Here is a 56,935-nt window from a genome sequence, read left to right as displayed (position 1 = left end):
AGTGGTATGTCCATTCCCATTGCCTAAAATAAAGTGTTGCAAGGGGAGGGGCAGCAGGGCCGTACCCCATGCGGCGCTCCCGGACGTTGAATCGTAACGGGGAACCGCGATGGCGAGTTATGGAGTGCTTGCACAAATCACCGATCAGGTCGTCTGCGCGATGATCTGCGGGCTGACTTGATCTGTGAGGGCGCCCGCGGGACGCATGCTCCCCCGCTGCGCGAGGCGCCGCTACCGGTGTTTTCCTGTCGAGGAGGTCAAATGAACACCAAGGACAAAGGCAACGTGCGTGCGTTCGTGCAGACGGCCGAGCAGATCGGCGGATGGGTGTGGGTTATCTCGCTCGTCGACTTCGACGCACGCGAAGTGCGGCGCTCGCTCGTAGCCGAAGAACCCTTCGCCACGGAGCGCGCGGCGAAAGACGCAGGCCACGCTCGTCTCGAAGCACTCGCACACGATCAGTAATCAGGCTGGGTGCATCCACATGCCCGGTCCACAAGGGCGTCGGCGTTCGATGGATCGGTCGACGCCCGCGGTTTTCGCGTTTCGCGTCCTGATCATCTGCGCCAGGTTATCGAACGACTGGGCGAGCACGAGATCCACAGCGTTGACCGCAAGTTCACCGATCCGCCTGGTTGCTGGCAGCGCAAACGCAATATGTCCACGACCATGGTCCATTGAACTCGGCAAACCGGCTGGCAAGCCATTCGTGTCCGGTTGTAAAATGCGGGCCCACACGCGTCTTGCTTGCACATTATGGCTAACACTGATCCGGTATTTTCAGAAAATCTCTTTTCATACGGCACGCTTCAGCTCGAGCAGGTACAACTGGCAACGTTTGGCCGGAAACTTGACGGCCACGCTGATGACATGCCCGGCTATTCACTGACCATGCTGAAGATCGACGACCCCGAAGTCGTCAGGACAAGCGGGAAGACGCATCATCCTGTCGTGACCTATACGGCCAACACGACCGACAAGGTGAGCGGTATGGTCTTCGCGATCACACCCGAAGAACTTCAACATGCGGACGACTACGAAGTCGATGCATATCGGCGTGATCGCGTCGTTCTTGCTTCAGGCGCATCGGCATGGGTGTACGTAGACGCCGAGTCGCCGCGGCAAACTTGAGCAGGCATACGCAAGGCCGCACTCACTCCACTAGCGGCGACCCCGAAGCATTAGCACGTCTTACTATCTACGACTTCAGTCGCCAATCACCTCGCAGTCGATGAGTTCATTCAATCGGCCGCGCCATCGCGCAACGCAGCAATGATCAGCCGTACCGCGAGCGCGGACTGGCGCCGCGTCGCATAGTAGGCGTGGTGGCCGGTAAAGGTGGGGAACCAGTCTTCCAGCACCCATTGCAATCGGCCTTCGCGCACATGGTTTTCGGCCAGCGCACGCGGAATGTAGGCGAGTCCAAAACCGCGCAAGGCTGCGTCGAGCATCTGATACGAATTATTGAAAACGAGCTGGCCGCGAACCCTGACCTCGATGCGCCTGTTGCCCTTGTGAAACTCCCACGGCAGGTCGGTATCGGTGCGGGGCAGCCTGAGATTGATGCAGTTGTGCGCCGTCAACTGCCGTGGATGCGCGAGCGCCGGCGCTGTGGCGAGATAGTCGGGCGCGCCCACGATCGCCAGCGTTTCGTCCGGCGCAATGCGCACGGCGATCATGTCTTTTTCCACCTGATCGCCGAGCCGCACACCAATGTCGAACCGCTCGGCGACGATGTCGGTAAATCCGTAGTCGTTGATGAGTTCGACGCGCAGATCGGGGTTCTCGCGCAGCACCCCCTGAAGCTTCGGCCAGATGTACTGGTTGGCCGCGTAGTCCGTTGCCGTGATGCGCACCGTTCCCACGGCGCGCTCACGCAATTCGGCGATCGCGCGCAGTTCGGCGTCGATCTCTTCGAGCTTGGGCGTGACGCCGTTCAGGAGCTGCTGACCGGCCTCGGTGGTCGACACGCTGCGTGTGGTGCGCACCAGCAGAAGCGAGCCTAGCCGCCGCTCGAGCGCCGCCACGCTCCTGCTAAGCGCCGATTGCGATACGCCAAGCCTTCTCGCGGCGCGCGTGAAGCTGCGCTCCTGTGCCACTGTGAGCAGCGCGATCAGTTCGTTCAGGTCGGGGATTTCCATTTATGCACCATAGCATAAATCTATGCCGATTCTGCCATCTAGTCGGCGCGCGACCGAAGAACTAGATTGTCGGTTGGGTGTTTTCACCATCGGACCACACTGCAAAGGACGCAAATCATGACCACGCCGGCACAAACCATCATCCGCAACGGAACAAAGCCTTCGATCAAGGGGCCGGAGAGCTTCTTCACGGGCTCGGTGCGGATCGACAGCCCGTTCCAGGCGGAGGAACCTGGCCGAGCCGGCGGCGCCATCGTGACATTCGAGCCCGGTGCGCGCACGCATTGGCATACCCATCCGTTGGGGCAAACGCTGGTCGTTCTGTCGGGCGTGGGCTGGACCCAGTGCGAGGGTGGTGCACGCACGGAGATCCGGGCCGGCGATATCGTCGCCTGCTCATGCGGCAAGCGTCACTGGCACGGCGCAGCGCCGACCACTGCGATGTCGCACGTCGCGATCACCGAGATGCTCGACGGAAAGAACGTCGAATGGATGGAGCCCGTCACGGACGAGCAATACACGTCGGGCCCGCTGGTCACCGACTGATTCCGGCGTCAGTATCCGCACGGAAATCGTCGAGGGAGAACGTCGCGAGCGTTTCCTATTTTTTCAGGATGACGAATGAATATTATGAATGTCTACGCCTGCTCTCCGGCACTGGCTCGCTATGAGCAGGAAGCGCTCTTTGGCAAGGTGTGGTCGCGCGCCGGCCTTTCGCGACGGGATCGGAGCATTGTCACGCTGGCGGCTGTCATCACCCAGGGGCGAATCGATGCGCTGCCGTTCTACGCGAACTTCGCCCTCGATCACGGAGTCGCGCCAAAAGAGATGTCGGAGATCGTGACGCATCTCGCGTTCTATGCGGGCTGGTGCACCGGCACGACGGCGGCGGCCGCTATCGGGCGTGTGTTCGCCGACCGGGCCATTGGTGAAGATCAGCTTCCCGCTGAATCGCCGGCCTTGATGCCGCTGGACATGCAGGCGGAGGCGAGGCGTGCGCAGGCCGTGGAGCAAATGGTCGGCACGGCTTCACCGGGACTCGTGGCCGACACGGGTGAGGTTCTGTTTCGCGACCTCTGGCTTCGGCCCGATCTATCGCCACGCGACCGGAGTCTCGTGACGGTTGCGTCGCTGATCACCGCCGGACACGTCGCGCAGGTGACGTTCCACCTGAACAAGGCAATGGACAACGGGCTGAAACCTGAAGAGGTTTCCGAAGCGGTCTCTCACCTTGCCTGGTACGCGGGATGGCCGAACGCCTTTTCAGCCGTTCCGGTGGTAAGAAGCGTTCTGGAGAGTCGCGCGGGTGGCAATGCCTGACGCCGATATCAGGTTCTCCTGGTCCGCGCCGTGACCTTCGGTGCGGACTTCTCCGAACGCCAGGCTACCGACTGCCTCATCATCGTGCTTAATTCGCCGTGCCTGCAATCGCGTGCGTACCTCGTCTTTCGAGCGCTGCTTTGCAGTAATTATATGGATTCCGAAAGAGTGGCGGGTGCCGAATAGCCAAGTTGCGTCGCCGCCTTTTCCGCAAGGGCGAGCAGCGCGTTATCCGTTGTTGGGGTAGGCGGGACGACGTAGAGATCGGCGATATCGGTCACCGGGTCGCTGAACGGCGTTGGCGCACTGCGCTGGGCATGCAGGAAATCGCGGATCGGCGAAGCGTCCGTGAGGCCCAGAAAGCGGCTGATGCTTGCGATCGTCGTGTCCGCATCTTCGATCAGATTGCGATAGCCGACCGTCAACGTCTGCTCCGCCGGAATCTCCGCAAAGAAGTCGATGATTTCGGTCACATACTGCCCCCACACGCGAACGCCGTCGTTGACGGACCCGATCCAGTGCTTGCGCACCAGCGAATTGGCGACCCAGCCGGGGTCGCGATGAAGATGAATGAAGCGCGCGTTGGGCAACAGTTCGTGGATGAGCCGCAGGCACGACCCGGAGCGCGGCAAGCGCTCGATTGCGCCGATGCGGCCGGAAAGAATCGTAGGATCGGCGTAAGGGGGATGTTTGTCGCCCCAGATCGGCGCCGACATTTCGAGGTCTTCACGATAGAAGCGCTCGACCCAGGCGCCAAGCGTGCGGCGACCAAAGGCGTTGAAGCGGTCGCGGCACGCGGCGCTCATCAGATCGGGGCGCTGGCTGCCCACATCCAGCATTTCCTTGACCAGTGCGAAAACCCGGCATTCGTTGGTTAGCTGGATGTGCGGGTGCGCATTGAGAACAGAGCAGAGAAACGTTGTTCCCGAACGCGGCGCACCGACAATGAATAGCGGAAAAGAACGCATTCAGCCATCTCCCTGTTTCGTCTTGCGCCGGTTTTGCGTGATGCCTTCCTTTGCACCGATGTTACCTGCCGATGCTGGCGCGAAACTGACGACGCGATGGCCGAAGCGACAATGCGGCGGCTGGGCCACAGGGCCGCACGAAGGAAAGCGGAAAAGCTAGCGCAAGTTCGCCTGGAAAAACGCGAGCACGCTGGCGTCGAATGCCTGATGAAAGGCGACCCGGTCGAAGCCGTGCTCATCCACGCAAATCTCGCGCATCTGCTCTTTCATAGCCTCGGCGCAGGGCGCGAGAAAGGCGAAATGCGCCGAGTTCGGCACGAAGTGATAGTCGGGCTTGCGGGGCAGTGTCTTCGCGAGCGCGGGCGCGTTGTGGGGCATGACGCCGTCGCCGCCATACTGCGAAGCCCACATCTGGATGGGCGCGGTGACGTTCTTCAGATCGCTCGCGGCAGGGAATTCATTGAGCGGGTCGGCGAGCACGAACGCCTTGATTCGCGCGTCGGCCGGCAGCGGCTGCGTGGGCACGTCTCCACGCGCAACTTCGTCGCAGACCGGCGGCCGCGGGTCCGGGCAAGGCACATCGGCGTGCCGGAAGTCCGGCACGCCGCCCGCTAACACGAGACCCGTATAGCCGCCGCGCGAAAAGCCAAAGAAGCCAATGCGTTGCGGGTCGATTTTCGCGGCGTCTGGCGCGGCGCTCAGCATGTAGTCGATCACGCGCTTGATATCGGCCGGCCGCTCGATGAACACGGAGATATCGCCCGAGCGGCCCGGATCGGCGAACGAGTCGCCTGGATGATTGATTGCGGCCACAACGAAGCCCGCGTCGGCCAGCGTCTCGGCAAGGTCATGATGACCCAGAAACGAGCCGGTGTGGCCGTGCGAAATGACGACGAGCGGGAGCTTCTCGCCAGTCGTCGGACAGTCGCGCCGCCCGCGCAGGACGTACGGACCGAACGGTACGTCCTGCGCGGGCTCGGCACATGGCGTCCATACCATGGCTTTCAATGCCGGCCCGTTGGCGTCGGCGGGAATGTCGAGGCGCTTGAAGCCTGCCGCGTGTGCGGTTGCCGCAAGCAGGCAGAAGAGCACGGTCAATATCGAAGCAGCGGCATACCGAAGTTTGTTGTGGGTTGTCGTCATGGCGTTTCCAAAGAGATTGCGGAATGCTTCCACCTTCTCGCTACAAGATCCGCTACGCGTGGCCATGCGCGCCCACGCGCCGTGAGACATGTTGGACCTGTCCCCACTGGAGGCCCGGGAATTCTCGCGCCTGCGCGAAAGTCCGCTCGGGCACGGCCGTTGCGCATAGAGGAGGGATACTTCCAAAGGAGCCGGCAATGCTTTACTACGCGATCGTATTTTTCGTCATAGCCATCATCGCGGCTGTCTTCGGGTTTGGCGGGATTGCCGCGGGTGCTGCGGGCATCGCCAAGATTCTGTTCCTGATATTCGTGATTCTCTTCCTGGCCAGCCTGCTTTTCGGCATCTCGCGGCGTTGACAGGTCGCCTGCGCGCCGCCACGCGGCGGCGCCTGATTGGTTACGCGCCCGATATTCAGGAGTCCACCCATCATGAACATTTCCTTTCCCGAAGGTCCGGTCGAGTACGACACGCAGGAGTACGCGCTCACGTTTGTTGCCGTGGCGGATTCGGTCCCGGTGGACTGCGCGATAACCGCCGAAGCGCTGGAGGATCGCTTCGGCGCGAGATCGTTGCGCGAGCCGGACCTGCGCCTCGCGTTCCACCGCAATCGCGCCGCCATCGAAGCGGCCGCCGCCCGGCTCATCGAGGAGACGGACGGCAAGCCGGTGACGCTTCACAGCGGCTATTTGCGCATGTACGGCACGAGCAGGCACTGACGGCTTACTCGCGGGCTCCCGCCTTGCAGCGCGCAATCTGCTTCTTCGCTTCTTCCACCACGTGCTCCGGCGTGAAGCCGAATTTGGTCCTCAGCGCCTTGATAGGCGCGGAGGCGCCGAACGTGCGCATGACGATCTGCGCGCCGAAGCGGCCGACGTAGCGGTCCCAGCCGAGCGAAGCGGCTTGCTCCACGGCCACGCGCGCATGGATGCCCGGCGGCAGCACCGCATCGCGGTATGCCTCGTCTTGTAGTTCGAACAGGCCCCATGAAGGCATCGAGACCACGCGCGCGGCGATCCCCTCGTTTTGCAGCGTTTCGTATGCGGAAATGCATAGCGAAACTTCGCTGCCCGTGGCGAGGAGCAGCACTTCGGGCTGCTTGCCATCGGGTGCGTCGGCGAGCACATAGGCGCCGCGCCGCACACCTTGTGCGCTCGCGTATTTCGTGCGGTCGAGCGTGGGCAGGGCCTGGCGTGTCAACACGAGGCAGGCCGGTTCATGCGCGCGCGTGAGCGCCACGCGCCAGGCCTCTGCGGTTTCGTTGGCGTCGGCGGGGCGCAGCGTGAGGAGGTCGGGTACGCTGCGCAGCGCGGCGAGTTGCTCGATCGGCTGGTGCGTGGGCCCGTCCTCGCCAAGACCAATCGAATCGTGCGTGAACACGTAGACCACGGGCAGCTCCATGATCGCGGCGAGCCGGATGGGGGGCTTCATGTAGTCGCTGAAAATGAGGAACGTCGATGCGAACGGTCGCAAGCCCGAAAGCGCGAGGCCATTACAGACCGCGCCCATGCCGTGCTCGCGAATGCCGAAGTGCAGGTTGCGGCCGTCGTAGTGATCGCGCTCGAAGCTTCCTGCGCCCTCGAACTTGAGATTGGTCTTGGTGGAGGGCGAGAGGTCGGCGGCGCCGCCGATCATCCACGGCACGCGTTGCGCAATGGCGTTGAGCACCTTGCCCGATGAATCGCGCGTGGCAACGCCCTTTTCATCGGCTTCGAAGGTCGGAATGTCGGCGTCCCAGCCCTCGGGCAGCTTGCCCTCGAGCATCAGGCTCAGTTCTTTCGCCGGCTCGGGGTAGCGCTTCGCATAGTCGTCGTAGCGTTGCTTCCACGCTTCATGCGCCGCCTTGCCGCGCGCGCCCATGCCTTGCGCGAAGCGCTCGTACACGCCATCGGGCACGAGGAATTGAGCGTCCTCCGGCCAGCCGTACGCACGCTTGGCGAGGCGCACTTCCTCTTCGCCCAGAGCCTCGCCGTGCGCCGCCGCCGTGTCCTGCCGGTTCGGCGCGCCCCAGCCGATGATGCTTTTCACCACGATGAGCGTCGGCTTGTCGGTCACGGCCTGCGCTGCTTCGATGGCGGCTTCGATCGCGTTCGTGTCGTTGGCGTCGTCCACGTGCAGCGTGTGCCAGTGGTAGCCGCGAAAACGCGATTCGACGTCGTCGCGATAGGCGAGGTCGGTGCGTCCTTCGATCGTGATGTGGTTGCTGTCGTAAAACCAGATCAGATTCGACAGACCGAGGTGGCCCGCGAGCGAAGCCGCCTCGTGCGAGACGCCTTCCATCATGTCGCCGTCGCCGCACAGCGCATAGACGCGGTAGTCGAAGATCGTGGCGTCGGGGCGATTGAAGCGCTGCGCGAGCCAGCGCTCGGCCATGGCCATGCCCACGCTGTTGCCGAGCCCCTGGCCGAGCGGCCCGGTGGTCGTCTCTACGCCCGTTGTCATGCGATATTCCGGGTGCCCCGGCGTCACGCTGTCGAGCTGGCGAAAGTGTTTGATATCGTCGAGCGAGACCGCGGGCTTGCCCGTGGGCTTGCCTTTTTCATCTACGGCTTGCACGCCTGTAAGGTGCAACAGCGAGTAGAGCAGCATGGAAGCGTGGCCGTTCGAGAGCACGAAGCGGTCGCGGTTTGGCCATAGCGGCGCGGCAGGGTCATAACGCAGATGATGCTGCCAGATCTGGTACGCGAGCGGCGCGAGCGCCATGGGGGTGCCGGGGTGGCCGGAATTGGCTTTTTGCACGGCGTCCATCGACAAGGTGCGGATCGTGTCGATGACGCGGCGGTCGAGATCGGATGGGTCGGCCTTGGTGGGCGTGGCATTCGAGGTTGCATTCGATGACATGAGCTCGGACTCCTCGGCAGGGGCGCGCTGTATGCGGGCGGTAGCGCGCGAAGGCATGGATGCGCAAAAGCGGTGCCAGCTAGTCAACCGCGCTTGGGACCCTGGGGGCGCACGTTTTGCGGATTGGCACCATCGCGTCCCTCCATTTGGCTTACCGAGCCGATGCATAGAAAGCGCATCACAAGGTTGCTGTCGAGAGCGGCGCGAGCGTGGGCGCGCCGCGCTTCACGGAGCGGGACGTTCAAACGTTGATGGGCGGTGTGGCGAAGGCAGTGCCCGTTCGCGCAGGCAGGGGTGCTCACGCTTGTGATCGTATTCCCATTTGGACAGGCTCGCTCCAGGCGCGCGCACCGCGCATGGAAGTTATGCGCGGTGTGCGCGAAATGGCGGTACGCCGCGCGCTTCACCAGCGCACGCGCCGTATGCCTTAACAGCGCCTTTATGACTCGAACGGATAAACGTATCGGATTTGCTTCGTTGTCAGCCGGCGTGCGGATCACGTAGATTGAAGCTATTGCTTACCTGAAAGGCTTGCTGCGTGACTACCCCCGCCACATTCACGGCTTCTGCCGCTGCTTTTGCCCCTTCGAGCGCGGCCGCCGCGTCCCAGCACTTCGAGATTCTTCCCTTGAATGCGCCACTTGGCGCGGAAGTCGTCGGCCTCGATCTCGCGAAGCCGGTTTCAAGCGAGGATTTCGCACGCATTCATCGCGCGCACCTCGATCATCACGTGCTGGTGTTTCGCGACCAGCGCATCACGCCGGAACAACAGGTCGAGTTCAGCCGCCGCTTCGGGCCGCTGCAGATCCACGTGCTGCACCAGTTCGCGCTGCCGGGCCACCCGGAAGTGCTGATCGTTTCGAACATCGTGGAGAACGGCAAGCCCATTGGCCTTGGCGATGCGGGCCACTTCTGGCATTCCGATCTTTCATACAAGGAGAAGCCGAGCCTCGGTTCGCTGCTGCACGCGCAGGCGTTGCCCGCGGAGGGCGGGGACACGCTGTTTGCCAACATGCATCTCGCGTGGGATACGCTGCCTGCGCACTTGCGCAGCGCCGTGCAAGGGCGGCGCGCCGAGCACACCTATCTCGCGCGCTATGCGGAACTTCAGGCGCGCAGCCCGTGGCGGCCGAATCTCACCGCGGAGCAGATCGCGCAGGTCAAGCCCGTTGTGCATCCGGTCGTGCGCACACACCCCGAAACGGGCCGCAAGGCGCTGTTCGTGAGCGAGCACTTCACGACGCGCATCGTCGATCTGCCCGAGGACGAAAGCCGCGCGCTGCTCGACGAGTTGTTCGCCCACAGCGTGCGGGCGGAGCATTGCTACCGCCACGAATGGCGCGAGCATGACCTCGTGTTCTGGGACAACCGTTCGCTCATGCATCTCGCGGCGGGCACGCCCGATCATCTGCGCCGCAAGCTTTATCGCACCACCATCGAAGGCGACACGCCGTTTTGATACGCGCTGCGGCGCGCTTCTCGCGCGCCGCGCATTGCACAGAATAAAAAGGAATCCATAGCATGTCGCTTTCTATAGGTAATGTGTTCGCCAGCCGCGCGAACGCGTGGCGCCGCGCGGGCGCCGCTTCACTCGCCGTTGTGCTCGCATCGTTTGGTCTGAGCGCGCCTGCGCCGGCGCGCGCGGAAGGGCAGATCCGCATTGCGGAGCAGTTCGGCGTTGTGTACCTGATGCTCAATGTCGCGCGCGACCAGCATTTCATCGAGCAGGAGGGCCGCAAGGCCGGTATCGACATCAAGGTCGACTGGCTGCGTCTTTCCGGCGGCGCGGCCGTGAACGATGCACTGCTTTCCGGCGCAGTGGACGTGGCCGGTGCGGGCGTGGGCCCGCTGCTCACGGTGTGGGACCGTACGCACGGCAAGCAGAATGTGAAAGGCGTGGCGTCGCTCGGCAATCTGCCGTATTACCTCGTCACCACGAATCCGAACGTCAAGACCATTGCCGACTTCACGAGCAAGGACCGCATTGCCGTGCCGGCAGTGGGCGTTTCCGTGCAGTCGCGCGTGCTGCAATACGCGGCGGCGAAGCAGTGGGGCGAGAAGCAGTTCGACCGGCTCGACGCATCCAGCCAGGCGATTCCGCACCCCGATGCGACGGCGGCGATCATCGCGAATAGCAGCGTGATCACGGCGCACTTCGGCAATCCGCCGTTCCAGCAGCAGGAACTGGCGGGCAACCCGAAGGCGCATATCGTGCTCAACTCGTACGACGTGCTGGGCGGCCCGAGTTCGGCCACGGTGCTTTACGCCACGCAGAAGTTCCGCGACGAGAACCCGAAGACGTATCGCGCATTCGTGGCGGCGCTCGCCGACGCGGCCAGCTTCATCGCCGCGCACCCCGAGCAGGCGGCGGACATCTATATCCGCGTGAACGACTCGAAGATCGACCGCAATCTGCTCCTGAAGATCCTGCGCGATCCGCAGGTGCAGTTCAAGACCGCGCCGCAGAATACGCTCGCGCTGGCGCAATTCATGTATCGCGTGGGCGCGATCCGCAACGAGCCGAAGTCGTGGCGCGATTACTTCTTCGACGATCCGGCGGTTGCCAACGGCAGTTGAGCCAGCGCGGTTCGAGCACCGGATAACGGGCCCCCTTGTGGGCCCGTTTGCATTGATGGCACGCATCCAGCGCTTATATGCAGGCCTGGTTTGAATATGTCGATTCATTGGTTGGGCGGCGCGCCGGGTGCCCGTATGTTGACGTTTTATCTGCTGGATTTGCGAAAAGTGAACGTCACCACCACCAGATTCTGGGAGCGCGCACCGGCCGTGCGCCGTGAAGCGGGCGCGGCGCAACGCGTCGCTGCGAGCGAGCGGCCAGTGCATACCGAACGCGCAGAGCAGGCAGGGGCGCACAGCGAACGCCTGCTTGCCATCGAAAACGTCAGCCTCGAATACCGCAGCCGCGAGCGCATCGTGCGCGCCACGCAGGACGTGAGCTTCGACGTCTACGGCGCCGACCGCTTCGTGCTGCTGGGCCCTTCGGGTTGCGGCAAGTCCACCTTGCTCAAGGCGATTGCTGGCTTTATCGAGCCGGTGTCGGGATCGATCTCGCTGGCGGGCGAACCCGTGCGCGGACCGGGCGCCGACCGCGTGGTGGTGTTCCAGGAGTTCGACCAGTTGCCGCCCTGGAAGACGGTGGCCGAGAACGTGGCGTTTCCGTTGCGCGTGGCGCGCAAGCTGCCGCGCGCCGAAGCACGCGAGCGCGCGCTCCATTACCTCGACAAGGTAGGACTCGCCGCGTTCGCCGATGCTTACCCGCACACGCTCTCGGGCGGCATGAAGCAGCGCGTGGCGATTGCGCGTGCGCTCGCCATGCAGCCGCGCGTGCTGCTGATGGACGAACCCTTCGCCGCGCTTGACGCCCTCACGCGCCGCAAGATGCAGGAGGAACTGCTGCGCCTGTGGGACGACGCGCGCTTCACGCTGCTGTTCGTCACCCATTCGATCGAGGAAGCGCTCGTGGTCGGCAACCGCATTCTGCTGCTCTCGCCGCACCCGGGGCGCGTGCGCGCCGAGGTGAACAGTCACGCGTATTCGCACGCGAGCATGGGTGGCGTGGACTTTCGCGAGAGCGTGGCGCGCATCCATCGCCTGCTATTCGATACCGATACTGAAGCCGGCAGTCAAGCCGACAACGAAGCCGATAACGAAGCTGAAAAGGAGGCCAGCCGATGAGCACGCCACACCCTACGCTGCCGCCTTTGCCGCCTGTGCGCGCGGAATACGAGCGGCCCTTGCTGCCGGTGCAGGCAGGCGCCGACTCCGCGCCGCTGCCGCTTGCGCGGCGTGTGCTCGATGCAGGCTGGTTTCGGCGCACGCTCATCGCGCTCGTGCTGATTGCGGGCTGGGAGGTCACGGCGCGCGTGGTAGCGAACGATTTGCTCGTGCCGACATTCGGCGCGACGCTTGCTGCGTTTGTGCAGGGCATTGTGAGCGGCGAATTGCTCGTGAAAACGGGCATATCGATGTCGGTTCTGCTGCGCGGCTATGCGATTGGCGTGGTGCTGGCGTTCGTGCTCACGTCGCTTGCGGTTTCCACGCGTGTGGGTCGCGATTTGCTTTCCATGCTTACCGCGATGTTCAATCCGCTGCCTTCTATCGCACTGCTGCCGATTGCGCTGCTCTGGTTTGGGCTCGGCACCGGCAGCTTGTTGTTCGTGCTCGTGCATGCCGTGCTGTGGCCGCTCGCGCTGAACATGTACACGGGTTTTCTGGGCGTGCCCGCGACGCTGCGCATGGCGGGGCGCAACTATGGGTTGAGCGGGCTGCGCCAGGTCGTGCTGATTCTCGTGCCTGCGGCGTTGCCCTCGATCATCGCGGGACTGCGCGTGGGCTGGGCATTTGCCTGGCGCACGTTGATCGCCGCGGAACTTGTGTTTGGCGCGAGCGCCGGGCAGGGTGGGCTTGGGTGGTATATCTTTCAGAACCGCAACGAGCTTTATACCGATCGTGTGTTTGCCGGGCTTGCTGCCGTTATTGTGATTGGGCTGCTCGTTGAGCATCTGGTGTTTGATACGCTGGAGCGGCTCACTGTGCGGCGCTGGGGTGTGCAGCATTAAGGTTGTGGGCTTGCGCTTGGCCTTTTTTTTGTGGTGCCTGCCTCTTTGGCCTTTCCTTGTATTCGCGTCGGTATGCCAGCGTTGCCCCTGTGCGGGGCGGCACCTACTTTTCTTTGCAGCGGCAAAGAAAAGTAGGCAAAAGAAAGCCGCTCAAACCGCCAATGCCTGCCACAGTTCACATCGCACCACCCCAGTTGAATGGCTCCGGAGCGTCTGCCACCTCGCACCATTCTCGTTAGTGACAAGGGGCTCGTCCGTTCCCGCTGCTCGCTACGCGCGCAGCGGCCGGGTCTGCAAAGGAAACCAAGGGTACGAGTCAGCTTTGCGGGAACTCACGCGCCCCAATGGTTTTGGGTTATGCCCTTCGGGGCGCGCAGCGCCACCGGAAGGATGAACGCCTTGTCACTCAGTTCGGTGGTGCGAGGTGACAGACGCTCCGGAGCCATTCACCTGTCGTGGCGCGATGTGAACTGTGGCAGGCGCTAGCGGTTTGAGCGGCTTTCTTTTGCCTACTTTTCTTTGCCGCTGCAAAGAAAAGTAGGTGCCGCCCCGCACAGGGGCAACGCTGGCATACCGACGCGAATACAAGGAAAGGCCAAAGAGGCAGGCACCACAAAAAAAAAACCTGCGCGCAGCAGCCCTCAACCAATCTCAACAACAATCTTACTAGCCGCACTACCGTCGGCGACGGCCCCATAAGCGCTCTCAGCATCCGCGAACGCAAAGCGCCTCGCATCCACCCGGGGCGCAAGCTTGCCCGCCTCGGCAAGCCGCGTCGCCTCGGCGAGCATTTCACCATGATGCGCGCGATGCTTCCCACTCAACAGCGGATAAAGCGTAAACACACCCGAATACGACGCCTCACGAAACGACAGCGGTGCGAGCGCATGCGTCCCCCACCCAAGCGCGCTCACCACATGCCCGAAATGCTTGACCGCGGCAAACGAAGCGTCGAGCGTCTTGCCGCCTACGGTATCCACCACGAGATCGAAGCCCGCGCCCGCCGTGTGCGCCTGAACGTACTGCTCGACACTGAGTGAGCCATAATCAACAGGCGTCGCGCCCAACTGCGAAATAACATCCATGTTGCGTGCGCTTCCCGTCGCGAAGACTTCCGCGCCAAGCGCCCGCGCAATCTGCACGGCCACGTGTCCGACACCCCCCGCACCGCCCTGAACCAGCACGCTCTGACCCGCCGCCAGATGCGCACGATCGACAATGCCCGACCAAGCCGTTATGAATGCAAGCGGCAGCGCGGCGGCTTCGCGCATGGACAGATTCGCGGGCTTGCGCGCGAGGAGGTCCGCATCCACAGCGGCGTACTCGGCCAACGCGCCTTGAATGCCGCCCACGCCGCCTGTCATACCGTACACCTCGTCGCCCGGCGCGAAACGCGTGACGCCCGCGCCAACCGCTTCCACCACGCCCGCCATATCGATACCTAGCACGAGCGGCAACGGATGCTTCGCATGGTCGGCCTTGCCCGCGCGAATCTTCACGTCGAGCGGATTGAGCCCCGCCGCATGAATGCGCACGAGCACCTGCCCCGTTTGCGGCTGCGGACGATCGAGCGTGACAAGTTCGAGCTGACCATCGTATTGGTTGAGAACGAGCGCTTTCATTTTCGGTGTGTGTGCCCTTGTGAGTTAATGAGGTAGCCTAAGCAAAGCTTGCTTAGTCCTTGTCGTTCAGTTGCGAGGCGGCGTCACGCAACGCGGTGCGCAACCCTTCTTCCACTACGGGGTGATAGAACGGCATCGCCAGCATGTCGTCCACACTCAGCCCCATCTGCACGCTCCACGCGAGCAGGTGGCCGATATGCTCCGCCGCCGGTCCAAACCATTCCGCACCCACGAAGCGCCGTGTCGCGCGATCCACGTAGACGTGGCCTACGCCGTGGTTCTTGAGCATCACGCGGCTGCGACCCTGGTCCTCGAAGCTCACGGCGCCCGTCACGAAACTGCCCGCCGCCAGTTGCCGGTGCGACTTGCCGGCGATCGCGATCTGCGGGTCGGAGAAGACGATGGCAAGCGGCGCGCGGCGCGCAACGGCCTCGATCTCCGGAAAGCGCGCCGCATTGCGGCCCGCTGCGCGGCCCTCGTCGGCGGCTTCGTGGAGCAGCGGCAGCACGTCGTTCGCGTCGCCCGCCACGAACACCGGCGCGCCACTGGCTTGCAGCGTAGCCGGGTCGAAGCGCGGCACACCGTGCGCGTCGAGTTCGAGCGAGGTGTTCGCGAGGCCAAGGGTCGCCACGTTGGGATGCCGACCCGCTGCCGCCAATACGTAATCAAACGTCTCTTCGGACTCCGTGTCATCCGCGCGGGCGTAGCGAAGCGTCACGCCCGCATCGTTGCGCGTCGCCGATACGACACGTCCCTTCGTTTCGAAGTGCATTTCCGCGCCAAACACGCGGTGCGCTTCGGCGATCACACGCGGGTCTGTGAGCGGTCCCACGCTGCCGTGCGAGCCGCCGTACAACGTGACCCGCACACCCAGCCGCGCGAGCGCCTGGCCAAGTTCCAGGCCGATCACACCCGAACCGACCACCGCCACGCTGCGCGGCAGGTCCTCCCACGCGAACACGTCGTCGTTGACGATGAGCCGGTCGCCAAGTCCCGCGAGCGACCCGGGTATCGTGGGCGTCGATCCCGTTGCGATCACGACGCTCTTTGCGCGCACCCGCGTGTGCTCGCCAACCTGGATCAGGCCGTCGTCGATGAAGCGTGCATGCCCAACCAGGCGGTCCGCTTCGGGCAGTGCGAGCGTGCTTTCCACGACGAAACCGACGAACCGGTCGCGCTCGCTGCGCACGCGCGCCATCACGGCGCGCCCGTCGATTTCCATGCCGCGCGGATTCACGCCGAAGCGCGGCGCCAGACTCACCGCGTGCGCCGCCTCGGCCGCCGCGATCAACAGCTTCGAGGGCATACAGCCCACACGCGCACACGTCGTGCCGTAGGCGCCGCCTTCAATGATGATTGCGCTCGCACCTTCCGCCTTCGCGGCGCGGTAAGCGGAGAGTCCGGCCGTGCCGGCGCCGATGATGGCGACATCCGTTCGCAGAGTTTGCATCGTGTTTCCTTGAGGGGCTCATGCATTCGTTCACATGTGCCAGTCTAGGAGGTCGACGTACGTGGGTGAATGTCGGCGCTGCTCAAGTTCATGCCCGATCGTCTCACGCGAGGCGAGGCAAGGTGAGGCGGGCCGCCGCTCACTCGGGCATGTGCTGCGCGAGCCAGTCGATCAACACGCGCACTTTCGGCGGCAAAAAGCGATTGGGCGGATACAGCATCCACACCGGGCCGCTGTACGCACGCGGCTCCAATGACCACTCGGGCAGCACGCGCACGAGCAGGCCGTCGCGCAGCGCATCCGCCGCCGCGAATTCGGGCAGGCTCGCAATGCCCCAGTCCGCAAGCGCCGCGTCGCGCCGCGCGCCCACGTCGTTGGCGATATAGCGGCCCTTCACCTCGACGGTTTGCGTTTGCGCGCCGCGCCGGAACGTCCAGCGGTTGTCGTCGGGCGTTTCGCCGAGATAGAGGCAGTCGTGGCGCGCGAGGTCCTTCGGGTGCTTCGGCGTGCCGCGCTCGCGCAGGTAAGCGGGGGACGCGCACGGCATCCATTGCAGCGTGCCGAGCCGGCGCGCCGCGAGCCCCGGCGGCGGCGTGGGCGTGGGGCGAATCACGATATCGACGCTGTCGCGCACGGGGTCGACGTCCCGGTCGGTGAAGATGAGCTGCACCGCGACTTCCTCATATGCGCGCAAAAAGCCGGAAATCAGGGGATGAACGACGCTCTGCGCGAACGAAATGGGGGCACTGATGCTCACGCGGCCATGCGGGCGGCCAGTGAGGCGGCTGGCGGCCTGGGCCGCGCTCGCGGCGGCTTCGACCATGTCCGTGCAGTGCCGGTAGACCTCCGCGCCCGATTCCGTGAGCCGCAGGCTGCGCGTGGAGCGCTCCAGCAGGCGCGTGCCGAGCGCGCGTTCGAGCCGCTGCATCTGGCGGCTCACGGTGGAAGGCGTGCTGCCGAGCTGGCGCGCCGCAACCGAGAAATTACCGGCATCGACCACACGGGCGAAGGTGGCCAGATCGGGCAGCAGGGGCAGGAGGTCGGAGGGCGTCATGGCTGGCTGGGCGAAATCATCTGTGCATCGGGAGCATAAATGATGTTCCGGTGAAGTGGATTATCGCTGCGAAAGCATTATCGGACAATGTGTCCGTTCCCGACCAATCCGCAAGCCCGTTGCCATGAATGCCCTGACCCGTTCGTCCCGCACCGTCGATCTGCTGCTCGTTGTTGTCGCGCTCATCTGGGGCACGAGCTATGGCGTGGTGAAGGGCGCGCTGCTCGTCTACCCGGTGCTGGGGCTGCTTGCCCTGCGCTTTGGCATCACGTTTGTTTTGCTTTCGCCCGCGCTGCGCGGGTTGCGTCACGTGATGTGGCGCGAGCGCATCGGCGTGCTCGGCGCGGGCCTGCTGCTGCTCGGCATCTTTCTGGCCGAGACGTTTGGCGTTTCGCTCACGAACGCCTCGAACGCGGCGTTTCTCATCAGCCTGTGCGTGGTGCTCACGCCGCTCGTAGAGTGGGCGTGGCTCAAGCGCGCGCCACGCCCGGTGGAATGGGCGGCCGCCGGCGTGTCGCTGTTCGGCGCGCTGCTCCTGACGGGCGGACATGTTGCGGCGAGCCCCGGCGACCTGCTGGTCGTGCTCGCCGCGCTGCTGCGCGCGTTGACCACGTGCGCGGTCAAGCGCGTGATGAAGTCGGGTGCCGTGCCGGCGCTCACGGTCACGGCGGTGCAGTCCGCTGTCGTTTCGATCGGCTGCGCCGCGCTCGCGCTCACTGTCGCGCCCGAACAGTGGCAGCCGTTGCCGCACTGGCAGGGGCACGGCGTGTTCTGGGGCAGCGTGATTTATCTCGTGGCGGGTTGCACGCTGTTCGCCTTCTTCGTGCAGAACTACGCCGTGAGCCGCAGCAGCCCCACGCGCGTGGCGTTGCTTATGGGCAGCGAGCCTGTGTTCGGCGCCCTCTTTGCATGCGTGTGGCTCGGCGAGCGGCTTTCTGTGCCTGCGTGGATCGGCGGCATGCTGATTGTTGCGGCCTCGCTTTTCGCGCTCAAGCGGGAGCCCCAGGCCGAAATGCAGGAAGCCGTGAAAGCGTAGGGCGCGCGCACATCCGCAAAGCTGATATGCAATTGCGAATTAACTGGTAGGGGATCGAGACGCGGGCTGTTCCAATGGACGATTGGACCCGTTCGACGCCGCAGGAGAAGCCCTACAATGGCAAAAGCCAACAAACCCATATTGCTCAACGCGTTCAACATGAATTGCGTGGGGCACATCAATCACGGGCTGTGGACGCATCCGCGCGACCGCTCGACCGACTACCGCACACTCGCATACTGGACAAATCTCGCGCGCACGCTGGAGCGCGGGCTTTTCGACGGGCTGTTTCTCGCCGATATCGTGGGCGTATACGACGTCTATCAGCGCAACGTGGACGTGACGTTGCGCGAGTCGATCCAGTTGCCGGTCAATGACCCCACGCTCGTGGTGCCGGCCATGGCCGCCGTAACCGAGCATCTCGGCTTTGGCGTGACGGTCAACCTCACGTACGAGCAGCCGTATTTGCTGGCGCGGCGCTTTTCCACGCTCGATCACCTGACGCAAGGCCGCATTGGCTGGAACATCGTGACCGGCTATCTGGACAGCGCGGCGCGCGCCATGGGGCTCGAGCAGCAACTTCCGCACGACGAACGTTACGATCGCGCGGACGAATACCTGGAAGTCCTCTACAAACTCTGGGAGGGTAGCTGGGAGCCGGATGCCGTGCGGCGCGACAAGGCCGCGCGTATTTTCGCGGACCCTGCGAAGCTGCATCGCGTGGAGCATGCCGGGCGGTACTATCGCGTGGACGGCTATCACCTGGCGGAGCCTTCCCCGCAGCGCACGCCGGTGCTGTTCCAGGCGGGCAGTTCGGGGCGAGGGCAACGCTTTGCGGCACGCCATGCCGAATGCGTGTTCATTTCGCCGCCCAACCGCGCCGCAGCGCGCGAGACCGTGCGCGCGCTGCGCGAACAGCTGGTGCAAGCGGGGCGCCGCCCCGACGATGTGAAGGTATTCGTTGGCGCGGCGGTGGTGCCGGGCGCGACCGAGCGCGAGGCGCGCGAGAAGTATGCCGATTACCGCCAGTATGCGAGCCGCGAAGCGGGCTTGGCGCATTTCGCGTCGAGCACGGGCATCGATTACGCGCAATACGATCTCGACGCCCCGGTAGACTACGCGCCTGGCAACGCGATCGAATCCGCCACGCGCACGGCGAAGCAACATGGCTGGACGAGGCGCAAGCTTCTCGAGATGTTCGAGCTGGGCGGCCGCTATCCGGCGATCGTCGGCAGCGCTTCGCAGGTGGCGGACGAACTGCAGGCATGGATCGACGAGGCCGACGTGGATGGCTTCAACCTGAGCCGGACCGTGGTGCCCGAGAGCTATGAGGATTTCGTGGATCTCGTCGTGCCGGAGTTGCAGGCGCGTGGGCGCTACAAGACGGCGTATGCGCCTGGCACGTTGCGGGAGAAGTTGTTTGGCGATGCGCCGACGTTGCCGGAGCGGCATGCGGGGGCGGGGTTCAGGCGCGTGACGGAATCGGCCTGAATGACGATGTAATGAAAGATCGCCGGTGATTCGGATAACGAATCACCGGCGATGGATTGTGAATCAGGTGACGTTACTGCTGAGGCGCGTCCTTCCACGCGGGCAGCGTCGCGCCGTGATACACGGCAACGATCTCTGAAGCCACATTAGGCTGCTGATAGCTCTCCACGAGCGCATGCACCCAAGGCGCGTTGGCGTCTTTTTCGTTCACGGCAATGAAGTTGCGATACGGATTGCCGGTCACCTTCTCCTGAGCAATCCGCTCCTGCGGAATCTTGATGCCCGACTTCACCGCCCAGTCCGTGTTGACCACGGCTGCGTCCAGATCGCCAATCGCGCGCCCGACGATGCCCGAGTCGAGTTCCTTGATATGGATATTCTTCGGATTCTTCGCGATATCGCGTGCGGTCGGCAAGAGGCCAACATCGTCGCGCAACGTAATGAGCCCTTGTGCCTGCAGCAGCAGGAGCGAGCGGCCTTCATTGCTCGGGTCGTTCGGCACCCCAATGGTCGCGCCCTGCGGCAGGTCCGCCACCGACTTCACCTTGCGCGAATAAAGCCCGATAGGCTGCACGTAGGTAAAGCCCACCGGCACGATCTTGTAGCCGCGCGCCTTGATCTGCGCATCCAGATAAGGTTTGTGCTGGAACGAGTTCGCGTCGAGGTCGTGGCTGGAGAGCGCTTCGTTGGGCTGCGTGTATTCGGAGAACGTGGTCACCTTGATCGTGAGGCCACGCTTCGCCGCATTGGCGGCGACCACGCGCCACACGTCCTCGTCTTCGCCCGACATGATGCCCACGCGAAGCGTCTGGTCCGCCGCGTGCGCTAGCGTCACACCCCCGAAACTCACGCCCAGTGCAAGCGTTGCCAGCATCGTGGCCAACAAGGTTCTTTTCTTCATAGGATCCATTATTCGAAGAGTTGTGGATAGCGCGATGCTAAGGAGCGCGCCGCAAGCGGACAACCAATTTTGGGAGCATTGCTTAGCTAGATTCGTCGTTTTGCGACGCGCAACGGTATGGCTAGGATGCAGCGATTGCATTTTTCAAGCGCGTTCCCTTCCATGTCTACTCTCGCCGTTCCCGCTTCTGAAGCTATCGAAGCCACCGGGCAAGCGCCTGGCCCGCAACATGCCGTGATCCGCTCGGCGCAGGACGTTGCGCGTATCGTCAACGCCGGCGCCGCGCAAGGCAGCAACGCACGCATCGTGATCGCCATCGCGCTGGGCGGCGTGTTTCTCGACGCCTACGATCTCACCTCGCTCGCCTATGGGATCAAGGACATCGCGCGCGAATTCTCGCTGTCGCCGGTGCAGGTCGGCTTCGTGTCGGCGGCCATTACGTTCGGGGCAATTCTCGGTGCACTGTTCGGCGGCTATCTCACCGACCGCATCGGGCGCTACCGCGTATTCATGGCCGACATGCTGTTCTTCGTCGTGGCCGCGATCGCGGCGGGGCTCGCGCCCAACGCCTGGGTGCTCGGCGGCGCGCGCTTTCTCATGGGCTTTGGCGTCGGGCTCGATCTGCCGGTTGCCATGGCGTTTCTCGCGGAGTTTTCGCGCGTGGCGGGCAAGGGCAACAAGGCGGCCAGCGTGGCGGCGTGGTGCCCCGCGTGGTACGCGGCCACGAGCACCTGCTATCTGCTCATTCTCGGCCTCTATGCCGTCCTGCCCGAGCACCAGCATGGCTGGCTCTGGCGCATCACGCTCGCGTTCGGCGCGGTGCCGGCGCTCGTCATCATCGCCGTGCGCAGCCGCTATATCAGCGAGTCGCCGGTGTGGGCCGCGAATCAGGGCGATCTGGAGGGCGCGGCGCGCATACTCAAGCGCACGTATGGCGTGGACGCCGTGGTCGAACGCGGCCAGACGCCTGCGCGAGCGCCGCGCGTCGCATCATGGCGCAATTACGGCGTGCTTTTCAACGCCACGTATCGCCGCCGTACGATTCTTGCCGCAACGATCGGCGCGGCGTCTTCGTTCGGCTACAACGCGATCATCTTCGGCCTGCCCGTGATCATTGCGAGCTTTTTCCAGCAGGGACCGCTCACCACGATCGTTGCATCGCTCACGTTGAACCTGTTGTTCGCATTCGTTGGCGGCTTGATTGGCGTGCGTACCGCGCCCACCGTTGGCGCCTGGAAAATGACCGCGCTCGGCCACACGCTGCAGTTCGTCTCGCTCATCGGCCTCGCGTTGATCGGCCATCCGGGCAGCGGCTTCCTTGTCGCACTAGCCATTTTGCTGCTCGGCGGCTATCTGTTCGGGCAGGGCTTCGGCCCCGGTTCGCACAGCATGACGTACGCGTCGCTCAGCTATCCGACCTCGCTGCGCGGCATTGGCGTGGGCTTCAATCAGACGCTCGTGCGCTCCGCTTCCACGGTGTCGCTGTTCCTGTTTCCCGTGCTCGCCGCGGCGCTCGGCACGAAGGTCTTCTGGGTGATCGCCATCGCGCCGCTCACTTCGCTGCTCGTGTTGCTGGCTATCCGCTGGGAGCCGTCGGGCTACGACATCGACAGCGAAGATTACGCAGAAGCGCGCGACGCAGCCACGGCATAAGCATTGAACAATAAGTCATTTTGGTTTCGAAGATCAGCATTCCATACTGATTGGCGAGGCGCGCGCTTCGGGACGCGTTGCGCCTGCTTATCGGTGACATAAGCGTGACATAAGCGTGACATAAGCGTGAGATAACGGCGACATAGCGATCGCCGCAAACGGGGTTTGAACAGGGGAAACCAACTATGAGCAATTCGACTCTTGCAGCAGAGGGTGGCAAGCACGCGGGCGGCCAGGCCGTGTCGGTTCAACGCAAGCCATTCGGTACGGAAGACTGGTGGGCGGTTGCGATCGGGCTTTTCGTCATTGCGATCGCCTATGCGCTTTTCGCTTCTGGCGGCAGCATCAAGAGCCTTGCGGTGGCGCCGGCGCGCTGGAACGACTTCGGCGGACTCGCGCGCGATCTCGCCGCGCACGCGGGTGGATACGCGGCGCTGTTCGTCGGATTCGCGGCCGTATTCTCCGTGGCGATTGCGGCTCTCGGCTTGCCGGTTGCGCAATTCGTCAGAGGATTCTTTGTCCTCTTCGTGGTGCCAGCGTGTAATGCGACGCGACCCACGTGACCAACGCCGAAGCAATGAGAGCCGGTTATGTCTGCGGCACGACCGCCTGACCCAGCCGGAAGACCGCTGTGCCGCATTTGTTGCGCGCACAACGTGAGGTGTTCATCGAAGCTCGGTATAGCCCTGCTGCGCGGCTGCGTTGGCCATGTCTTCGATTTCAGCGTAAGCCTCGCCGCTGAGTCTCGCGAATCCGCGCAGGCGCAGCGTGCGTGCGCGTTCGGGGTCGATCGCGAGAGCAGTGTCCAGCGCGTCGCGCAGCGCGTGAGCCTGATTCTCGTCGAGCGCCCGCGAGGCGATCAGCGGAAGGCCGGGCGCGGAGGCTGTCATGCCGATGGTCCGCACGCCGTCGAACGATTCGGGGTGCGAATCGCGCAGCAACGCGAGCGTGACGCAGTCGATGGCGCCTACGTCGGCCTTGCCGCTCGCCAGCGCTTGTAACGTGCCTGCGTGCGAGCCTGTCCGGAGTACCGAGGCGAAGAAGCTGCCACCGCGTGCGAGCGGTGCGACCGCGTGGCGAAACGCGTTCATGCCGCTATGCGAATCCACACCGTTGCAGGCGGCGCGCAGGCCGCGACATGCTTCGAGCATGTTGGCGCCTCGTTCCCACGCCTGCGCTGAAACGACGAGCACGCTTCGATAGCGCGGGCCCTCGCAACCGGGGGCGTCGAATATCGGCGTCGAGATCAGTTGGACTTCGTCGGCAAGGCCGAGTATCCGGTACGGAAACCCGCAGGTCTGCGAGAGCAGTAGATCCTTGCGGCGCCAGTGGGGCATGAGTTCGCCCTCGGGCGAGTTCACGATCGTGACCTCGCCCGGGTCGAACGAGCGCGCAAAGACCGCCACGCTCTCGCTCAAGAGCGAGCGCCACAACGCCGCGTGGTGCGGCGTCACGTTGTACATCGGCAGGGAGGCGATCCATCGGGTCATCGGCGCATTCTACGCCGCACAACGCTGGCGCGTCGCGCAGCGCGGTGAAATAAGCAAATGGCAATTCGTTGGTTGGTGAAGCATCTCTCGTTCGGTATGGTAAGGACCTGAATTGCTTTGCTCTCCGTATGGAGTGGCACTATCCTTCATCGCGGGAGCTGGCGCACATGGCCGAATACTTCGACGCAGACCACGCGCGGGAAGTCGCCGCGCTCGGCACAGGCTTCACCGCGCGCACGGAGTGGCCCACCTGGCTATTGATCGCCGTGATCTACGGCGGCTGGTTTGCGGTGCTGGCGCTCTTGCGTTCAAGTGCGCTTACGCTTGCGGCCGCCACGCCATGCCTCATCGTGCTGTGCGCATGGCATATGTCGCTGCAGCATGAATTGCTGCACGGGCATCCCACCCGGTTCGCGTGGCTGAATATGGCACTGGGCTGGCCACCGCTTGCGGTGTGGTTCCCCTATGCGGTGTACCGCGAAAGCCATATGGCGCATCACCGCGACGAAGCGTTGACCGTGCCCGGCATCGACCCCGAGACGAACTACGTGCAGCACGAGCAATGGGCTCGCCTGCCGCGCTGGCATCGCGTGTTATGGCACGCACGCAAGAGCTTCGTGGGGCGTGTGGTGATCGGGCCGCCCATGAGCGTGGCCGCGATGCTCGCCGGTGCGGCGCAAACGCTGCGCAGCGGCGACTGGCGACACGTGCCGATGTGGCTCGCGCACCTCGCCGCCGTCTTGCTGCTGCTCGCGTGTGTGCAGCGTTACGCGGGCGTGCCGTGGTGGTGGTATCTCGCAGTTGTTACCTGGCCCGCGCTCGGACTCGCGATGGTTCGCTCGCTGTACGAGCATCGCGCGGCGTCGCATCCCAAGGCGCGCATCGCCATCAATGAGGCCGGGCTCGTCATGCGCTTTCTGTATCTGAACAACAACTACCATCTCGTGCACCACGATCTGCCGCGCCTGCCGTGGTTTCAACTGCCGCGCGCCTACCGCATGCGGCGCGACGCCTATCGCCACAAGTGCGGCGGTTTCGTGATCGAAGGCTACGCCGCGCTCTTCAGGCGCTATGCTTGGCGCGCGACGGATGCGCCCGCGCATCCGTTCGGCGATAACGCGGCACAGTGACAGTCACTGGCGCAAGCGTTTGAAAAAGCGCCGAATGTCGGCGGCGAGAAGGTCGGGTTCCTCCATGGCGGCGAAATGGCCGCCGCGCGGCATGTCGGTCCATTGCACGACGTCGAACACTCGCTCGACCCACGACCGAGGCGGGTGATTGATCTCCTTGGGAAAGCGCGCGAACGCGACGGGCGGCGCCACGCGTTGCCCGGCCGCGAAGCGAAACGGCTGGAGACGGTTTTCCCAATACATCTGCATGGACGTGCCAATGCTGCCGGTGAACCAGTACAGCGACAGGTCCGTCAGCAAGGTGTCTTTCGAAAACCGGCGCTCGATCACGCCGTCGCAGTCGCTCCATGCGCGAAACTTTTCGCCGATCCATGCCGCAAGTCCCGCGGGTGAGTCGTTGAGCGCCGCCGCCGCGGTTTGCGGCTTCGTGGCGTGCATATGCGCATATCCGCCCTCAAGCGCCGCCCAGTCGGCCTTTTCACGCAGATAATCCTGCTCCGCCTGAGTGAGCGGGGCTTGCGCCGCATCGACGGTGGGTTCGTACGAAGAGGGCAGGAAGTTCAGGTGAATGCCCTCCACGGCCTGGCTGTGCCGCGCGGCCAGCGCGATAGACACACCCGCGCCGAGGTCGCCGCCTTGCGCGCCGAAGCGCTCGTAGCCGAGCCCGCGCATGAGCGCGGCCCACAGGTCCGCCGCCTGGAACGCGGAGGCACCGGGCGCAGCCGGAGCGGGCGAAAAGGCGAAGCCCGGCAGCGAGGGGGCGACGACATCGAACGCATCGGCCGGGTCCGCGCCGAATGCGGCCGGGTCGCATAGCCGGTCGAGCAGCGCGTGGAATTCAAAGAACGAGCCCGGCCAGCCGTGCGTGATCACGAGCGGGTAGGGCTTTGGGCCTTTGCCGCGCCTATGCACGTAGTGCACGCGTTGGCGAACCGCGCCGCCCTCGTCACCCACTTCGGCCATGAACTGCGGCAGGCGGTTCAGCGTGCGTTCGGCGGCGCGCCAGTCGTATTCGTCTGCCCAATACGCGACGAGTTCGCGCAGCCATGCATGGTCGGCCCCTTGTTGCCACGCCTGGGCGGGCGTAGCGTTGGCCCAGCGCGTGGTGCGCAAACGCTGGCGCAGGTCGTCGATTGCCTCCTCCGGAACGCGAATTTCGAACGGCTCGATATGCATGGTGGTTCATCCCCACGACTTCAGGCCAATGAGCGGACCATTATGAGCGAATTCGCCACCGCGCACCGGCCGCCCCTTGGGGCCCGTCGAATTCGCTCCATCGCTTACCAGATGTTTATCGAGGCATTCGTTTTATTTATCGGCGCTTCGAAAACACCGTCGGGTATTTCAGGGGCCATGGGGCGCGGCGCAAACCCCAAGGCGTCCATGGTTTCCGGCATTCCCAGCCGCCCGCTGCCGCACGCGTTTATTGGCGTGAGTGCGGTTTTTCGCGCAATCTAGGTAATTGCCCTGGCTACTAGCGCGGTGGGGCCAATTCGTACCGTAGCGCAACGATTCGAATCAGCAGCAGAGGTCTCAATGATCATCGACATTCATGGCCACTACACCACGGCGCCCAAAGCGCTGGAGGCGTGGCGCAAACGCCAGATAGCGGGCATCGCCAATCCGTCCGAAATGCCGAAGGCATCGGAGCTGAAGATCGGCGACGACGAGTTGCGCGAATCGATCGAACTCAATCAGCTGAAGCTGATGCGCGAGCGCGGTCTCGATCTCACGATTTTCAGTCCGCGCGCGAGTTTCATGGCCCACCATATTGGCGACTTCCAGGTGTCGAGTACGTGGGCGGCGATCTGCAACGAGCTGTGCTACCGCGTGAGCGAGCTGTTTCCCGAGCATTTCGTGCCGGCCGCCATGCTGCCGCAAAGTCCGGGCGTCGATCCAGCAACATGCGTTGAGGAACTCGTCAAATGCGTGGAGCAGTACGGCAACGTGGCGGTCAACCTGAATCCCGATCCCTCGGGCGGCCACTGGACAAGCCCGCCGCTTTCGGACCGTCACTGGTACCCGATCTACGAGAAGCTCGTCGAATACGACGTTCCCGCGATGATTCACGTGAGCACGAGCTGCAACGCGTGCTTCCACACCACGGGCGCGCACTACCTGAACGCGGATACGACCGCCTTCATGCAGTGCCTGACCTCAGACCTGTTCCGCGATTTCCCCACGCTGCGCTTTGTGATTCCTCACGGCGGCGGCGCGGTGCCGTACCACTGGGGACGCTTTCGGGGTCTCGCTCAGGAGCTGAAGAAGCCGCCGCTCCAGGAGCATTTGCTGAACAACGTGTTCTTCGACACCTGCGTGTATCACCAGCCCGGCATCGACCTGCTCACGCGTGTGATTCCCGTGGACAATATTCTGTTCGCGAGCGAGATGATCGGCGCGGTGCGCGGCATCGACCCTGAGACCGGCCACTATTTCGACGACACGAAGCGCTATATCGAAGCCGCGCATGTGGATGCCACGGACCGCTACAAGATCTACGAAGGCAACGCGCGGCGTGTGTATCCGCGTCTGGACGCGCGGCTCAAGGCAAAGGGCTTGTGAGCGCGTACGCGGCGGCCTGCATTCCATGCACTATCGGCGAGGCGCACTCTCAGGCGGCCTCGCTCTCCTTCGACTGAAACGGAAGTCAATGACAAAGGAAGACGTACACAGCAACGCCGCGCTGGCGGGTGTCGGGTCGATGGCGACGCGCCTGCTGCTTGCGAATCTCGCCGAGCAATACGTGCGCGAAACGGGGCAGCAGTTGACGGTTGCCGCGATAGGCGGCGTGGACGCCGCATGGCGCGTGCAGGCGGGCGAGGCGTTCGATTTCGCCGTGCTGGCCTCGGCGGCGATCGATCGCCTGGCGGCTGGCGGTCATCTCATTGGCGCGCGCACGGACGTCGTGCGCTCCGGTATGGCAGCGGCCGTCGCCACAGGCGTGGCGCACCCCGACATCGGCACGCAAGCCGCACTGCGCGAGACGATGCTGCGCGCGGCGCGCATCGGCTATTCAACGGGGCCTAGCGGCAAACATTTGCTGGGTCTGCTCGAACGCTGGGGCGTGGCCGAAGTGCTCGCGCCGCGCCTCGTGCTGGCGCAGCCGGGTGTGCCGGTGGCGAGCCTGATCGCGAGCGGCGAGGTCGAGATCGGGTTTCAGCAATTGAGCGAGCTAAAGGACGTGCAGGGCGTGGACGTGGTCGGACCGCTTCCCGCCGGGGCTCAGCTCGTCACGGTCTTTTCCGCGGCGATCTGCGCGGTGTCCCGGAAGCAGCGGGCGGCGGCGGAGTTCCTTGCGTTCCTGGGTTCGGAACGTGCCGAAGCGGCCAAGCGGGCGTTCGGCATGGAGCCGGCGGGCCGCACTGAATACGGACAGTAAGCAGAGCGGCAGGGCGCGAGCAGGACGGCAATAAGAGAAACCGAAAGCGCAATAAGGCGATTAGATCGGGCATTTCATGTCGAACGGTCTACGCGTTTACGTTAATTAGACATCCTGATCATAAAAATCAGAACTGGAGGCGTGAAGTGAATCGGAAGAACACCTATACGTACAACACCAGGAGGCAAGCATGAGAATCCCGCATACCCGGCGGCTTTTCACGAGCGCGCGCGCTCGTGCAGCCTCGCTACTTTCGCTGTTCGCCGTCTTCGCGGCGGCCACGCTCGTCGCCGCGTGCGGCAGCGGGGGCAGTGGCAGCAACAGCAGCGACGCCTCGAAAGCGCCGCTCGCAGTCGTGGCGCCCGTAGTGGATTGCTCGAAGCTGGCTACGGTCGATATCAGCGATATTGGCGGTACGGGCAGCTCGATTACATCGGCTGCCGTGACCACGGCGACCATCAATGGGGCTTCGGTCAGCTTCTGTACCGTGAAGGGCACGCTCGCGCCTTCGAATACGTTCGAAGTGGCGCTGCCGGTGAGCACGTGGACGCAGCGCTTCGCGGCGCTGGGTTGCGGGGGCTTGTGCGGCAACGTGAGCGACCCGACCCAGCAGTCGTCGTTCAGCTTCAGCTACACGTGTCCGCTCGTGCAGGAAGGCGGCTTCGTGACGGCGGCGACGGACATGGGCCACGCGGGCAACGACGCCTCGTGGACCACCGACCCGCAAAAACAGGCCGATTTCGCGTATCGCGGGCAGCACATCACGACGCTCACGGCGGAAAAGCTCATCAAGGCCTACTACGGGCAGGCGCAAAAGTACGCGTACTTCATCGGCTGTTCGGACGGCGGCCGCGAAGCGCTCATGGCGGCGCAACGCTACCCGAACGACTATAACGGCATCGTTGCGGGCGCTCCGGCGGCGCACTTCCAGATCCAGAACTCGCTGTATCACGGCTGGAGCGTGGAGTCGCAAAGCACGACCGGCGACAGCACCGGCAACGCCACGCTCTACGCCGACAAGGCGCTCGTGCTGCACAAGGCGGTCGTGGCGGCATGCGGCGGCCAGGCGGGCGTGCCCGACGGCCTGATCGCCGATCCGCGCACCTGCAATTTCGATCCCGCATCGATCCAGTGCGCGCAGGGCGCGACGAACACGAGCAACTGCCTGAGCGCGGCCGAAGTCGCCACCGCGAGCAAGATCTATGGCGGACCGGTGGACGCGACGACCGGCGAGCGCATGCTGGCGGGCTCGCCGCAAATGGGCTCGGAAGAGAACTGGGTAGGCGTGGAAGTGCCGACGACGAACTCGACGGCCGCGCCGGTTTCGGTGAAGAACCTGTTCAGCTACATGATCGTGACGGGTGCCTATAATCTGATCTTCACGGGCTCGCCCGCCATGCCGACCATCGACACGTTCGGCTACACGGATGCAAGCTTCTACCCGACCTACCTGCAGGCCAACCATCCGCTGATGGACGCGACGAACCCCGACCTCACGGCGTTCAACAAGGCAGGCGGCAAGCTGATCCTGTGGCACGGCTGGGCGGATCAACATATTTCGCCGCTCTTCACGATCCAGTACTACGAGGCCATGCAGAACACGATGGGCGCTTCGAGCGTGAGCAATTTCGCGCGCCTGTACCTCGTGCCTGGCGTGGCGCACTGCGGCGGCGGCGAAGGCTTCCCGAACATCGACCTCGTCTCGCAGATCACGGCGTGGGCCGAGCAGGGCACGGCGCCCAACGCGGTCATGACGTACCAGACCGATTCGTCGAACAACGTGACGGCGAGCCGCCCGGTTTATCCGTATCCGGCCGTCGCTCAGTTCACGGGCACCGGCGACTGGCACCTCGGCGCCAACTGGACGCAGGGCGCACCGTTGTACAACCAGCCCACGCATACCTGGGCGGGCTCGAGCTTCTATACGTCGTACACGCCGACCACGCAGGGGGTGGCAGCGCCTTGACAGGAAAAGCCGCATGATTCGCAGTTGAACCGGCCAGCCCTTCGGGGCTGGTTTCGTTTGAGCTGCGATAACTGAATCGCATGGCAAATGCGAGGCAGTGAAAGTAAGCCGTATCGCGCTGTCCCGCGATGTAGCGGCGACTGAATTCCGCACGATCGTCCGTCACGTTTGCGAATCCTTTCGGAGAGCATCGATTTTGTTTATTGCGCTGGATTCGAATCCAGCCTCGGGCCGCGACAGGCAAAGCGCGGGCTGATTGGGTCCAACCTTTATGCGGCGCGGCTTTCAGGCCGATAACGCAGGAGCGGGCGTGCCGGAATGGCCCATGCGAACGGGCATACATGTACCCAATATGTGGTTAACCCGCACTTTCAGGCGAGGGGTTGGCCACCTATCGTGCCCCCGACGGATAGCAGTTCGTAGAAATTCGACTCGGGCACGAGCGAGCGGCAGACCACAGAACGGACAGGAGACGACAGATGTCTGGCAGCAAAACAATTGATATCAAGGCGTTCATCGACGAACGCCACATTTCGGCGTACCAGTGGCTACTGGTGGCGCTGTGCTTTCTCGCGGTGACCGCCGACGGCATGGACGTGGCCATCATGGGGTTCGTGGCGCCCTCCATCATTCACGAGTGGGGCATTTCACGCCCCGAGTTCGGGCTTGTCATGAGCGCGGCGCCCATCGGCCTCGTGATCGGCGCGCTGGCCGCCGGTCCCGCCTCCGACCGCGTGGGCCGCAAGTGGGTGCTCATTACCTCCGTGTTCCTCTTCGGCGTGTTCACGATCCTCACGGCGTTCACGCAGTCGCCGGTTTCCATGGCCGTGCTGCGCGTGCTGACCGGCATCGGTCTTGGCGCGGCCATGCCGAACTCCACGACGCTGCTCTCGGAGTACTCGCCGCAACGCCGCCGCGCGCTGCTCATCACGATCATGTTCACGGGCTTCAACCTCGGCTCGGCATTGATCGGCTTTGCGGCGGGCTGGCTCGTGCCGACGCACGGCTGGCGCGCGGTGCTGATCTTCGGCGGCGCCATTCCGCTCGTACTCGTGCCGCTGCAGGCCTGGCTGCTGCCGGAATCGGCGCGTCTGCTCGCCGTGCGTGGCGCCACGAGCAAGCGCATTGCCGCGACGCTTAACCGCGTGACCGGCGCCAACTTCGCGGGCGACGAGAATTTCGTCTCGACGGAACCGCCGCTGCCCACGCGCAAGCCGATCGGCGTGCTGTTCTCGCAAGGCTATGGCGTGATGACCCTCGCGCTGTGGGTGACGTATTTCATGGGCCTGCTCGTGATCTATCTGCTCACAGGCTGGCTGCCCACGCTGATCAAGGACGCGGGCCTCTCCATCACGGTGGCGGCGAACGTCACGGCCATGTTCCAGATCGGCGGCACGATCGGCGCGGTGCTGGTGGGCTGGGTCATGGACAAGGTGCGTCCGGCGCGCGTGATCAGCGCGGCGTATGTCGGCGGCGGCATCTGCGTGCTGGCGCTGGCCGGCGTGGGCGCGCTTTCGTCGTCGCTCGCGCTGCTGGTGTTCGCCGCGGGCTTTTGCATGAGCGGCGCGCAAACGGGCCTCAACGCCTACGCGCCGGGCCGCTACCCGACGGTTGCGCGTGCAACGGGTGTGAGCTGGATGCTGGGCATGGGCCGCTTCGGCAGCATTTTCGGCTCGGCCATTGGCGGCGCGCTGCTGGGTCTTGGCTGGGAATTCGCCGCGATTCTCGCGATGCTCGCCGTACCGGCCGTGCTTGCGGCGATTGCGATCCTGGTTTCACAGCGTGCGCGTCATTCGGAACCGGCTACGCAGGTTAGCGCGGCACACTGAGTTTTTGGGTAGGCAATAGCGCTGGATTGAACGGCGCGGTGGTGCGATTTGCACTGCCGCGCCGTTTTTTTTTGTTTGCCGCAAGAACGCGGCCGGGTTAAATCCTGAATGCCCCCACCGTTTCAATCACGGTTTCCGCATTCCGGCCGAGCGTATTGGCCGAAATCGAAAAGTGATTCACGAGCGCGCTGTCCTGTTGCGTGAGCGCTTCGATATGATCCAAAGCCTGCTTGATCTCGGCAATGCCAGTGCTTTGCTCGCCGGTCGCGGTATTGATTTCGTCGATGAGCACATTCACGTCGCGCACGGCCTGAACCGCCTGCTGCATCTTCTCGCGGGCCGTTTCCGTGAGTTGGCAACCTTCCTGAACCTTCTGCGTCGAGTCGACGATGAGACCGGCGATCTCTTTGGCCGCCGTGGCCGCGCGGCCCGCGAGATTGCGCACCTCGCTCGCCACCACGGCGAAGCCGCGCCCGTGCTCGCCCGCGCGCGCTGCTTCCACAGCCGCGTTGAGCGCGAGAATATTGGTCTGGAAAGATATTCCTTCGATTACCTGAATGATCTCGCCGATCTTGCGCGAGGCCTCGGTAATGCCCTGCATCGTCACCGTCATGGCTTCCACGGCGCGGCCGCTCTCTTCGGTGATGGCGCGCGCCTGGCCCGCGCTGGTGGCGGCCTGCCGCGCCGCATCGGCGGTTTGCCGGACATTGGCCGCAATATGCTGCATCGACGCTGCGGATTGTTCGAGGCTCGCCGCCTGCGATTCGGCGCGCGCCGAGAGCTTCTGGCTGCCTTCGGACACGGTCACCGTGGCGGCGCTCATGCGCGCCATCTGGTCGCGCGCGTCGCCTACGATGGCGCGCATGTTCAGGCTGACCTGGTTGACCGATTGCTCGAGCTTGCCGACCACGCCGGTGGGTTTCCAGGTGTTCTCGACCTTCTGCGTGAGGTCGCCCATGGCGAGCCGCGTGGCTGCGCCGAGCAGGCGGCGCAACGGGTAGATGAACATGAAGCGCATGCGGTATTCGGCCAGCGCGCCGAACGCCACGCAGGCGGCAAGGCCGATTGCCGTGCGCACGGGCGTGATTGACGATGCGCCGCCGTCGATGATGACCCCCGTGACCATGCCGGCCGCCGCAAGACCGCTCGTGAGCAGATAGGTCTGCGTCTTCATGGTGGGATGCACGAAGCGCGAAAGCCGTCCCGCCATGTCCTTGCGAACGATTGCGCCTGCCTGCAGATGGTGGACAGGCCGGCTGGCTCTTTGCTCCGCGAGCAAGGTCGCATACAGCGCTTCGGCGGCGCGCACCTGATCGCGTGAAGCGGCGGTGTGGACGGCCCGGTAAGCAACGACATGCTGCCCTTCGACGATGGGTGTCACGCCGATCTGCACCCAGCAATGCCGGGCGTGACTGAAGCGGTTCTTCAGCACGCCGATCCACGGCTCGCGCTTTTTCAGCGTGGCCCACATGTCGCGATAGACCTCGGCCGGCATGTCGGGATGGCGCACGACGCTATGAGGCTGCCCGACCAGCGCCTCGCGGGAAAAGCCGCTGGCTTCGATAAATGCGTCGTTGCAGTAGGTGATGACGCCGCGTGTGTCGGTCGTGGAAACGAGCAATTTTCCGGGTGGGAGAGCGGCTTCTCCATGATGGTCCGGCTGGGTCGATGGTTCCGTGTGCACTCGTGGTCTCCTTTGTTTTTTGATTGGCCGGTTCGGACGTTCGCTGCTTATCGGCCGGAGATATCGATCATGAATGGGGCGGTTCAAGGCCAAAAACCGCCGTTGCCGCGCGGCAGGGCGATAAACGAAGCGAAGCGCAGTGGCGTGCGCCGCGGGGCAGAAGCGCAAACGCCCAAGGCATAAGGCTCGCAGCCGGAAAAGTGGAGTACGCAACGAGTTTGCGCACGTATTCGGATGCATGACACCCGATAACTTCTTCGCAAGTTCCGCAAAGCAGATTCGATACGACCGTTCGAAAAGCGTTCAGCAAAAATCTATGACGGCGGCGCATTTCGAATGACAACGCGTAGCCTGGCCGCCCTACACTGCCTCCGGTCAGTTGAGAACAGACGAGACACGAGTCCGGATGAATCGACATATGGCCGGTGCGAAACCCATGCCGAACACGGCGGGCGGCGTCCCGGCACGATAACGATGGAGGCTTTATGCGCAAGTTGATGTTGGTCGGGACGGCGACGACGCGGCCCGAGGCGATCGGATCGCTCTTCAAGCTCGAGCCCGGCGGCGAGTGGCAACAGGTGAGCGATATTCCTGCGGATGCGTCGGTGCAGGCCATCACGCCGCATCCCAGCCGCGAGAACGTGATCTACGTGGCCGCGCGCAAGGGCGTCTACCGCTCCACCGACGGCGGCGCCTCGTGGCACAAGCTGCATGTCACGGACGAAAACGTGCAGTTCTGGAGCGTGGCCGTGAGCCCGCATGATCCGGACGTGCTGATCGCCGGCACCGCCCCGGTCGGCTTCTATCGCAGCGATGATGGCGGCGAGACCTGGCGCAAATGCAAGGGCGAGCATCCTGAGCGCTACAAGATCTCGTTCGGCGGGTCGCGCGCCATGCGCGTGGCCTTCCATCCGACCAACCCGAAGCGGCTTTACGCGGTGGCCGAAATCAGCGGCCTGTACGTCAGCGAGGACGGCGGCGACAGCTGGCGCGGCGAATCGCAGGGCCTGTCCGTGCTCGCAGCGATGCCGCATTTGAAGAACACCGAACTGACCGACGATGATACGGAGGGCATGTTCGACGCGCATGCGGTGTCGATCTCGCCGGCCCGGCCGGACTCGATCTTCTACATCTGCCGCCTGGGCATCTTCGAGAGTGGCGATGGCGGCAAGAGCTTCCGCGACCTGGAAGTCCGCAAATACGCCCCGTTCAACTATTCGCGCGAATGCCGCGTCGTCCATGGCCAGCCGAAGAAGATGTATGCGTGTTTCAGCATCTCGTCGCGCAGCGCCGCGGGCGCGCTCTATGTGAGCGAAGACCTGGGCGCCACGTGGGCGCGCGCCGATGCCCAGGTCGAACCGCGCAGCACGATGATGGGCTTCGGCGCGCACGTGAGCGACCCCAACGGCGTGATTACCGTGACGCGCGGCGGCCAGGTGTTCTTCACGACCGACGGCAGCAAGACGTGGACCGAAAAACAGTTGCCGGCGAATGCGGGTGACGCATTTTGCGGCGCGATTCTTTAAGCGCGGAGACCAATCGACATGGCTGAACGACTCAATGGTGTGATCCGCGCACTCGAAAGCGGACACGGCATCGCTTTTACTTCCTTTATTCAGGCCGAAATCGAAAACGCGGTCAGCTTTGCGCAGTCGTCGAACGACGGCGTGGTGTTCGAAATGGAGCACACGCCCTGGGACATTTCCGCCTTACGCAACGCCATGCAGTTCTTGCTGTTGCGCGAGCGTATTGCGCGAGCCGGTACGGTTGCCTGCCAGATGACACCCATCGTGCGCATTCCGCCCAGCGGCAGCGAGATGAACCAGTGGTTCGCGAAGCAGGCACTCGACCTCGGCGCCTATGGCGTCGTGTGGCCGCGCATCAGCACACCCGAGCAGGCATACAACGCGGTGGCCGCTTGCCGCTATCCGCGCCTGCCGGACAAGCCGCTGTACGAGCCGGCCGGCTTGCGCGGCGACGCGCCCATGCCCGCTGCGCGCTACTGGGGACTTTCGCAGCAGGAGTATTACCGCAAGGCCGACGTATGGCCGCTCGTGCCCGAAGGCGAGATTCTCGTCACGCTGATGATCGAAGACGTGGCCGCCATTGAAAACCTCGAGGAGATGGTCAAGCGCGTGCCGGGCATCGGTGTGCTGCTGATCGGCGAAGGCGATCTCACGCAGGAACTCGGCTGCCCGCGCGAATACGACAATTCCGAGTTGCTGCGCCTGATGGCTCACGTGCGCGAGATTGGCCGCGCCTACAACATTCCGGTTGGTCATCCGCACGTGAACGAAGGCAACGTGTCGCGCGTGATCGAGGAGGGCTACCGCTTTCTGATGACGTTCCCGAGGCGCGATTTCGGCGCGCTGGACAAGGGCCGTCAACTCGCGGGCCGCGTGTGAGCCCTGCGCAACAAGACGAAGCAATACGGGAACGTCAACATGACTGAAAAACTGTCGATCGTGCTGGGCCGTCACGGTCAGGTCGAGGATTTGCGCAGCGGCGCGGTGCTCGTGGAAGGCGTCGAACTCGATTTCATCGAAATCAAGCGCATGCCTGACGCTTATCGCAACATGGCGCGCAGCCAGCCCTACGATATTTGCGAAATGGCGCCGACGTCGTACCTGATGGCGGTGGCGGCCGGCGCGCCGATCACGGCACTCGCGCTGCCCATGACCCGGCGTTTTCGCCACGCGGGCCTGCAGCGGCTGCGCGAATCGTCGATTCGCCATCCAAAGGATCTGGAGGGGCGTGCCGTAGGCGTGCGCGCCTATTCGGTCACGGCGGCCGTGTGGACGCGCGGCATCCTGGCCGAGGAATACGGTGTCGATTTCGGCAAGGTGACGTGGCTCACCGAAGAAGACGAAAACGTCGAGACCTTCGTGCCGCCCGCCAATGTGCGGCGCGTGGCAAACAGCACGTCGCTCGCCGCCATGATGGAGGCGGGCGAGATCGAAGCGGCATTCGGCGGTCTCGCCGGTGTGGGCGCGGATCTCGACGACCGCCTCGTGGATCTGGTCGAAGACGCCGCGGCGCGAGAGGCCGACTGGTATCGCCGCACGGAGATTTACCCGCTGCATGGCGTGATCGTGGTGCGCAACGACGTGCTCGCGCGCCATGCGGATTTGCCGCGTCGTCTGTTTGCGGCTTTCGTCGCGGCGAAAGAGAACTATCTCGCCCGCGTGCGAAGCGGTGCTGCGGACGGTGCGGAAGACAAACGCTATCGGCGTCTCGCGGAACTGGTTGGCGATCCGCTGCCTTATGGCCTCGCACAGAACGCAAAATCGTTCGATGCGCTGGTGCGCTACGCCCACACGCAGCGGCTGATTCCGGAGCGAGCGCCCATCGCCTCAGTGTTCCTCGATCCGGCAGTCAATGCATAGGATGACATATCAATCAGGAGGAAGACGATGACAACTGTTCAAACCCTCGCCATTCCGACGATGCTTGGGACCTACCCCAAGACCCAGCCTCTCAAGGACGGCACGCTCGCTTCGCCGCTCGTGCATCTGGATTTCGCCGCGGTGGACACGGCACAAAAAGCCTTCAAGGACGTCGTGCGTCACGAGAAGTACGACGTGGCGGAGCTGGCGATCATCACGTTCCTGCAGGCGTTCGAGGCGGGCAAGCCTTATGTGATGCTGCCGTTCGTGATGAATGGAGGCTTTCATCACAAGAGCATCGTGGTTCGCGACGACGCGACGTTCACCGCGAGCGAACTGGCCGGGCGCAAGGTGGCGATGCGCGCTTATACGCAGACCACGCCGACGTGGGTGCGCGGCATCCTTACCGACGACTTCGGCGTGCGGCTCGCCGACGTGCGGTGGTTGAGCCAGGAAGGCGCGCACGTGGCCGATTACGAGGAACCCGCATGGGTTTCGCGACTCGAATCGACATCGAGCCTTGAAGCCATGCTGCGCGCGGGTGAAGTGGACGCCATCATCGCGGGCGGCGGCCTTTCGGGCGAGCCGGGCATTCGTCCGTTGATTCCCGTGCCGGCCGAGGCCGCCGCCGCATGGCAGGTGCGCCACCGTGCGGTGCCGATCAATCACGTGGTGACGGTCAAGCGCTCGCTCGCACAGAACCACCCGGAAGCCGTGCGCGAGGTCTATCGTCTGCTTGGTGAGGCGAAAGATCTTGCACAGCAGGGGAAGCCACAGGCCGCGATCGATTTGCAGCCCACAGGATTCGACAGCCTGGCCCCTGCCGTAGAGCTGGCCGTTCGCTACGCGTTCGAGCAACGGCTCATTTCGCGCCGATATGCGCTTGAAGAGTTGTATGGCCCCGTGCTCGATATTCTCGGCTAGGGGCGCACACAAGTCACACAGCAAGACAGAACACGATACGGAGACAAACTTGGCTTCGACTATTTCAGGCATGGCCCACGTCCGGCTGAGCGCCCCCGATCTCGGGCGCATGGAAGCCTTTCTCGATGACTTCGGCATGGTGAAAGTCCATCGCGACGACAAGCGCCTTTACATGCGCGGCATCGGCGAAGCGCCTTTTCTGCACGTGACCGAACTGGGCGACCCCGGCGTCGTCAGTTGTGCCTATGAATTGCGCGACGCCGCGCTGCTCGCGGAGCTCGCGAAACTGCCCGGCGCGCGCGGTATCGAGCATATCGACGAACCTGGCGGCGGGCGCCGCGTGCGCGTGCAGGACCCTAACGGCTTGTGGCTGGAGTTCGTCACGGAGCGCGAGCCGGTGGCACGCCTCGCACCGCGTGCACTGGTGAGAGGCGCACAGGGCGAGAGCCGCGTGCTCGGCCCGGCGCGCGTGGAGCGCATTGCTCATACGGCGTTCGCCACGCCGAACCTGCCTGCCTCGATCGAGTGGTATCAGCGCACGCTCGGCGTAATTCCCACCGACGAATTGTTCGTGGGCGAACCCGGCAACGTGATTGGCCAGTTCAATCGCATCGATCTCGGCGAAACACCCGTCGATCATCACATCGTTTTCCTGCTGCGCGGGCCGCGCGCCGGTTTGCACCATGTGTCGTACCAGGTGGAGGGGGTCGACGACATCTTCTTCGGCTACGACCACCTGCATCAGCGTGAATACGATCACGTGCGCGGCATTGGGCGGCATGCGTTGGGCAGCCAGATTTTCGACTACTGGATGAGCCCCTTCGGCCAGATGCACGAGCACTGGATCTCGCAGGAGCGCATGACAGCGAAGAGCCGCTTCAACCCTATCCGCATCGGCGACGGCATGAGCTACGACACCGGCGAAAAGCCGCCCGAGCGTTTCGTCAAGCAGGCCACGCCGCTCGTGGCGTGGCAGGACTAGGCGCTCGCCCCTTTTTCAACGAACCAGGTAGCGTTTCATGATCATCGATTGTCACGGTCACTTTACGACCGTTCCCAAGACGCTGCACGAATGGCGGCGCAGGCAGCTCGAACATGCAGGCCCTGTGTATGGCGCGCCGCTGGCTATCAGCGACGACGAATTGCGCGAGGCGCTGGAGGGCGGCCAGCTCAAGGCCCAGCGCGAACGCGGCCTCGATCTCACGCTGTTTTCGCCGATCGCGGGCCAGATGGGCCACCACCTCGGCACGCTCGAGCAGGGTATCGAATGGGCGCGGGTGTGCAACGACCTCATTCATCGCGTGGTGCAGTTGTATCCGGAGAACTTCGCAGGCGTGTGCCAGCTGCCGCAGTCGCCGGGCAAGGACGTGAGCGCGTGCGTGGCCGAACTGGAGCGCTGCGTGAAGGAGCTGGGTTTTGTCGGCTGCAATCTGAATCCCGATCCTTCGGGCGGTTACTGGACCGATCCGCCGCTTACGGACCGCCACTACTATCCGCTCTACGAGAAGATGGTCGAACTCGACGTACCGGCCATGATCCACGTGAGCAGTTCGTGCAACCCGTGTTTTCACCACGTGGGCGCACATTATCTGAACGGCGACACCACGGCGTTCATGCAATTCCTGCTCGCGCCGCAGCTGTTCAAGGACTTCCCCACGCTGCGCTTCGTGATTCCGCATGGCGGCGGCGCGGTGCCGTATCACTGGGGCCGTTATCGCGGGCTTGCGCAGGACCTGGGCTTCCAGGCGCTCGAAGAAGGCCTCATGAACAATCTCTTCTTCGACACCTGCGTATATCACCAGTCGGGCGTGAACCTCCTCACTGAAGTCGTGCCGCACAAGAACATTCTGTTCGGCTCGGAGATGATCGGCGCGGTGAAGGGCATCGATCCGCGCACCGGCCACCACTACGACGACACGAAACGCTACGTCAGCGCCACGCCGCACCTGTGCAGCGAGCATCGGCACGACGTGTTCTGCAACAACGCACTCAATGTCTATCCGGGCCTGAAGTACCGCTGCCAGGACTGAAGCCATCACGAAGCGAGAGATAACTCATGGATCTTGGAATCGCAGGAAAGACGGCGCTCGTCTGCGCGTCGTCGCGCGGTCTCGGCCTCGCATGCGCGACGGCGCTGGCGCGCGAAGGCTGCCGCGTGTATCTCAACGGCCGTCACGCCGACGCGCTCGAAACCGCCGCGCAGCAAATCGAGGCGGCAACGGGCAACCGTCCGCACCTCATCGTCGCGGACCTGAATACGGAAGCGGGGCGCGAAGCGATCGTCGCCGCGTGCCCGGCGCCGGACATTCTCGTGAACAACAACGCGGGCCCGGAGCCGGGCAAGATCGCCGACTGGACCCGCGAGGACTGGCTGGCCGCAGTGGAAGGCAACATGCTCGCGCCGATCTTTCTCATCAAGCACTACGTGAGCGGCATGCGCAGCCGCAAGTTCGGCCGCATCGTCAATATCACTTCGGCGATGGTGAAGTCGCCGAGCGCGACGATGGGCCTTTCCGCCGCCGTGCGCGCCGGTCTGACCGCCCTCAGCAAATCGGTGCAGCGCGATTGCGTCGTGGACAACGTCACGATCAACAACATGCTGCCCGAGCGCTTCGACACCGACCGTCAGCGCTATATGGCCGACCGCATGTCGAAAAAGGACGGCATCACGGTCGCGCAAGCCAAGGAGCGCATTGCCGCGACGATCGCCGCGAAGCGCCTGGGGGACCCCATGGAGTTCGGCGATGCCTGCGCCTTCCTGTGCAGCGCACAGGCGAGCTTTATCTCGGGACAGAACCTGCAGCTCGACGGCGGCTCCTATGCCGGCCTCGTCTAACGCGCAGCACACGTAACGCATTCAGAGGAGATTTTCGATGAAATACGCGAGCTTTTCGGTAGAAGGACGCGATACCTACGGCATCGTCGAGGGCGACAACGTGATCGATCTCGGCAAACGCATCGGCAACGAATACCCCACGCTCAAGGCGCTATGCGCGGCTGACCTGCCGCACGAAGTTGCACGGGCGGTGCAAGGGCAGGCCGATTACGCACTGAAGGACATTACGTTTTTGCCGCCCATTGCCGACCCGACGCATATCTGGTGTCTCGCGCTGAACTACGTCGAGCACCACAGCGAAGTGCAGAGCGCGGGCCGCGTGCAGGAGCTGCCGAAGCAGCCGGCGCTGTTTGCGCGCGCAAGCGATTCGCTGGCGGCGCACGGTCAGCCGCTGCGCCATCCGGGCGTTTCCGAACAGTTCGACTATGAAGGCGAACTTGTCGTGGTGATCGGCAAGCCCGGCTATCGCGTGAAAGCGGAAAACGCCTTCGAGCATGTGGCCGGCTACACGATCATGAACGAGGGCAGTGTGCGCGACTGGCAGTTTCACACGCGCCAGATCACGCCGGGCAAGAACTTCTATCAAAGCGGTGCGATCGGTCCCTGGATCGTGCCGCGCGGGGAAGTGGGCGACGTGGACACGCTGCGCATCCAGACGAAGCTCAACGGTCAGGTCATGCAGGACGACACCGTGGCCAGCATGGTGCACAAGATCCCGCGCTTCATCGAATACGTTTCGTCGATTGCGCCGCTGTGCCCCGGCGACATTCTCGCCACGGGCACGCCGAGCGGCGTGGGTTTCTCGCGCACGCCGCCTGTCTTCATGAAACCCGGCGACGAGTGTGAGATCACGATCGATCGCATCGGCACGCTGCGTAACAAGGTGACCGGGTAGCAAACCTGGTCGCGCGCCGCCCGTGCGCTGTGGTATATCGATCGTACGTCTCGCTTGTCATGTTCACTCCGCTAGTCACGCAGGGATCGCAGCACTATGGCCTCGGTCGTCGCGTCACCCGTCGAACAAACGGAAGCTCCCGCCGAGCTGCCCAGTCTCTGGCAGTTGCGCGTGTTCGAGACGGTGGCGCGTCACGAGAACGTCACGCAGGCCTCGCAGGAGCTGTTGCGCTCGCAACCAGCCACCACGTCGTGTCTCGCGGCGTTCGAAACGCTCATGGGCGTGAGCCTTTTCGAGCGTTCGACCACGGGTACCTGGCTGGCGCCGGCGGGTGTCGCGGCGCTGGTGCGCACGCGCAAGATCCTGCAGGCCATGCAGGAGGCGGTGGCGCAGGTGGGCAGCACGCGTAACGTGTCGCCGGGCGTGCTCGCGGGCGGCATCACGCGCACGCAAATGCGCTGCCTCATCGCCATTGCGGAGTGCGGTTCGTTTCGCGCGGCCGCACGGCAACTGGGCATTACCGAGGCTTCGCTGCAGCGCGCGGCGCGCACGCTCGAACAGAATCTGGGCGCGCCGCTCTATCGGCACTCGGCCTCGGGCGTCACGACCACCGAGGTCGGGCAAGCCTTCGCGCGCCAGTTGCAGACGATCTCGAACCAGATTGCCGCGATGGCCGATGCACTGCGCGCGTATCAGTTTCCCGTGGAGCGCAGCGTGACGGTGGGCGTGCTGCTGCTCGACCCGTCGATCCTGATCGTGAGTGCGATTCGCGAGCTCAATGCGCATTTTCCCGATGCGCGTGTGGTGATCATCAACGGCACCTACGACCAGTTGCTCAACAAGCTGCTGCGCGGCGAGATCGATTTCATGCTGGGCGTGCTGAAAAACCCCGACCAGTCGTTCGATTTCGTCGAGGAGCCGCTGTATCACGAGCGCTATTGCGTGGTCGCGCGGCGCGATCACCCGCTTACGCGCGAGCCCGCCGTGACGGTGGACGCCTTGCGCAACTACCGCTGGATCTTGCCGCCGCGCAGTTCGCCGCGCCGCGAGGCCTACGAATACGTGTTTTCCGAAGGCGCGCCGCCGCTCGCGAGCATCGAGACCTATTCGCTTTCCACCATCCGCATCACGCTCTTCGACAGCGACATGCTGACGGTGCTGAGCTGGACCGAAGTGCTGAGCGAACGGCGTTTCGGTCTGCTTGCACCGCTGACGATCGACGTGCCGTGGGACGGCCCGATCGTCGGCATCACGGCGCGGCGCGACTGGAAGCCCAACGACGTACAGGAAACGTTTCTGCGCAGCGTGCGCCGCAACGCGCAGGCGATGACGGGCGGACAGGGCACGTAGGGCGTCGGCGCTTTCCCTTCTTTCCTGCAGGCCAGAAAGGCTTGCATTTCCTCGGGTTTCCACTCAGATGTCGAACGAACCTACCGTCGCGTTCGCGCCTGCGCGCGCGCATGCCCCCCTGTTGTCCTTTTCCTCGTTTCGCAGCCTGCTGGCCGTGCGCATTGCGTGGACGGTGGGCATTCAAATGCTGTTCGTCGCGATCGGCTGGCAGATGTACGCGCTCACGCACGACGCGTGGGCGCTCGCGCTGGTCGGGCTCTATCAGTTCTTCCCGGTGCTGTTGCTCACATTGCCCGCGGGACACGCGGCCGACTCGTGGCGGCGCGCGCGCATCGTGCTCGGCTGCCTCGCGGTGCAGGGTGTCGTTGCCGCGGCGATGGCGTTCGCCACGCACCGCAACGGCCTCACGCGCGACGCACTGCTGCTGGCCTCCCTGCTGCTCGGCGCAGCGCGCGCGTTCCAGATGCCGGCGCTGCAGGCGCTCGTGCCTTCCACGGTGCCGCCGCCGCTCCTGAGCCGCGCGATGGCGGCCGTCTCCACCGGCTCGCAATCGAGCGTGATACTCGGGCCCGCGCTAGGCGGGGCGCTCGTGAGCTTCGGCATCGGCGTGGTCTATGCGGTCGCGGCGCTGCTCTTTCTCGCAGCGGCGCTGCTCGCACTCGGCCTCAAGGTGCGTGAAGTTCAACGCGAGCGCCGCGCCGCCACGCTCGACGCGCTGGTGGGCGGCCTGCGCTTCGTGTGGCGCAAGCCGATCATTCTCGCGGCGATCAGCCTCGATCTCTTCGCCGTGCTGTTCGGCGGTGCGGTGGCGCTGCTCCCCATCTACGCCGATACGATCCTGCACGGCGGCCCCGTCATGCTCGGCTGGCTGCGCGCGGCGCCCGCCGCAGGCGCGTTCGCGATGTCGCTCTGGCTCGTGCGCTATCCGCCTAAACGCCGCGTGGGTGTGACGCTGCTCGCCTCGATTGGCGTATTCGGCCTCGCGACGGTGGTGTTCGGCGTTTCGACGAACCTCTGGCTCTCGCTGCTCGCGCTGATCATGACAGGTGCGGCGGACATGGTGAGCGTGGTGATTCGCCAAACGCTCGTGCAGCTTGAAACACCCGACGAAATGCGCGGCCGCGTCAGCGCTGTGAACGCGATTTTCGTGGGCGCGAGCAACCAGCTCGGCGAATTCGAATCGGGCTCGCTCGCCAGCGTGATCGGGCCGGTGGGCGCGGTCGTGCTGGGCGGCGCGCTGACCTGCCTCGTGGCGCTGACGTGGGCGTGGCGCTTTCCGCAACTCGCGGCGCGCAAGACGCTCGATGGCTGAGCGCGGCGCTTGCAAGCCGTACAGCAATAACTGATGACGGCCCGCTCTTTTTCTATGCCGCTGAAAGTCGGCGGCTCACTAGAATCAGGTCTCCTGACAATGATATCGGCGCCGAACAAGACGGCGCGCCTCTAAGGAGACGGAGGGTTCATGCAACTCATGCAGAGCGGGCAAAGCCCATTTCAGGACCAGCGTGTCCTGAGCAAAAACCAGCGCACGCTACTCGCGCTGATTGGTATAGGCAGCATGCTGGAATTCTGGGACGCCTATCTGATCGGTTTCATCATGGCGTTTCTCGTCAAGCCGTGGGGCATGACATACGGGATGATGGGCACGGTGCTGCTCGCTTCGGGCGCGGGCGCGATCGTCGGCGGCGTGGTCTGGGGCATGATGGCCGACCGCTTCGGCCGCAAGCCCGTGTTCGTCATCTCGCTGCTGCTGCTCGCGGCCATGAGCCTCGGTCTCGCATTCACGCCCACGGGCGGCTGGATCTACATGGCGGTGCTGCGCACGGTGATCGGCTTTTGCACCGGCGGCTATTTCATTCAGATCGCGCTCGTCAACGAATTCATTCCGCCGCGTCGGCGCGCCGCGCTCACGGGGGTCGTTTCCGCCATCACGACTTGCGGTCTGTTGCTCGGCGCGTTCAGCGGCGCCTTCGTGATTCCGTCGATCGGCTGGCGCTTCACGTTCGCGCTCGGCGCGGCGCCCGCACTCGTGGCGTTGATCGGCGCGTTTTATGTACCGGAGTCGCCGCGCTGGCTGAGCCTGCAGGGCCGCCGCGAAGAAGCTCGCCGCGCCGTGCAGTGGGCGCTCGGCACGGCTGCCGAATGGCGCGACGAAGAGAGCAGCGCGAATGTTGAGAGTGCGGTGCGCCGCCCGCCCGCCTCGCGCTGGTCGGAGATCTTCTCGTACCCACGCAGCGTGGTAACGGCCACGCTCATCAACATCGGGCTGATTTCGGGTTACTACGGCATCGTGCTGTGGGCGCCCACGCTGCTCGCCCAGGTGCAGTCGGTCACGCCCGCGGGTGCGTCGCGCTTCATGATCGGCTTCAGCGTGTGCGGCATCGTCTCGCGTCTTGCGGCTGCGAGTCTCGCCGACCGTATCGGCAGGCGGCGCACCGGCGGGTACTTCGCCATTGCCGCCGCGATTGCCGCGCTGCTGGCGGGCTACGTGGGCCACGGCGACTTGCTCGCGCCTTCGTGGTTCTGGCTGCCGCTGCTGCTCGCATTCGTGTTCGCCGACGGCAGCTTTTCCGTGTGCGCGGTCTATTCCACCGAAATCTGGCCCACGCGGCTGCGTGGCAGTGGCTCGGGCTACGCGGGCCTCGCGGGGTCGGTGGGCAAGATGATCGGCCCGGTCGGACTCGCGTGGGTCGCGGGGTCGAACAACATGGTGATGCCTTCGGCCACGCTCGGCGTGATCGTGCCGGCGTTCCAGTTCCTTGCGCTGTGCCTCCTGCTGTGCGGCGTGACCTATCTCTTCGTGGGGATCGAGGCGCGCGGCAAAACCCTCGAATCGCTCGACGAAGGCTTCGCTCAACAGCGCGAAGCGGCGCACGCCATGCCGCCGGCCAACGACCGCAGCGGGACCTGACGTCCTGGGTTCAGCAAAAACCGATTGCGGCGGCCGCTTTCCGATTGGTGACGCGAAGCCGCAAAAAATACACTGGTTCAGACTCGCGGCGCCTTTCTGGCGCCGTGCAACAGAGGACTGAAATGAAGAGATTGCGCGTGGGCATGGTGGTGCCTTCACTGAACACGATTGCCGAAGATGATTTTCGTCTGTTCTGCCCCGAGGACGTTTCGTATCACGTCCATCGTATCCGCCTGAGGAAGGAGGGGGGCCGCGTGACGATGGAAAGCCTGCAGCGGGCCTGGCTCGAAGCGGCCGAGGAGACGGAATACCTGAAGGACCTTTCGCCCGACGCCGTGGTGTTCAACTGCACGGGCGCGAGCGTCGCAAACGGCGCGCAAGGCGACGCGCTGCTCGCCGCGCGCCTTGCCGGGCGTCTTGGCCTGCCTGCCACGAACACGATGGTCGCGATCAAGGAAGCGCTCACGGCGCTGCACGCCGAGCGTCTGCTGCACGTGTGCCCGTTCGCCGACGAGTTCTCGCGCATCGAGCGCGAGTCGCTCGAAGCCTCGGGGCATGCCGTGGCGCGCACGGTATCGCTCGGCTTCACCGACGCGAAAGAGGCGGCGCTCATGTCGCCGGAGCGCATTGCAGGGATCGTGCGCGAGCAGATCGACGCGGACATCGGCGCGGTGCTGCTCTCGTGCGCCAATGTGCGCGCCTTCGAGACCGCGCACGCATTGGAGGCCTCGCTCGGCATGCCGGTCGTAACGAGCAATCAGGCGATGTTGTGGGCCGTGTTGCGGCTTGCAGGCTGGCAAGGCCGCATTGCGGGCGCGGGCAGCCTGTTCGGCGCGTAATGGATGCGCGCACAACGGTCGTCAATCCGGTAATCCACTACGAAATAAATGAGAAATAGCATGCATATTGTCGATGCCCAGGTGCACGCATGGGTGAACGGAGATTCGACGGGTCATCACCGCCGCACGCCGATCACGCGCGACGTGCTCGTGGACGAGATGGTGCGCGCAGGCGTGAACCGCGTCCTGCTCGTGCCGCCGCTGTGGGACCCCGAGGGTAATGCCTATTCGCTCGCGCTCGCGCAGGCGGAGCCGGAGCGTTTCGCGGTCATGGGGCTCCTGGGTGCGGACGTGACGGACCCGGCCGCCGCCATCGAGCGCTGGCGCGACGAGCCGGGCATGCTCGGTGTGCGCTTCCTGTTCAACACGCCGGAGCGCCTTGCGCCGCTGCTTGAAGGCCGCTACGAACGTGTGTGGCCGGTGGCGCAGGAAAGCGGGCTCGTGGTCGCATTGCATGTGCCGGGCGCGCTCGGCGAGGCCCACGCCATTGCACAGCGTTTTCCGCGCTTGCGCCTGATCGTCGATCACCTGGGCGTGCCGCGCGGCGCAAGCGGCCCGGCGGCGTTCGACCATCTGCCCGAGTTGCTCGCGCTCGCGCAACACCCCAACGTGCATGTGAAAGCCGCGGGCGTGGGCGACTATGCGCTCGATCCCTGGCCGTTCCGCTCGATCGAGGCGCCGTTGCGGCAAGTGTTCGATGCGTTCGGCGCCGAGCGCGTCGTGTGGGGCAGCGACCTGTCACGCCTGCACCACCCGTATCGCCAGTGCGTGACGCACTTCAGCGAAACGCTCGCCTGGCTTTCCGCAGCCGATCGTGCGGCCGTGATGGGCGGCAACCTGTGCCGGTTGCTGGGCTGGAACCAGGCAATCAGGGCATGAGTGATGCGCGCGGCGCGGCCCCATAATGTGCGGTTCGCGAAGCGCGCAGCAGCAACACAGAACACACATAACGATATCGGAGACACAACATGCTGACCCCTGGCGGCTGGCCTTGCATCATCCTGCTCTACCTTTACGGAACCGTGGCGACCTCGCTCGTCACACAGTCGGTGCCCGTGATCGGCGACATCGCGCACCAGTTCGGTCTTTCGCACGCGGCGGCTGGCTGGGTGATCTCCATTCCCTCGCTCATCACGGCCGTGCTCGCCCTGTTTGGCGGCTGGCTCGTCGATCGCATCGGCGACAAGCGCGTGATCGTGGGCGGTTCGCTGTTCGCGCTCGCGGGCAACCTTGGCGTGGTGGTGGCGCACGACCTGAACATGCTGTTCGCGAGCCGCCTCCTCGAGGGCGTGGGCTATCTCTCTCTCACGGTGGGCGCCGTCACGCTCATCATGCGCACCACGAGCGGCGCGCGCCGCGGCATCGCGCTCGGCCTCTGGACCTCGCATACCGCGGTCGGCATCGGGCTCACGCTGAGCGTCGTCGCACCGCTCGCGCAACGCGGCGAAATGTGGCGCTGGGCCTTCGGCGGCCATGCCATTCTGATGGCGGCCCTCGCGCTCGCAGGCTTCCTGCTGCCGGGCAAGACGCAGCACATGGCCGCGCGCCGGCTCGCCGACATCTGGACCGTGGTGAAGAGCCCGCGGCCATATCGCGTGGCGCTGGCTTCGGGCGCTTCGGCGTTCATCCAGACCGGCATCATGGCCGCGCTTACCGTGTATCTCGCGAAGACGTTCGGCGTGGCGATTCGCACGGCGGCCGGCGTGGGGACGGTGGCGGAAGTGTTCGTGTGCATCGGCTGCCTTTCGGTCGGGCATCTGCTCAAGGGGGGCACGAGTGCGCGCCTCATCGCGTCGGCAGGCGGCGTGGTCGCGCTCGCTGGCGGCGTGGCCCTCTATCTGCCGTTGACGGGCTTGAGCGGCGCGGTGGCCGCGGTGTGCGTGTTTTCGGTCGGCATTGGCCTGCTGAACGGCCTGATCTGGACGATGGTGCCCGCCGCCGCGCCGAGCCTCGCGACCATGGGCGCGACGAGCGGCCTCGTTGCGCAGGCAACCTATCTCGGCGTGCTGCTCGGGCCGCCCGCGATTTTTGCGAGCTTCTACGAGAGCGGCTGGACTGTGCGCATCGGACTCGTTGTGCTTGCCACCTTGCTGCAGCTCGCACCGTTGCCGATCTGGGGACGTAGCGCATCGCGCAGCGAAGAGCCCGGCGCCCAGGCGACCGGTTCGGCACAGGCCGCGGCGGGAGGCAACTGACGCAAAGAATTCGGCCTCCTCGGCAAGGAGGCCAGCGTGACCCAGGTACTCTACATAACAATCAGTATGACTAAGGAGACGAAATTGAAACAAGGAGACTTTGCAGTCAAACGCACCCGCGTAGCGAGCCTCATATCCGGCGTGGTTGCGGGGCTGTTGCTGGGCGCGGGGGGCATGGGCGTGGCGCACGCGCAGAGCAGCGTGACGTTGTACGGCGTGATTTCGGAATCGCTGGAATATGTGAGCAACTCGAAGGGCAATCATCTTTTCGCGCTTTCCAACGCAGGCATGATGCCGCCGCGCTTCGGCCTGCGCGGGGTAGAAGATCTCGGTGGCGGCACCAAGGCCATCTTCACGCTGGAAAACGGCTTCAACATCACGAACGGCGCGATGCTCAACGGCGGCATGTTCGGCCGGCAGGCCTATGTGGGCTTGAGCAACGACCGGGCGGGTACGGTCACCATGGGCCGCCAGTACGAGGAAATGACGAACACCATGTGGTTCGCCACCGCCTCGAACGTGTTCGCCGGCTACGGCGCGCACATTGGCGACAACGACAACATGTTCTTCACGAACCGCTTCAACAACGCGGTTCGCTATGCCTCGCCCACTTACTCGGGTTTCTCGTTCGCGGGCAGCTATGCGTTTTCGAACTCGACCCAGTTCTCGAACAACAACGGCTTTAGCGGCGCGATGACCTATACGAGCGGGCCGCTCAAGGTCGGCGCAGCTTTTACGCAGTTCAACCGGCGCAGCAACGCGGTGCCTTCGAACACCACGACCGGCGCAGTCGACAGCACGGGCTGGGGCTTCAGTTCGCCGTTCGTGACGAGCACGAAGGGCGCGGGCACGGATCAGCAGCGCATCATGGGCGTGGGCGGCAGCTACGACTTCGGTTCGTTCCATGTGCTCGGCAACTACACGAACGTGCTGTTCAATTATTCCGATTCGACGGGATTGCGCCTGCAGAACTTCGAGGCGTCGGCGTACAAGTTCGTCACGCCGTTTGTCGAAGTCGGGCTCTCGTATGTCTACACGCTCGGCAACTATTCAATCGGGCGCTCCACGCACTATAACCAGCTCGATCTCGCGGGCCATTATCTGCTCTCGAAGCGCACCGAACTGTATCTCATCGGCATCTACCAGCGTGCAAGCGGTCCGGGCACGTATGCGCAGATCTATACGGCTTCGCCTTCGTCTGGAAAGAGTCAGACGCTCGTCGAGACGGGAATCATGCACAAGTTCTGATTGGCGCCCAGGCGGGGCAGCCTTTGGGCGCCCCGTTTCATCGGGACTTTTCAATACGCTTACCGTTCACGCAATAAGCGAGACTGTACGGGGCACGCACAGCGATAAGCGCAGCGAGCCTGGGAGCGCATACAATTGAGCCGGACACACTCAGAGTTGAACGGCGATGCGCATTCTTGTGATCGAAGACGAGCCGAAGACCGGCGCGTATCTGAAGAAGGGCTTCGAGGAATCCGGCTATGCCGTGGACGTTGCCGCGGACGGCGCCGAAGGCCTGATCCTCGCAAAGGAGGCCGCGTACGACGTGATTGTGCTCGACGTCATGCTGCCCGCCATGGACGGCTGGACGGTGCTCAAAACGCTGCGCACGACGCACACCACGCCGGTGCTCTTCCTCACCGCGCGCGACGATATCAGCGACCGCGTGAAGGGGCTCGAGCTGGGCGCGGACGACTACCTCGTGAAGCCGTTCGCGTTCGTCGAACTGCTTGCGCGCGTGCGCACGCTGGCCCGCCGTGGCCCCCCGCGCGAGAGCGACGTGCTCCTGCTAGGCGACCTCGAAGTGGACGTGACGCGCCGGCGCGTGAAACGCGGGGCCGCGCGCATCGACCTCACGCCGAAGGAGTTTTCGCTCCTGCAGCTGCTCGTGCGCCGCCAGGGCGAAGTGCTCACACGCACGCAAATCGCTTCCTACGTGTGGGACATGAACTTCGACAGCGACACCAACGTCGTGGAAGTCGCCATCCGCCGCCTGCGCGCGAAGGTGGACGACGCCTTCGACGTCAAGCTGATCCACACCGTGCGCGGCGTGGGCTACGTGGCCGAAATCAAAGGGAACGCCTGATGCCGCGCATCGCGGTGCGCTCGCTCGCGACAGGCCTCGCGCTGAGTTTCGCGGGCACGACGCTTGCGGTATTCGCGCTCGTGGGCAGCACGCTATATTTCACGCTGGACCGCGAAGTGAAGCAGCAGGACGACCTCGATATCGTGCTGATTTCGCGGCATACGCGCCGTCTTGCGCAGGAACTGCACAGCGAGCACGACGTGCGTGAACATGCGGAGCGGCTCACGAGCCAGGTGCTCGGCAACCCCGCGCTTTCCATGGAAATTCTCGGCACCGGCGGCGCGCAACTGGCCGAGCACAACACGGCGGGCATTGCCGACGCCGCGTTTCCCGATGCGGCGCTCGCGCGGCGCCTGCCGCCGGCGCAACGCATTACCGAAGGCGATGTGGTGGAGTGGCGCAACGCGCGCGGCGTGCCGGTGCGCGGGCTCGCCACGGACGCTACGCTCGCGGACGGCACGCCGGTCACCATCGTCATCGCGCGCGACATGACCGACCGCTGGCGCCTGCTCGACCATTATCGGGAGCGGCTCTATGGCTTCGGCCTGGCTGGCATGTTGCTCGCGTTTCTCATGAGCTGGCTGCTCGTGCGCGAGTCGCTGCGCCCGCTGCGCGAGATGGCCGCGCGCGCGGCCACGGTCACGGTGGACCGGCTCGATACGTCCATCGAAGTCGAGGGCGCGCCGAGCGAGCTGCAAGCGCTCACGAAGTCGCTCAACGCCATGCTCGAACGCCTGCACGGCGGCTTCGAGCGCATGTCGCAATACACGGCGGACCTCGCGCATGACATGCGCACGCCGCTCGGCAACCTGCGCGGCGCAAACGAAGTGGCGCTCGCGCGCGAGCGCAGCACCGCCGAATACGAGGCGTTGCTCGAATCGAATCTGGAGGAATGCGAACGGCTTTCGCGCATGATCGAAAGCGTGATCTTTCTCGCGCGCGCGGAGCACCCGCAATTCATGACGACGCTCGCGGAGTTCGACGTGCACGATGCGCTCACCCAGATTGCCGAGTACTTCGAAGGACTGGCCGACGAGGCGGGCGTGCAGATCCGCGTGCAGGGCGCGGGCCGCCTGCGTGCGGACAAGGAATTGTTCCGGCGCGCCGTGGGCAACCTGCTCGCCAATGCGCTGCGCTATACGCCGCGCGGCGCGGTAATCACCCTGAGCGTCGAAGAGGCGCCAAAGGCCGTCGAAGTGACGGTGGCCAATCCCGGCACGCCCATCGACTCCGCGCTGCTGGAACGCATTTTCGACCGTTTCTATCGCGCCGATGCGTCGCGCCATAGCGAGCCGCGTGCGGGGGCATCGGCGGGGCTGGGGCTGGCGATCGTGCGCACGATCATGGCGCTGCACGGCGGCTCGGCACGCGCCGAAAGCGACGCGGCCAGCACGCGGTTTATCCTGACGTTTTTGCGCCCTTAGCGCTCAAGTCGCTCAGTGCTGCACGGTCCCAGCCGCCACCGAGCGCCTCTAGCAGTTGCACGCTCGCATCGAGCCTTCTGCCCGCAATCTGCTCCTCGTTGCGCTCGTTCGAGAGCGCGATGGTCTGCGCCGTCACCACGTCGAGATAGGTCACCGCGCCCGCCTGGTAGCGGTTGGTGGTCAGCTTGAGCGAGAGTTGCGCGGCGGCGGTCGCGCGCTGCTGGCTTTGCGCTTCACTGGCCAGCGTGTCGAGCGCGCTCAGGTTGTCCTCGACTTGCTGGAATGCCGTAAGCACCGTTTGCCGGTAGCCGGCCACGGACGCGTCGTATTGCGCGTTTGCGCCTTTGAGCGTGGCGTCGCGCCGGCCGCCGTCGAAGAGCGTGCCAGCAAGCTGCGAGCCGAGTGACCAGAAGAGGCTCGGTGCGCTGAGCCACGGCGCGAAAAACGTGCTTTCGAGGCCCGCCGTGGCGGAAAGCGTGAGGTCGGGATAAAAGGCCGCATGCGCCTCGCCGATTCTTGCATTGGCCGCTGCCACGCGCCGTTCGGCTGCGGCAATATCCGGGCGCCGTTCGAGCAGCGCCGAGGGCACGCCTGCGGGAATCGACGGCACGATAACAGGATCGACGCGCGGCGGCAGGCTGAACGTCGAGGCGGGTACGCCGATCAACGTGGCAATGGCGTGCTCGCGTTGCGCGCGCTGTACGTCGATATCGCTGTCGGCCGTACGCGCGCTTTCGAGCTGCGTTTGCGCCTGGGCGACGGCGGAGGCGTCGATCGCGCCATCGGCGAGCTGCTGCTGCACGATGCGCAGCGCGGCCGTGTAGGCGGTCACGGTGTCGTCGAGCAGCTTCTTCTGGCGATCGAGCGAGCGCAAATCGAAGTAGTCCGTAGCAAGCTGGCTCGTCATCGAAAGACGGACCGATTCGAGGTCGGCTTGCGTGGCCTGCGCGTTGGCATGCGCCTCGGTGGTCGCGTCCTTTACGCGCCCGAACAGGTCGGGTTCCCAGCTTGCCGTGAGCCCCGTCGAATAGTCGGGAATCGTCTTGCCCGCAAGCGAACGGTCCACGAGATTTTGCGAGGTCCGGTAACGCTGCGCGGCCACGCCCGCCGTGACGACAGGCGCATAACCGGCGCGTTGATAATCGATCATCGCGCGCGCGGCTTCGAGATTGGCAACGGCCTGGCGCACGGTCTGGTTCGACACATCCACGCGGGCTTCGAGCTGGTCGAGGTCGTTGTCGCCGAAGAGGGTCCACCACGGGCCGCGCGGTTTGGCGTCGCCGGGTGCAGCGACGCTCCAGCCGGGTGCCGCAGCGGGTGGTGTGGTGGGTGTGGCGTAGTGCGCGGGGACATCGGCCGAGGGCACGCTGTAATGCGGCAACGTGGTGCACGCTGCGAGTGAGGCTGCCGTGCAGGCCACGGCGATCCGGCGCAACGCGGGCAGAGGGCGTTCGAACATGATGGGCCTCGCTTACGCTTTCGCGGCCGTCGAGGCCGCCGCCACGCGCACGCTCTGGCCGCTGGCAATGGCGTCGCCGGGGTTGTTGATGACGCGCTCGGTGGGCGCGAGGCCCGTCGCAATTTCCACATACGTGCCGAAATCGCGGCCTATGGTCACCTTGCGCAATTGCACGGTGTTTTTGGCATCGACCACCGCGACTGTCACGCCGTCCGGGCGGAACAGCAGCGCGCTCACGGGCAGTTCGAGAGCGGGCGCGGCAGCCGTGAGCGCAAGATGAACCTGTGCGTAGGCGCCGGGCATCAGCGCGCCATCGTGGTTGTCCACATCGACTTCCACGCGCAATGTGCGGCTCACGGGGTCGATCACGTTCGAACTGCGCGCGACACTTGCGTCGAAACGGCGGCCCGGATATTGTTGCGTCGTCAACCAGACGGTCGTGCCGGGCGTGACGAGGCTCGCGTCGTCTTGCGGCACGTCTACGTATACGCGCAGCCGGTCGGTCTGCGCGATGTGGAACAGCTCGCCGGGCATGGTGGCGAGGCCAGGCGTGCCGCCCGCCGTAACGAGCGCGCCCACCTGCACGTTGCGCGCGGTGATCACGCCGTCGAAGGGCGCCGTCACGTTCTGGTACGAAACCAGTTCCTGGAGCCGCGCCACGTTCGCCTGCGCGGCCTGGAGCGTGGCGAGTTTCGCGGCGGCGTCGCTCGTCTTCGACTGCGCGTCCTGCTCGGAAACCGATTGCGTCTGCAACATTGTTTGCCAGCGCTGCGCGGTGCTGTTCGCAAAGCGATAGTTGGCCTGCGCCGTGGCTTCGTCGGCGCGTGCCTGCTGGAGTTGCGCGTCGAGTTCGGGTGTGTCGATCTGCGCGAGCGTCTGGCCGGCCTTGACGTGCGCGCCGATATCCGTGGACCAGTGCTGCACGTAGCCACTCGTGCGCGCATAGATCGAGGCGTCGGCCCACGACATGATCGAGCCGGGCAGCAGCAGGTCCTGCGTGGCGGGCGCGCGCGTGGGCGTGAGGGTGGAGACGATCAGCTCGCGCTGCGCCGCGACCTGTTCTGCCTGTGCCGTGTGCGCCTCGAGGCGCGGCACGATGCCCGCGGTGAGCAGCGTTGCGGCGATGGCGAGGCACGTAAGGCCGATGATGACGGCCGTGCGCTTGCGTGCGGCTCCTTCGGATGCGGCCGGTTGCGCCGCGCTGTCACGATGCTCGTGCGGAGTGAGCGGGTTCATTTTGGAATCCTTATTCAACGTGAGTGGTTGCACTGGCTTGCGCATCGTTGCTGGCATCGCGGGCGGCGCGGCGTTTCGCGAGCCAGCCGTGCACCATGCCGAACACGACCGGCACGAATACGAGCGTGGAAAGCGTGCCGATGGCGAGGCCGCCGATCACGGCGCGTCCGAGCGGCGCGTTCTGCTCGCCGCCGTCGCCGAGACCGAGCGCCATCGGCAGCATGCCGATCAGCATGGCGAGCGCGGTCATGAGCACCGGGCGAAAGCGGTTGAAGCCTGCGTCGAGCGCGGCGGCGAGCGGCTCCATGCCCGCTGCGAGCGACTCGCGCGCCGTGTTGATGACGAGAATGCTGTTCGCCGTGGCAATGCCCATACAGAGAATCGTGCCCGTGAGGGCCGGCACGCTGAGCGTGGTTTGCGTGACGAACAGCATCCACGCGATGCCGGCGAGCGAGGCCGGCAGGCCGCTCACGATGATGAGCGGGTCGAGCCACGACTGGAAGTTCACGACCATCAGCAGGTAGACGAGCGCGATGGCGAACACGAGCCCGGCTGCGAGGCCGCTGAACGAGGCGTTCATCGACTGCACCTGGCCGCGCATCACGATCGACGAACCGGGCGGCAATTGCGCGCGCGCCGCGTTGACGAGGCGGTTCACGTCGGAGGCGACGCCGCCCAGGTCGCGCCCCTGCGTGGAGGCGAAGATATCGAGAACGGGCTGCACGTTGTAGTGCGAGACCACGGCCTCCTGCTCGCTGCGCGAGACAGTGCCGAGCGTGCCAAGCTGGTTCTGCGGCGTGAACGTGACGGATTGCGACGTCGTCACTGGAATATTGGCGAGCGTTTGCAGCGAATGAATGTCGTATTGCGGCACTTCGGTCACGAGCGGATAGCTCACGCCGTTCTTCGGATCGAGCCAGAAGTTAGGCGTGGTTTGCGAGCTGCCCGAGAGCGCGATGAGCAGATTCTGCGCGACGTCGTGCTGCGTGAGGCCCGCTTGCAGTGCCTTCGTGCGGTCCACGTTCACGTTGATGGTGGGTTCGTCGCCGGGCTGCTGGATGCGCGCATCGACGAGGCCGCGCACGCCGCGCATTTCGTCGAGCAGGTGGTTCGCGACGACGCGGTTCTGCGCGAGCTTGTTGCCGACGATCTGCACGTCGATGGGCGCAGGCAGGCCGAAGTTCAGGATCTGGCTCACGATGTCGGCGGGCAGAAACGCGAAGGTCACGCCCGGAAAGGCGGTGTTGAGCACGTTGCGCAGCTTCGCGACATATTGCGCGGTGGGCTGGTGCTTCGGCGCGAGCGTGATGAGGATGTCGGCGTCTTCGGGGCCAATGGGGTCCGACGAGTCGTACGTGAGGTTGATGCCGCTCACCGGCACGCCGATGTTGTCGAGCACCGCGGCCTGTTCGGCGGGCGGAATCACGCTGCGGATCTTCGCTTCGACTTCGTCGGTAATGCGCGCCGTTTCTTCGATGCGCGTGCCGGTGGGCGCGCGCAGATGCAGGCGGATCTCGCCGGTATCGACGGCAGGAAAGAAGTCGCGGCCCGTGAACGGCACGAGCACGAGCGAGCCGAGGCAGAGCGCGACCCACAGCACGACGAAACGGCGGCGCTGCGCAATGGCGGCTTGAAGCCACGCGCGATAGCGGTTGCGCACCGCTTCGAAGCGGTGTTCGAAGCCCGCCTGGAAGCGCGTCAATGCGCCGG

At 64.6% G+C, this 56,935-nt stretch carries 51 protein-coding genes (1 of these 51 cut by a window edge); 37 read left to right on the top strand and 14 right to left on the bottom strand.

Features of this window, described 5'->3' with window-relative positions; all coding sequences use genetic code 11:
* The first annotated feature begins 261 nt into the window (after positions 1-261).
* Complete coding sequence (locus U5A65_RS01280; RefSeq protein ID WP_321915191.1) at positions 262-465, top strand: hypothetical protein; 204 nt, start codon at positions 262-264, stop codon at positions 463-465.
* Between the two features lie 291 nt (positions 466-756).
* Positions 757-1,131: a gamma-glutamylcyclotransferase family protein gene (locus U5A65_RS01275; protein ID WP_321915190.1), complete on the top strand. Its 375-nt coding sequence runs from the start codon at positions 757-759 to the stop codon at positions 1,129-1,131.
* A 110-nt stretch (positions 1,132-1,241) separates the two neighbouring features.
* Here the strand turns inward: U5A65_RS01275 and U5A65_RS01270 are convergent, their stop codons facing one another.
* A complete protein-coding gene (locus U5A65_RS01270) occupies positions 1,242-2,141 on the bottom strand; it encodes a LysR family transcriptional regulator (RefSeq protein WP_321945200.1) in 900 nt (299 codons plus the stop codon).
* A 117-nt stretch (positions 2,142-2,258) separates the two neighbouring features.
* Between U5A65_RS01270 and U5A65_RS01265 the strand changes: the two genes are divergently transcribed.
* Together U5A65_RS01265 and U5A65_RS01260 are read left to right on the top strand one after the other, a co-directional pair.
* Positions 2,259-2,687 carry a cupin domain-containing protein gene (locus tag U5A65_RS01265; protein WP_321915187.1) on the top strand — a complete coding sequence of 143 codons (429 nt, stop codon included), beginning with the start codon at positions 2,259-2,261 and terminating at the stop codon, positions 2,685-2,687.
* A gap of 84 nt (positions 2,688-2,771) precedes the next feature.
* On the top strand, positions 2,772-3,461 hold the full coding sequence (locus tag U5A65_RS01260; RefSeq protein WP_321945199.1) for a carboxymuconolactone decarboxylase family protein: 690 nt from the start codon (positions 2,772-2,774) through the stop codon (positions 3,459-3,461).
* Positions 3,462-3,610: 149 nt separating this feature from the next.
* Here the strand turns inward: U5A65_RS01260 and U5A65_RS01255 are convergent, their stop codons facing one another.
* Positions 3,611-4,429, bottom strand: coding sequence for a sulfotransferase (locus U5A65_RS01255; RefSeq protein ID WP_321945198.1), 819 nt, complete (start codon positions 4,427-4,429; stop codon positions 3,611-3,613).
* Positions 4,430-4,585: 156 nt separating this feature from the next.
* A complete protein-coding gene (locus U5A65_RS01250; RefSeq protein WP_321945197.1) occupies positions 4,586-5,572 on the bottom strand; it encodes an alpha/beta hydrolase in 987 nt (328 codons plus the stop codon).
* Positions 5,573-5,769: 197 nt separating this feature from the next.
* Between U5A65_RS01250 and U5A65_RS01245 the strand changes: the two genes are divergently transcribed.
* Both U5A65_RS01245 and U5A65_RS01240 read left to right on the top strand, forming a co-directional pair.
* A complete protein-coding gene (locus U5A65_RS01245; protein WP_158761410.1) occupies positions 5,770-5,931 on the top strand; it encodes a DUF1328 domain-containing protein in 162 nt (53 codons plus the stop codon).
* A gap of 72 nt (positions 5,932-6,003) precedes the next feature.
* A complete protein-coding gene (locus U5A65_RS01240; RefSeq protein WP_321915181.1) occupies positions 6,004-6,291 on the top strand; it encodes a DUF1488 domain-containing protein in 288 nt (95 codons plus the stop codon).
* A 4-nt stretch (positions 6,292-6,295) separates the two neighbouring features.
* Here the strand turns inward: U5A65_RS01240 and tkt are convergent, their stop codons facing one another.
* The gene (gene tkt / locus U5A65_RS01235; RefSeq protein ID WP_321915180.1) at positions 6,296-8,413 is read right to left on the bottom strand and encodes a transketolase; all 2,118 of its coding nucleotides are present in this window, start codon (positions 8,411-8,413) and stop codon (positions 6,296-6,298) included.
* 538 nt (positions 8,414-8,951) lie between these two features.
* On the opposite strand from tkt, the gene U5A65_RS01230 reads away from it, so the two are divergent.
* The 4 genes from U5A65_RS01230 to U5A65_RS01215 all read left to right on the top strand — a co-directional run bounded on the left by U5A65_RS01230 (position 8,952) and on the right by U5A65_RS01215 (position 12,993).
* Positions 8,952-9,872 carry a TauD/TfdA family dioxygenase gene (locus tag U5A65_RS01230; RefSeq protein WP_321945196.1) on the top strand — a complete coding sequence of 307 codons (921 nt, stop codon included), beginning with the start codon at positions 8,952-8,954 and terminating at the stop codon, positions 9,870-9,872.
* Between the two features lie 62 nt (positions 9,873-9,934).
* Positions 9,935-10,990 (top strand): ABC transporter substrate-binding protein, encoded by a 1,056-nt coding sequence (locus U5A65_RS01225; protein WP_321945195.1) that lies wholly within the window; start codon positions 9,935-9,937, stop codon positions 10,988-10,990.
* A 168-nt stretch (positions 10,991-11,158) separates the two neighbouring features.
* A complete protein-coding gene (locus U5A65_RS01220; protein ID WP_321945194.1) occupies positions 11,159-12,109 on the top strand; it encodes an ABC transporter ATP-binding protein in 951 nt (316 codons plus the stop codon).
* Positions 12,106-12,993: an ABC transporter permease gene (locus tag U5A65_RS01215; RefSeq protein WP_321915177.1), complete on the top strand. Its 888-nt coding sequence runs from the start codon at positions 12,106-12,108 to the stop codon at positions 12,991-12,993. The genes U5A65_RS01220 and U5A65_RS01215 overlap by 4 nt, the downstream gene beginning before the upstream one ends.
* A gap of 641 nt (positions 12,994-13,634) precedes the next feature.
* Here U5A65_RS01215 and U5A65_RS01210 read toward each other — a convergent pair.
* The 3 genes from U5A65_RS01210 to U5A65_RS01200 form a co-directional block, all read right to left on the bottom strand.
* On the bottom strand, positions 13,635-14,615 hold the full coding sequence (locus U5A65_RS01210; RefSeq protein WP_321945193.1) for a zinc-dependent alcohol dehydrogenase family protein: 981 nt from the start codon (positions 14,613-14,615) through the stop codon (positions 13,635-13,637).
* Between the two features lie 52 nt (positions 14,616-14,667).
* Positions 14,668-16,065: a dihydrolipoyl dehydrogenase gene (locus tag U5A65_RS01205; RefSeq protein WP_321945192.1), complete on the bottom strand. Its 1,398-nt coding sequence runs from the start codon at positions 16,063-16,065 to the stop codon at positions 14,668-14,670.
* Positions 16,066-16,204: 139 nt separating this feature from the next.
* Positions 16,205-17,119, bottom strand: a complete 915-nt coding sequence (locus U5A65_RS01200) for a LysR family transcriptional regulator (RefSeq protein WP_321915173.1) — start codon at positions 17,117-17,119, stop codon at positions 16,205-16,207.
* 124 nt (positions 17,120-17,243) lie between these two features.
* On the opposite strand from U5A65_RS01200, the gene U5A65_RS01195 reads away from it, so the two are divergent.
* Both U5A65_RS01195 and U5A65_RS01190 read left to right on the top strand, forming a co-directional pair.
* Positions 17,244-18,155, top strand: coding sequence for a DMT family transporter (locus U5A65_RS01195; RefSeq protein WP_321945191.1), 912 nt, complete (start codon positions 17,244-17,246; stop codon positions 18,153-18,155).
* A gap of 117 nt (positions 18,156-18,272) precedes the next feature.
* Positions 18,273-19,646 (top strand): LLM class flavin-dependent oxidoreductase, encoded by a 1,374-nt coding sequence (locus tag U5A65_RS01190; protein ID WP_321915171.1) that lies wholly within the window; start codon positions 18,273-18,275, stop codon positions 19,644-19,646.
* Positions 19,647-19,719: 73 nt separating this feature from the next.
* Here U5A65_RS01190 and U5A65_RS01185 read toward each other — a convergent pair whose 3' ends face one another.
* Positions 19,720-20,520, bottom strand: coding sequence for a MetQ/NlpA family lipoprotein (locus tag U5A65_RS01185; protein ID WP_321938611.1), 801 nt, complete (start codon positions 20,518-20,520; stop codon positions 19,720-19,722).
* 189 nt (positions 20,521-20,709) lie between these two features.
* On the opposite strand from U5A65_RS01185, the gene U5A65_RS01180 reads away from it, so the two are divergent.
* A complete protein-coding gene (locus U5A65_RS01180; RefSeq protein ID WP_321945190.1) occupies positions 20,710-22,200 on the top strand; it encodes an MFS transporter in 1,491 nt (496 codons plus the stop codon).
* Between the two features lie 185 nt (positions 22,201-22,385).
* Complete coding sequence (locus U5A65_RS01175) at positions 22,386-22,763, top strand: hypothetical protein (protein ID WP_321945189.1); 378 nt, start codon at positions 22,386-22,388, stop codon at positions 22,761-22,763.
* Between the two features lie 102 nt (positions 22,764-22,865).
* On the opposite strand, the gene U5A65_RS01170 is transcribed toward U5A65_RS01175, so the two are convergent.
* A complete protein-coding gene (locus U5A65_RS01170; protein ID WP_321945188.1) occupies positions 22,866-23,690 on the bottom strand; it encodes a phosphate/phosphite/phosphonate ABC transporter substrate-binding protein in 825 nt (274 codons plus the stop codon).
* Between the two features lie 167 nt (positions 23,691-23,857).
* Here U5A65_RS01170 and U5A65_RS01165 point away from each other — a divergent pair, with 167 nt between their 5' ends.
* Positions 23,858-24,820, top strand: coding sequence for a fatty acid desaturase (locus U5A65_RS01165; protein ID WP_321915166.1), 963 nt, complete (start codon positions 23,858-23,860; stop codon positions 24,818-24,820).
* A gap of 3 nt (positions 24,821-24,823) precedes the next feature.
* On the opposite strand, the gene U5A65_RS01160 is transcribed toward U5A65_RS01165, so the two are convergent.
* The gene (locus tag U5A65_RS01160) at positions 24,824-25,996 is read right to left on the bottom strand and encodes an epoxide hydrolase (RefSeq protein WP_321945187.1); all 1,173 of its coding nucleotides are present in this window, start codon (positions 25,994-25,996) and stop codon (positions 24,824-24,826) included.
* 42 nt (positions 25,997-26,038) lie between these two features.
* On the opposite strand from U5A65_RS01160, the gene U5A65_RS01155 reads away from it, so the two are divergent.
* From U5A65_RS01155 to U5A65_RS01135, 5 genes are all read left to right on the top strand, one after another.
* Positions 26,039-26,278, top strand: coding sequence for a hypothetical protein (locus U5A65_RS01155; RefSeq protein WP_321945186.1), 240 nt, complete (start codon positions 26,039-26,041; stop codon positions 26,276-26,278).
* A 78-nt stretch (positions 26,279-26,356) separates the two neighbouring features.
* Positions 26,357-27,382 carry an amidohydrolase family protein gene (locus tag U5A65_RS01150; protein WP_321945185.1) on the top strand — a complete coding sequence of 342 codons (1,026 nt, stop codon included), beginning with the start codon at positions 26,357-26,359 and terminating at the stop codon, positions 27,380-27,382.
* A gap of 88 nt (positions 27,383-27,470) precedes the next feature.
* A complete protein-coding gene (locus U5A65_RS01145) occupies positions 27,471-28,199 on the top strand; it encodes a substrate-binding domain-containing protein (RefSeq protein WP_321945184.1) in 729 nt (242 codons plus the stop codon).
* A 190-nt stretch (positions 28,200-28,389) separates the two neighbouring features.
* Positions 28,390-30,165 carry a tannase/feruloyl esterase family alpha/beta hydrolase gene (locus U5A65_RS01140; protein WP_321945183.1) on the top strand — a complete coding sequence of 592 codons (1,776 nt, stop codon included), beginning with the start codon at positions 28,390-28,392 and terminating at the stop codon, positions 30,163-30,165.
* Between the two features lie 479 nt (positions 30,166-30,644).
* Complete coding sequence (locus tag U5A65_RS01135) at positions 30,645-31,994, top strand: aromatic acid/H+ symport family MFS transporter (RefSeq protein WP_321915159.1); 1,350 nt, start codon at positions 30,645-30,647, stop codon at positions 31,992-31,994.
* Between the two features lie 97 nt (positions 31,995-32,091).
* Here U5A65_RS01135 and U5A65_RS01130 read toward each other — a convergent pair whose 3' ends face one another.
* Positions 32,092-33,678, bottom strand: a complete 1,587-nt coding sequence (locus tag U5A65_RS01130; protein ID WP_321945182.1) for a methyl-accepting chemotaxis protein — start codon at positions 33,676-33,678, stop codon at positions 32,092-32,094.
* Positions 33,679-34,163: 485 nt separating this feature from the next.
* Between U5A65_RS01130 and U5A65_RS01125 the strand changes: the two genes are divergently transcribed.
* The 17 genes from U5A65_RS01125 to U5A65_RS01045 all read left to right on the top strand — a co-directional run bounded on the left by U5A65_RS01125 (position 34,164) and on the right by U5A65_RS01045 (position 52,530).
* Positions 34,164-35,204 carry a hypothetical protein gene (locus tag U5A65_RS01125; protein WP_321915157.1) on the top strand — a complete coding sequence of 347 codons (1,041 nt, stop codon included), beginning with the start codon at positions 34,164-34,166 and terminating at the stop codon, positions 35,202-35,204.
* Positions 35,205-35,222: 18 nt separating this feature from the next.
* The gene (locus U5A65_RS01120; RefSeq protein WP_321945181.1) at positions 35,223-36,083 is read left to right on the top strand and encodes an HpcH/HpaI aldolase family protein; all 861 of its coding nucleotides are present in this window, start codon (positions 35,223-35,225) and stop codon (positions 36,081-36,083) included.
* 39 nt (positions 36,084-36,122) lie between these two features.
* Positions 36,123-37,064 carry an ABC transporter substrate-binding protein gene (locus U5A65_RS01115; RefSeq protein ID WP_321938546.1) on the top strand — a complete coding sequence of 314 codons (942 nt, stop codon included), beginning with the start codon at positions 36,123-36,125 and terminating at the stop codon, positions 37,062-37,064.
* Positions 37,065-37,091: 27 nt separating this feature from the next.
* Positions 37,092-37,988 carry a hypothetical protein gene (locus U5A65_RS01110; protein ID WP_321938548.1) on the top strand — a complete coding sequence of 299 codons (897 nt, stop codon included), beginning with the start codon at positions 37,092-37,094 and terminating at the stop codon, positions 37,986-37,988.
* Between the two features lie 49 nt (positions 37,989-38,037).
* A complete protein-coding gene (locus U5A65_RS01105) occupies positions 38,038-38,970 on the top strand; it encodes a VOC family protein (RefSeq protein ID WP_321945180.1) in 933 nt (310 codons plus the stop codon).
* A gap of 37 nt (positions 38,971-39,007) precedes the next feature.
* A complete protein-coding gene (locus U5A65_RS01100) occupies positions 39,008-40,018 on the top strand; it encodes an amidohydrolase family protein (RefSeq protein WP_321915152.1) in 1,011 nt (336 codons plus the stop codon).
* A gap of 26 nt (positions 40,019-40,044) precedes the next feature.
* On the top strand, positions 40,045-40,824 hold the full coding sequence (locus U5A65_RS01095; protein ID WP_321945179.1) for an SDR family oxidoreductase: 780 nt from the start codon (positions 40,045-40,047) through the stop codon (positions 40,822-40,824).
* A gap of 37 nt (positions 40,825-40,861) precedes the next feature.
* Positions 40,862-41,719 carry a fumarylacetoacetate hydrolase family protein gene (locus U5A65_RS01090; RefSeq protein ID WP_321945178.1) on the top strand — a complete coding sequence of 286 codons (858 nt, stop codon included), beginning with the start codon at positions 40,862-40,864 and terminating at the stop codon, positions 41,717-41,719.
* A gap of 96 nt (positions 41,720-41,815) precedes the next feature.
* Positions 41,816-43,069 carry a LysR family transcriptional regulator gene (locus U5A65_RS01085; protein ID WP_321945177.1) on the top strand — a complete coding sequence of 418 codons (1,254 nt, stop codon included), beginning with the start codon at positions 41,816-41,818 and terminating at the stop codon, positions 43,067-43,069.
* 67 nt (positions 43,070-43,136) lie between these two features.
* Positions 43,137-44,381: an MFS transporter gene (locus U5A65_RS01080; RefSeq protein WP_321938555.1), complete on the top strand. Its 1,245-nt coding sequence runs from the start codon at positions 43,137-43,139 to the stop codon at positions 44,379-44,381.
* A gap of 150 nt (positions 44,382-44,531) precedes the next feature.
* On the top strand, positions 44,532-45,980 hold the full coding sequence (locus U5A65_RS01075; RefSeq protein WP_321945176.1) for an MFS transporter: 1,449 nt from the start codon (positions 44,532-44,534) through the stop codon (positions 45,978-45,980).
* A 122-nt stretch (positions 45,981-46,102) separates the two neighbouring features.
* Entirely contained in the window at positions 46,103-46,819 is a 717-nt protein-coding gene (locus U5A65_RS01070) for a hypothetical protein (protein ID WP_321945175.1), read from the top strand.
* Between the two features lie 60 nt (positions 46,820-46,879).
* Positions 46,880-47,698, top strand: a complete 819-nt coding sequence (locus U5A65_RS01065; RefSeq protein ID WP_321915142.1) for an amidohydrolase family protein — start codon at positions 46,880-46,882, stop codon at positions 47,696-47,698.
* Between the two features lie 89 nt (positions 47,699-47,787).
* Entirely contained in the window at positions 47,788-49,014 is a 1,227-nt protein-coding gene (locus tag U5A65_RS01060; RefSeq protein ID WP_321945174.1) for an MFS transporter, read from the top strand.
* Between the two features lie 84 nt (positions 49,015-49,098).
* The gene (locus U5A65_RS01055) at positions 49,099-50,262 is read left to right on the top strand and encodes a porin (RefSeq protein ID WP_321945173.1); all 1,164 of its coding nucleotides are present in this window, start codon (positions 49,099-49,101) and stop codon (positions 50,260-50,262) included.
* Positions 50,263-50,428: 166 nt separating this feature from the next.
* Complete coding sequence (locus tag U5A65_RS01050; RefSeq protein ID WP_321915139.1) at positions 50,429-51,106, top strand: heavy metal response regulator transcription factor; 678 nt, start codon at positions 50,429-50,431, stop codon at positions 51,104-51,106.
* Between the two features lie 8 nt (positions 51,107-51,114).
* Positions 51,115-52,530 carry a heavy metal sensor histidine kinase gene (locus tag U5A65_RS01045; protein ID WP_321945868.1) on the top strand — a complete coding sequence of 472 codons (1,416 nt, stop codon included), beginning with the start codon at positions 51,115-51,117 and terminating at the stop codon, positions 52,528-52,530.
* Here U5A65_RS01045 and U5A65_RS01040 read toward each other — a convergent pair.
* The 3 genes in view from U5A65_RS01040 to U5A65_RS01030 are tightly spaced (at most 12 nt apart) and all read right to left on the bottom strand, a layout consistent with a single transcriptional unit that may run on beyond the window.
* The gene (locus U5A65_RS01040; RefSeq protein ID WP_321938564.1) at positions 52,505-53,989 is read right to left on the bottom strand and encodes an efflux transporter outer membrane subunit; all 1,485 of its coding nucleotides are present in this window, start codon (positions 53,987-53,989) and stop codon (positions 52,505-52,507) included. The two genes, U5A65_RS01045 and U5A65_RS01040, sit on opposite strands and share 26 nt — an antisense overlap.
* A gap of 12 nt (positions 53,990-54,001) precedes the next feature.
* Positions 54,002-55,225: an efflux RND transporter periplasmic adaptor subunit gene (locus tag U5A65_RS01035; protein WP_321915137.1), complete on the bottom strand. Its 1,224-nt coding sequence runs from the start codon at positions 55,223-55,225 to the stop codon at positions 54,002-54,004.
* A gap of 10 nt (positions 55,226-55,235) precedes the next feature.
* Positions 55,236-56,935: the 3' portion of an efflux RND transporter permease subunit gene (locus U5A65_RS01030; RefSeq protein WP_321945172.1), read on the bottom strand. 1,510 nt of this gene lie beyond the right edge of the window; the window shows 1,700 of its 3,210 coding nt (coding positions 1,511-3,210); its start codon lies off the right edge, out of view; it ends in the stop codon at positions 55,236-55,238.

The sequence above is a fragment of the Paraburkholderia sp. J10-1 genome (assembly GCF_905220165.1).
GTDB lineage: Bacteria > Pseudomonadota > Gammaproteobacteria > Burkholderiales > Burkholderiaceae > Paraburkholderia.
Note: the sequence above shows the minus strand (reverse complement) of the source record. Positions and strands in the feature narration are given on the sequence as shown.

Bases quoted from the DNA above. Each gene is read 5' to 3' on its own strand.
- U5A65_RS01270 (WP_321945200.1), bottom strand. From the start codon at position 2,141: ATGGAAATCCCCGACCTGAACGAACTGATCGCGCTGCTCACAGTGGCA.
- U5A65_RS01200 (WP_321915173.1), bottom strand. From the start codon at position 17,119: ATGACGCCCTCCGACCTCCTGCCCCTGCTGCCCGATCTGGCCACCTTC.
- U5A65_RS01060 (WP_321945174.1), top strand. From the start codon at position 47,788: ATGCTGACCCCTGGCGGCTGGCCTTGCATCATCCTGCTCTACCTTTAC.
- U5A65_RS01065 (WP_321915142.1), top strand. From the start codon at position 46,880: ATGCATATTGTCGATGCCCAGGTGCACGCATGGGTGAACGGAGATTCG.
- U5A65_RS01280 (WP_321915191.1), top strand. From the start codon at position 262: ATGAACACCAAGGACAAAGGCAACGTGCGTGCGTTCGTGCAGACGGCC.
- tkt (WP_321915180.1), bottom strand. From the start codon at position 8,413: ATGTCATCGAATGCAACCTCGAATGCCACGCCCACCAAGGCCGACCCA.
- U5A65_RS01170 (WP_321945188.1), bottom strand. From the start codon at position 23,690: ATGACCCGATGGATCGCCTCCCTGCCGATGTACAACGTGACGCCGCAC.
- U5A65_RS01210 (WP_321945193.1), bottom strand. From the start codon at position 14,615: ATGAAAGCGCTCGTTCTCAACCAATACGATGGTCAGCTCGAACTTGTC.
- U5A65_RS01135 (WP_321915159.1), top strand. From the start codon at position 30,645: ATGTCTGGCAGCAAAACAATTGATATCAAGGCGTTCATCGACGAACGC.
- U5A65_RS01145 (WP_321945184.1), top strand. From the start codon at position 27,471: ATGACAAAGGAAGACGTACACAGCAACGCCGCGCTGGCGGGTGTCGGG.
- U5A65_RS01225 (WP_321945195.1), top strand. From the start codon at position 9,935: ATGTCGCTTTCTATAGGTAATGTGTTCGCCAGCCGCGCGAACGCGTGG.
- U5A65_RS01110 (WP_321938548.1), top strand. From the start codon at position 37,092: ATGACAACTGTTCAAACCCTCGCCATTCCGACGATGCTTGGGACCTAC.
- U5A65_RS01195 (WP_321945191.1), top strand. From the start codon at position 17,244: ATGAATGCCCTGACCCGTTCGTCCCGCACCGTCGATCTGCTGCTCGTT.
- U5A65_RS01205 (WP_321945192.1), bottom strand. From the start codon at position 16,065: ATGCAAACTCTGCGAACGGATGTCGCCATCATCGGCGCCGGCACGGCC.
- U5A65_RS01255 (WP_321945198.1), bottom strand. From the start codon at position 4,429: ATGCGTTCTTTTCCGCTATTCATTGTCGGTGCGCCGCGTTCGGGAACA.
- U5A65_RS01100 (WP_321915152.1), top strand. From the start codon at position 39,008: ATGATCATCGATTGTCACGGTCACTTTACGACCGTTCCCAAGACGCTG.
- U5A65_RS01265 (WP_321915187.1), top strand. From the start codon at position 2,259: ATGACCACGCCGGCACAAACCATCATCCGCAACGGAACAAAGCCTTCG.
- U5A65_RS01140 (WP_321945183.1), top strand. From the start codon at position 28,390: ATGAGAATCCCGCATACCCGGCGGCTTTTCACGAGCGCGCGCGCTCGT.
- U5A65_RS01155 (WP_321945186.1), top strand. From the start codon at position 26,039: ATGAGCGAATTCGCCACCGCGCACCGGCCGCCCCTTGGGGCCCGTCGA.
- U5A65_RS01275 (WP_321915190.1), top strand. From the start codon at position 757: ATGGCTAACACTGATCCGGTATTTTCAGAAAATCTCTTTTCATACGGC.
- U5A65_RS01190 (WP_321915171.1), top strand. From the start codon at position 18,273: ATGGCAAAAGCCAACAAACCCATATTGCTCAACGCGTTCAACATGAAT.
- U5A65_RS01035 (WP_321915137.1), bottom strand. From the start codon at position 55,225: ATGAACCCGCTCACTCCGCACGAGCATCGTGACAGCGCGGCGCAACCG.
- U5A65_RS01160 (WP_321945187.1), bottom strand. From the start codon at position 25,996: ATGCATATCGAGCCGTTCGAAATTCGCGTTCCGGAGGAGGCAATCGAC.
- U5A65_RS01185 (WP_321938611.1), bottom strand. From the start codon at position 20,520: ATGCTGGCAACGCTTGCACTGGGCGTGAGTTTCGGGGGTGTGACGCTA.
- U5A65_RS01080 (WP_321938555.1), top strand. From the start codon at position 43,137: ATGTCGAACGAACCTACCGTCGCGTTCGCGCCTGCGCGCGCGCATGCC.
- U5A65_RS01050 (WP_321915139.1), top strand. From the start codon at position 50,429: ATGCGCATTCTTGTGATCGAAGACGAGCCGAAGACCGGCGCGTATCTG.
- U5A65_RS01245 (WP_158761410.1), top strand. From the start codon at position 5,770: ATGCTTTACTACGCGATCGTATTTTTCGTCATAGCCATCATCGCGGCT.
- U5A65_RS01165 (WP_321915166.1), top strand. From the start codon at position 23,858: ATGGCCGAATACTTCGACGCAGACCACGCGCGGGAAGTCGCCGCGCTC.
- U5A65_RS01085 (WP_321945177.1), top strand. From the start codon at position 41,816: ATGGCCTCGGTCGTCGCGTCACCCGTCGAACAAACGGAAGCTCCCGCC.
- U5A65_RS01180 (WP_321945190.1), top strand. From the start codon at position 20,710: ATGTCTACTCTCGCCGTTCCCGCTTCTGAAGCTATCGAAGCCACCGGG.
- U5A65_RS01240 (WP_321915181.1), top strand. From the start codon at position 6,004: ATGAACATTTCCTTTCCCGAAGGTCCGGTCGAGTACGACACGCAGGAG.
- U5A65_RS01075 (WP_321945176.1), top strand. From the start codon at position 44,532: ATGCAACTCATGCAGAGCGGGCAAAGCCCATTTCAGGACCAGCGTGTC.
- U5A65_RS01260 (WP_321945199.1), top strand. From the start codon at position 2,772: ATGAATGTCTACGCCTGCTCTCCGGCACTGGCTCGCTATGAGCAGGAA.
- U5A65_RS01125 (WP_321915157.1), top strand. From the start codon at position 34,164: ATGCGCAAGTTGATGTTGGTCGGGACGGCGACGACGCGGCCCGAGGCG.
- U5A65_RS01250 (WP_321945197.1), bottom strand. From the start codon at position 5,572: ATGACGACAACCCACAACAAACTTCGGTATGCCGCTGCTTCGATATTG.
- U5A65_RS01150 (WP_321945185.1), top strand. From the start codon at position 26,357: ATGATCATCGACATTCATGGCCACTACACCACGGCGCCCAAAGCGCTG.
- U5A65_RS01120 (WP_321945181.1), top strand. From the start codon at position 35,223: ATGGCTGAACGACTCAATGGTGTGATCCGCGCACTCGAAAGCGGACAC.
- U5A65_RS01090 (WP_321945178.1), top strand. From the start codon at position 40,862: ATGAAATACGCGAGCTTTTCGGTAGAAGGACGCGATACCTACGGCATC.
- U5A65_RS01115 (WP_321938546.1), top strand. From the start codon at position 36,123: ATGACTGAAAAACTGTCGATCGTGCTGGGCCGTCACGGTCAGGTCGAG.
- U5A65_RS01040 (WP_321938564.1), bottom strand. From the start codon at position 53,989: ATGTTCGAACGCCCTCTGCCCGCGTTGCGCCGGATCGCCGTGGCCTGC.
- U5A65_RS01175 (WP_321945189.1), top strand. From the start codon at position 22,386: ATGAGCAATTCGACTCTTGCAGCAGAGGGTGGCAAGCACGCGGGCGGC.
- U5A65_RS01095 (WP_321945179.1), top strand. From the start codon at position 40,045: ATGGATCTTGGAATCGCAGGAAAGACGGCGCTCGTCTGCGCGTCGTCG.
- U5A65_RS01070 (WP_321945175.1), top strand. From the start codon at position 46,103: ATGAAGAGATTGCGCGTGGGCATGGTGGTGCCTTCACTGAACACGATT.
- U5A65_RS01215 (WP_321915177.1), top strand. From the start codon at position 12,106: ATGAGCACGCCACACCCTACGCTGCCGCCTTTGCCGCCTGTGCGCGCG.